The 56265-nt window shown below is 63.9% G+C and carries 53 protein-coding genes and 1 tRNA gene (1 of these 54 only partly in view); 21 read left to right on the top strand and 33 right to left on the bottom strand.

The annotated features are described in order from the left end of the window. The 7 genes from AC54AF_RS12085 to AC54AF_RS12055 form a co-directional block, all read right to left on the bottom strand. Window positions 1-2305 carry the 5' portion of a heavy metal translocating P-type ATPase gene (locus AC54AF_RS12085; RefSeq protein ID WP_496636737.1) on the bottom strand. Its footprint begins 122 nt before the window's first position, so the window shows 2305 of its 2427 coding nt (coding positions 1-2305); it begins with the start codon at window positions 2303-2305; its stop codon lies beyond the left edge, outside the window. A gap of 22 nt (window positions 2306-2327) precedes the next feature. Continuing rightward, window positions 2328-3098 (bottom strand): urease accessory protein UreH domain-containing protein, encoded by a 771-nt coding sequence (locus AC54AF_RS12080; protein WP_131686940.1) that lies wholly within the window; start codon window positions 3096-3098, stop codon window positions 2328-2330. Between the two features lie 9 nt (window positions 3099-3107). After that, window positions 3108-4556 (bottom strand): oxygen-independent coproporphyrinogen III oxidase, encoded by a 1449-nt coding sequence (hemN, locus tag AC54AF_RS12075; RefSeq protein WP_496636736.1) that lies wholly within the window; start codon window positions 4554-4556, stop codon window positions 3108-3110. A gap of 24 nt (window positions 4557-4580) precedes the next feature. Further along, on the bottom strand, window positions 4581-6248 hold the full coding sequence (locus AC54AF_RS12070; protein WP_496636735.1) for a methyl-accepting chemotaxis protein: 1668 nt from the start codon (window positions 6246-6248) through the stop codon (window positions 4581-4583). A gap of 195 nt (window positions 6249-6443) precedes the next feature. After that, window positions 6444-8552 (bottom strand): EAL domain-containing protein, encoded by a 2109-nt coding sequence (locus AC54AF_RS12065; RefSeq protein WP_496636734.1) that lies wholly within the window; start codon window positions 8550-8552, stop codon window positions 6444-6446. 45 nt (window positions 8553-8597) lie between these two features. Further along, on the bottom strand, window positions 8598-9029 hold the full coding sequence (yiaA, locus tag AC54AF_RS12060; RefSeq protein ID WP_496636733.1) for an inner membrane protein YiaA: 432 nt from the start codon (window positions 9027-9029) through the stop codon (window positions 8598-8600). Between the two features lie 84 nt (window positions 9030-9113). Then, on the bottom strand, window positions 9114-10061 hold the full coding sequence (locus AC54AF_RS12055; protein WP_496636732.1) for a DUF808 domain-containing protein: 948 nt from the start codon (window positions 10059-10061) through the stop codon (window positions 9114-9116). 203 nt (window positions 10062-10264) lie between these two features. Here AC54AF_RS12055 and AC54AF_RS12050 point away from each other — a divergent pair, with 203 nt between their 5' ends. From AC54AF_RS12050 to AC54AF_RS12040, 3 genes are all read left to right on the top strand, one after another. Beyond that, window positions 10265-10906: a LysE family transporter gene (locus AC54AF_RS12050; protein WP_496636731.1), complete on the top strand. Its 642-nt coding sequence runs from the start codon at window positions 10265-10267 to the stop codon at window positions 10904-10906. Between the two features lie 114 nt (window positions 10907-11020). Next, complete coding sequence (locus AC54AF_RS12045; RefSeq protein WP_496636730.1) at window positions 11021-12514, top strand: DUF6600 domain-containing protein; 1494 nt, start codon at window positions 11021-11023, stop codon at window positions 12512-12514. 317 nt (window positions 12515-12831) lie between these two features. Next, entirely contained in the window at window positions 12832-13128 is a 297-nt protein-coding gene (locus AC54AF_RS12040; RefSeq protein ID WP_496636729.1) for a DUF493 family protein, read from the top strand. On the opposite strand, the gene AC54AF_RS12035 is transcribed toward AC54AF_RS12040, so the two are convergent. Then, window positions 13121-14320, bottom strand: a complete 1200-nt coding sequence (locus AC54AF_RS12035; RefSeq protein WP_496636728.1) for a multidrug effflux MFS transporter — start codon at window positions 14318-14320, stop codon at window positions 13121-13123. The genes AC54AF_RS12040 and AC54AF_RS12035 overlap by 8 nt on opposite strands. A gap of 125 nt (window positions 14321-14445) precedes the next feature. Here AC54AF_RS12035 and pdxR point away from each other — a divergent pair, with 125 nt between their 5' ends. The 6 genes from pdxR to AC54AF_RS12005 all read left to right on the top strand — a co-directional run bounded on the left by pdxR (window position 14446) and on the right by AC54AF_RS12005 (window position 19176). Next, entirely contained in the window at window positions 14446-15918 is a 1473-nt protein-coding gene (gene pdxR / locus AC54AF_RS12030; protein ID WP_496636727.1) for a MocR-like pyridoxine biosynthesis transcription factor PdxR, read from the top strand. Window positions 15919-15993: 75 nt separating this feature from the next. Beyond that, on the top strand, window positions 15994-16698 hold the full coding sequence (lipB, locus tag AC54AF_RS12025) for a lipoyl(octanoyl) transferase LipB (RefSeq protein ID WP_496636726.1): 705 nt from the start codon (window positions 15994-15996) through the stop codon (window positions 16696-16698). A 39-nt stretch (window positions 16699-16737) separates the two neighbouring features. Then, window positions 16738-17745: a lipoyl synthase gene (gene lipA / locus AC54AF_RS12020; protein WP_099408224.1), complete on the top strand. Its 1008-nt coding sequence runs from the start codon at window positions 16738-16740 to the stop codon at window positions 17743-17745. Between the two features lie 122 nt (window positions 17746-17867). Then, window positions 17868-18137 (top strand): type II toxin-antitoxin system Phd/YefM family antitoxin, encoded by a 270-nt coding sequence (locus AC54AF_RS12015; protein WP_215410191.1) that lies wholly within the window; start codon window positions 17868-17870, stop codon window positions 18135-18137. Beyond that, window positions 18118-18423: a Txe/YoeB family addiction module toxin gene (locus AC54AF_RS12010; RefSeq protein ID WP_496636725.1), complete on the top strand. Its 306-nt coding sequence runs from the start codon at window positions 18118-18120 to the stop codon at window positions 18421-18423. The genes AC54AF_RS12015 and AC54AF_RS12010 overlap by 20 nt, the downstream gene beginning before the upstream one ends. Window positions 18424-18513: 90 nt before the next feature. Next, the gene (locus tag AC54AF_RS12005; protein ID WP_496636724.1) at window positions 18514-19176 is read left to right on the top strand and encodes a uracil-DNA glycosylase; all 663 of its coding nucleotides are present in this window, start codon (window positions 18514-18516) and stop codon (window positions 19174-19176) included. A gap of 205 nt (window positions 19177-19381) precedes the next feature. On the opposite strand, the gene AC54AF_RS12000 is transcribed toward AC54AF_RS12005, so the two are convergent. Both AC54AF_RS12000 and AC54AF_RS11995 read right to left on the bottom strand, forming a co-directional pair. Continuing rightward, complete coding sequence (locus AC54AF_RS12000) at window positions 19382-21538, bottom strand: TonB-dependent receptor (RefSeq protein ID WP_496636723.1); 2157 nt, start codon at window positions 21536-21538, stop codon at window positions 19382-19384. Between the two features lie 91 nt (window positions 21539-21629). Beyond that, on the bottom strand, window positions 21630-21986 hold the full coding sequence (locus AC54AF_RS11995) for a hypothetical protein (RefSeq protein WP_496636722.1): 357 nt from the start codon (window positions 21984-21986) through the stop codon (window positions 21630-21632). A gap of 151 nt (window positions 21987-22137) precedes the next feature. Between AC54AF_RS11995 and AC54AF_RS11990 the strand changes: the two genes are divergently transcribed. Then, the gene (locus AC54AF_RS11990; protein ID WP_496636721.1) at window positions 22138-23295 is read left to right on the top strand and encodes a PepSY-associated TM helix domain-containing protein; all 1158 of its coding nucleotides are present in this window, start codon (window positions 22138-22140) and stop codon (window positions 23293-23295) included. A gap of 89 nt (window positions 23296-23384) precedes the next feature. Next, window positions 23385-23807, top strand: a complete 423-nt coding sequence (locus AC54AF_RS11985; RefSeq protein ID WP_131686962.1) for a hotdog fold thioesterase — start codon at window positions 23385-23387, stop codon at window positions 23805-23807. Window positions 23808-23809: 2 nt separating this feature from the next. Here AC54AF_RS11985 and AC54AF_RS11980 read toward each other — a convergent pair whose 3' ends face one another. The 7 genes from AC54AF_RS11980 to AC54AF_RS11950 all read right to left on the bottom strand — a co-directional run bounded on the left by AC54AF_RS11980 (window position 23810) and on the right by AC54AF_RS11950 (window position 28721). Continuing rightward, entirely contained in the window at window positions 23810-24505 is a 696-nt protein-coding gene (locus AC54AF_RS11980) for an anti-sigma factor (RefSeq protein WP_496636720.1), read from the bottom strand. Further along, window positions 24502-25092, bottom strand: coding sequence for a sigma-70 family RNA polymerase sigma factor (locus AC54AF_RS11975; RefSeq protein WP_496636719.1), 591 nt, complete (start codon window positions 25090-25092; stop codon window positions 24502-24504). The genes AC54AF_RS11980 and AC54AF_RS11975 overlap by 4 nt, the downstream gene beginning before the upstream one ends. A gap of 92 nt (window positions 25093-25184) precedes the next feature. Then, complete coding sequence (locus AC54AF_RS11970; protein ID WP_152258939.1) at window positions 25185-25706, bottom strand: peroxiredoxin family protein; 522 nt, start codon at window positions 25704-25706, stop codon at window positions 25185-25187. A gap of 95 nt (window positions 25707-25801) precedes the next feature. Next, window positions 25802-26488: a BON domain-containing protein gene (locus AC54AF_RS11965; RefSeq protein ID WP_496636718.1), complete on the bottom strand. Its 687-nt coding sequence runs from the start codon at window positions 26486-26488 to the stop codon at window positions 25802-25804. Next, a complete protein-coding gene (locus tag AC54AF_RS11960) occupies window positions 26481-27077 on the bottom strand; it encodes a phosphoheptose isomerase (protein ID WP_034752465.1) in 597 nt (198 codons plus the stop codon). The genes AC54AF_RS11965 and AC54AF_RS11960 overlap by 8 nt, the downstream gene beginning before the upstream one ends. Before the next feature lie 57 nt (window positions 27078-27134). Next, window positions 27135-27494, bottom strand: a complete 360-nt coding sequence (locus AC54AF_RS11955) for a YraN family protein (protein ID WP_496636717.1) — start codon at window positions 27492-27494, stop codon at window positions 27135-27137. A 9-nt stretch (window positions 27495-27503) separates the two neighbouring features. Beyond that, window positions 27504-28721, bottom strand: a complete 1218-nt coding sequence (locus tag AC54AF_RS11950; RefSeq protein ID WP_496636716.1) for a penicillin-binding protein activator — start codon at window positions 28719-28721, stop codon at window positions 27504-27506. Window positions 28722-28880: 159 nt separating this feature from the next. On the opposite strand from AC54AF_RS11950, the gene rsmI reads away from it, so the two are divergent. Next, a complete protein-coding gene (rsmI, locus tag AC54AF_RS11945) occupies window positions 28881-29789 on the top strand; it encodes a 16S rRNA (cytidine(1402)-2'-O)-methyltransferase (protein ID WP_496636715.1) in 909 nt (302 codons plus the stop codon). Window positions 29790-29794: 5 nt separating this feature from the next. On the opposite strand, the gene AC54AF_RS11940 is transcribed toward rsmI, so the two are convergent. From AC54AF_RS11940 to AC54AF_RS11930, 3 genes are all read right to left on the bottom strand, one after another. Beyond that, window positions 29795-30040: a hypothetical protein gene (locus AC54AF_RS11940; protein ID WP_496636714.1), complete on the bottom strand. Its 246-nt coding sequence runs from the start codon at window positions 30038-30040 to the stop codon at window positions 29795-29797. A 129-nt stretch (window positions 30041-30169) separates the two neighbouring features. Beyond that, the gene (locus AC54AF_RS11935; protein ID WP_496636713.1) at window positions 30170-30802 is read right to left on the bottom strand and encodes a nucleotidyltransferase domain-containing protein; all 633 of its coding nucleotides are present in this window, start codon (window positions 30800-30802) and stop codon (window positions 30170-30172) included. Window positions 30803-30846: 44 nt separating this feature from the next. Beyond that, window positions 30847-31467 carry a hypothetical protein gene (locus tag AC54AF_RS11930; protein WP_496636712.1) on the bottom strand — a complete coding sequence of 207 codons (621 nt, stop codon included), beginning with the start codon at window positions 31465-31467 and terminating at the stop codon, window positions 30847-30849. Window positions 31468-31645: 178 nt separating this feature from the next. Here AC54AF_RS11930 and AC54AF_RS11925 point away from each other — a divergent pair. Further along, window positions 31646-31722: transfer RNA gene (locus AC54AF_RS11925), tRNA-Pro, on the top strand. A 165-nt stretch (window positions 31723-31887) separates the two neighbouring features. Here the strand turns inward: AC54AF_RS11925 and AC54AF_RS11920 are convergent. The 12 genes from AC54AF_RS11920 to AC54AF_RS11865 form a co-directional block, all read right to left on the bottom strand. Beyond that, complete coding sequence (locus AC54AF_RS11920; protein ID WP_496636711.1) at window positions 31888-32811, bottom strand: hydroxymethylglutaryl-CoA lyase; 924 nt, start codon at window positions 32809-32811, stop codon at window positions 31888-31890. A 1-nt stretch (window position 32812) separates the two neighbouring features. Beyond that, window positions 32813-33745 carry an NAD(P)-dependent oxidoreductase gene (locus tag AC54AF_RS11915; RefSeq protein WP_131686972.1) on the bottom strand — a complete coding sequence of 311 codons (933 nt, stop codon included), beginning with the start codon at window positions 33743-33745 and terminating at the stop codon, window positions 32813-32815. 10 nt (window positions 33746-33755) lie between these two features. Next, entirely contained in the window at window positions 33756-35783 is a 2028-nt protein-coding gene (locus AC54AF_RS11910) for an acetyl/propionyl/methylcrotonyl-CoA carboxylase subunit alpha (RefSeq protein ID WP_496636710.1), read from the bottom strand. A 159-nt stretch (window positions 35784-35942) separates the two neighbouring features. After that, entirely contained in the window at window positions 35943-36989 is a 1047-nt protein-coding gene (gene bioB, locus AC54AF_RS11905) for a biotin synthase BioB (protein WP_496636709.1), read from the bottom strand. 31 nt (window positions 36990-37020) lie between these two features. Then, window positions 37021-37812: a dethiobiotin synthase gene (bioD, locus tag AC54AF_RS11900; protein WP_131686975.1), complete on the bottom strand. Its 792-nt coding sequence runs from the start codon at window positions 37810-37812 to the stop codon at window positions 37021-37023. Further along, complete coding sequence (bioF, locus tag AC54AF_RS11895; RefSeq protein WP_496636708.1) at window positions 37802-38998, bottom strand: 8-amino-7-oxononanoate synthase; 1197 nt, start codon at window positions 38996-38998, stop codon at window positions 37802-37804. Before bioF ends, bioD begins: the two co-directional genes overlap by 11 nt. Before the next feature lies 1 nt (window position 38999). Next, entirely contained in the window at window positions 39000-40328 is a 1329-nt protein-coding gene (gene bioA, locus AC54AF_RS11890; RefSeq protein ID WP_496636707.1) for an adenosylmethionine--8-amino-7-oxononanoate transaminase, read from the bottom strand. Between the two features lie 45 nt (window positions 40329-40373). Then, window positions 40374-41162: an enoyl-CoA hydratase/isomerase family protein gene (locus AC54AF_RS11885; protein ID WP_070312651.1), complete on the bottom strand. Its 789-nt coding sequence runs from the start codon at window positions 41160-41162 to the stop codon at window positions 40374-40376. Between the two features lie 21 nt (window positions 41163-41183). Beyond that, the gene (locus tag AC54AF_RS11880) at window positions 41184-42806 is read right to left on the bottom strand and encodes a carboxyl transferase domain-containing protein (protein WP_496636706.1); all 1623 of its coding nucleotides are present in this window, start codon (window positions 42804-42806) and stop codon (window positions 41184-41186) included. A 40-nt stretch (window positions 42807-42846) separates the two neighbouring features. Next, window positions 42847-43299, bottom strand: a complete 453-nt coding sequence (locus AC54AF_RS11875) for a YchJ family protein (RefSeq protein ID WP_496636705.1) — start codon at window positions 43297-43299, stop codon at window positions 42847-42849. An 80-nt stretch (window positions 43300-43379) separates the two neighbouring features. Next, window positions 43380-44666, bottom strand: a complete 1287-nt coding sequence (locus tag AC54AF_RS11870; protein ID WP_496636704.1) for a D-amino acid dehydrogenase — start codon at window positions 44664-44666, stop codon at window positions 43380-43382. Between the two features lie 81 nt (window positions 44667-44747). Continuing rightward, on the bottom strand, window positions 44748-46094 hold the full coding sequence (locus AC54AF_RS11865) for a serine hydrolase domain-containing protein (RefSeq protein WP_496636703.1): 1347 nt from the start codon (window positions 46092-46094) through the stop codon (window positions 44748-44750). Window positions 46095-46321: 227 nt separating this feature from the next. On the opposite strand from AC54AF_RS11865, the gene AC54AF_RS11860 reads away from it, so the two are divergent. From AC54AF_RS11860 to AC54AF_RS11825, 8 genes are all read left to right on the top strand, one after another. Continuing rightward, window positions 46322-47071, top strand: coding sequence for a GntR family transcriptional regulator (locus AC54AF_RS11860; RefSeq protein ID WP_071080135.1), 750 nt, complete (start codon window positions 46322-46324; stop codon window positions 47069-47071). A 99-nt stretch (window positions 47072-47170) separates the two neighbouring features. After that, window positions 47171-48052 carry an N-acetylmuramic acid 6-phosphate etherase gene (locus AC54AF_RS11855; protein ID WP_496636702.1) on the top strand — a complete coding sequence of 294 codons (882 nt, stop codon included), beginning with the start codon at window positions 47171-47173 and terminating at the stop codon, window positions 48050-48052. Between the two features lie 45 nt (window positions 48053-48097). Then, window positions 48098-49396, top strand: coding sequence for an MFS transporter (locus AC54AF_RS11850; RefSeq protein WP_496636701.1), 1299 nt, complete (start codon window positions 48098-48100; stop codon window positions 49394-49396). 91 nt (window positions 49397-49487) lie between these two features. Then, window positions 49488-51149, top strand: a complete 1662-nt coding sequence (locus AC54AF_RS11845) for a glycoside hydrolase family 10-like protein (protein WP_496636700.1) — start codon at window positions 49488-49490, stop codon at window positions 51147-51149. 94 nt (window positions 51150-51243) lie between these two features. Continuing rightward, window positions 51244-52191 (top strand): BadF/BadG/BcrA/BcrD ATPase family protein, encoded by a 948-nt coding sequence (locus AC54AF_RS11840; protein WP_496636699.1) that lies wholly within the window; start codon window positions 51244-51246, stop codon window positions 52189-52191. Between the two features lie 30 nt (window positions 52192-52221). Continuing rightward, complete coding sequence (locus AC54AF_RS11835) at window positions 52222-53022, top strand: N-acetylmuramoyl-L-alanine amidase (protein ID WP_496636698.1); 801 nt, start codon at window positions 52222-52224, stop codon at window positions 53020-53022. Window positions 53023-53105: 83 nt separating this feature from the next. Further along, on the top strand, window positions 53106-54008 hold the full coding sequence (locus AC54AF_RS11830) for a LysR family transcriptional regulator (protein ID WP_496636697.1): 903 nt from the start codon (window positions 53106-53108) through the stop codon (window positions 54006-54008). Further along, window positions 54008-54622: a M15 family metallopeptidase gene (locus AC54AF_RS11825; protein WP_496636696.1), complete on the top strand. Its 615-nt coding sequence runs from the start codon at window positions 54008-54010 to the stop codon at window positions 54620-54622. Before AC54AF_RS11830 ends, AC54AF_RS11825 begins: the two co-directional genes overlap by 1 nt. Here the strand turns inward: AC54AF_RS11825 and AC54AF_RS11820 are convergent, their stop codons facing one another. Beyond that, complete coding sequence (locus AC54AF_RS11820; RefSeq protein ID WP_496636695.1) at window positions 54623-56002, bottom strand: sodium-dependent transporter; 1380 nt, start codon at window positions 56000-56002, stop codon at window positions 54623-54625. Between the last annotated feature and the right edge of the window lie 263 nt (window positions 56003-56265).

Raw genomic sequence — 56265 nt, 5'->3', positions numbered from 1 at the left:
ACAGGGTGGCCCAGCCCAGGTTTTCGCGGATGATGCGCATGCTGCGCGCCGCCGTTTTCGCCGTGTCGAGCACGGACACCAATTGGCTCGACAGCAGCACCGTGTCCGCATGCGCCTGCGCCAGCGCGGCGCCGGACCCCATGGCGAAGGACACGTCGGCGCCGCTCAGCACGGCAGCGTCGTTGATGCCGTCGCCGACCATCGCCACCACGGCGCCCGTCGCCTGCAGCTGCTGCACGAAGTCGAGCTTTTCATCGGGCAGGCATTCGCCGCACGCCGTGTGGATGCCCAGTTCCGTTGCCACGCTTTGCGTCAGCGCTTCCTGGTCGCCGCTGAGCAGCACGACCTGTTTGCCATGCCGCTGGAAATACGCGACCACGTCAACCGCTTCCGGGCGCAGCGCATCGCTGAGTAAAAAGCGCGTCAGCCAGCGCCCCTGCGTGCCCAGGTACAGCGGCGTCATGCCCTGCATGCCGACGGCCGTGTCGCCCAGCGGCGGCCCGGCGATGGCGGCGACAAAGGCCGCATTGCCCAGGCGGTAGCGCACGCCATTGACCACGCCTTCGAGTCCCTGGCCCTGCACTTCCTGCAACTGTTCCGCGTGCGTGTGCGGCTGCTCCTTGGCTGCTGCCAGGATCGCCTGCGCCAGCGGATGGGCGCTGCCCGCTTCCAGCGCGGCGGCCACCTGCAGGCAGTCGTCTTCCGTCATGCTGCCGAGGCCCTCGATTTGCCGCAGCACGGGACGGCCCAGGGTCAATGTCCCCGTCTTGTCGAAGACGATGTGGGTGGCGCGGTGCAGGGTTTCCAGCACGTGCGGCTGGACGATCAGCACGCCGCGCCGCAGCAGGCTGTCGGTGGCGGCCGCCAGCGCCGTCGGCGTGGCGAGAGAAAGCGCGCAGGGGCACGACACGACCAGCACGGCGATGGCCACGGGCCACGCCTGCGCCGGGTCATGCCAGCTCCAGAAGGCGAACACGGCAACGGCAAACAGCAGCAGGCCCAGCACGAACCAGGCGGCGACCTTGTCGGCCCACTGCGCGATCTGCGGCTTGCCGCTGCCGGCCCGCTCGATCAGTTTCAACAGGTCCGACAGGGTGCTTTCGCGCGCGGGTTTCAGTACGCGCAAGATGAGCGCCGCGCTGGCGTTGATCGCCCCGCCCGGCACCTGTTCTCCCGTTTGCCTGCGCTGGGCCGCGCTCTCGCCCGTCAGCAGCGATAAATCGAGCGCGCTCGTGCCTTCGACGATGACGCTGTCGGCGGCGATCGCTTCGCCCGGTTTGACGAGAATCACGTCACCGACGGCCAGGCTGCCGGCCGGCACCATGGTGGTGGCGCGGTTGTCCGGGAAGCCCGCCATCAGCGAGGCGGAGGCGGGCAAGGCGTGCTGCAGGCGCTCGAGGGCCGAGGCGGCCTTGCGGCGCGCCTGCAGCTCGAAATAGCGGCTGCACAGCAGCAGGAAGATGAACATCGTGGCCGAGTCGTAATACACCTCGCCGCGACCCGTGAAGGTCGCCACCACGCTGCCGAAGAAGGCCGCCAGGATGCCCAGCGCCACGGGCACGTCCATGCCCAGGGTGCGCGCGCGCAGGCTGGCCCAGGCGCCCTGGAAGAATGGCATGGCCGAATAGCAGATGGCCGGCAAGGTGAGCAGCAAACTGGCCCAGCGCATCAGGCTGGCCATGTTGTCGTCCAGCGTGCCATCCTCGGCCAGGTAGGCGGGCGCCACGTACATCATCACTTGCATCATCGACAGGCCGGCGACGAACAACTGGCGGCCCAGGGTCTTGCTGGCCTTTTGCAGGCGCTCGCCATGGCGCACGGCGTCATACGGATAGGCCGTGTAGCCGACTTGCCGCACGGCTTGCAGGATGTCGCCCGGTTCGCATTCGGCGCGGCTCCAGCGCACGTACAGGCGCTCCGTGGCGACGTTCAGGCTGGCCGCCTGCACGCCGGGCAGGCGTGTTAATTGACGCTCGATCAGCCAGACGCAGGCGGCGCAGCGGATGCCTTCGACGGACAGGGTCGCTTCGCAGCTGCTGGCGTCGCGCGCGAATTGCGCGTCGTCATTGCTGTACAAACGCAGCTCGGGCGGCACCATGGTCGCATCGGCTGCATTGACGGCATATTCGTCGCGGTCGCGGTAGTAGGCGCTCTGGCCGATGTCGACGATGGTTTGCGCCACCGCTTCGCAGCCGGGGCAGCACATGGCGCGCGGCACGTCGTCGATGGTGACGTTCCAGCTCGAGCCGGCGGGGACGGGCAAGCCGCAATGGAAGCAGGCGGCAGGTTTCAGGACAGCATTCATAGGTGTGTTTTCATGCGTCTTTTCATGGATGGCCCGTGACGCACAGGGCGTCGAGCCAGCCCAGCGACACGCCATTCGCGGCACGCAGCAGGCCCAGCAAGCCAAAGCCCAGCACCAGCAAGCCGCTGGCGATGCGCACGGGACGGCGCTGCATCTGCGCGCGCAGGCGCGTGCCCAGTAAACCCATGCCCAGCAGCATGGGCAGGGTACCCAGGCCGAAGGCGGCCATGGCGGCCGCGCCGTCGAGGGCCGAACCTTGCAGCATGGCCGTCAGCAGGGCGCTGTAGACCATGCCGCACGGCACCCAGCCCCACAGGCCGCCCACGGCCAGCGCCTTCAAGGGCGTATCCATCGGCATCAGCGGTTTCAACAGGGGGCGCACGCGGCGCCAGACGACGTTGCCGGCCGCTTCCAGGTGGGCCAGGCCGCGCCAGGCATCCATCAGGTACAGACCCAGCGCGACGAGCATCAGGTTGGCCAGCCAGTAGCCGGCCACTTGCAGCGACGCCAGGTGCAGCATGCCGGCGCCCGCCAGGCTGCCGGCCATGGCGCCGGCCAGCATATAGCTGCCGATGCGTCCGCCGTTGTAGGCCAGCACGCGCAGCACGTTCGATTGCAGGGTTGTCTGCAATGCGGGGCGCGCCACGGCGATGGCGATCACGGGGCGCGTGGGCGCCGCCGGTGCACCACCACTGAGCGACAGCGCGCCGACGATGCCGCCGCACATGCCGATGCAGTGTACGCTGCCGGCCAGGCCGACCAGGAACATGGGCACGAGGCTGAGGGCATTCATCGCGCTGCGCTACACCGTTTTCGAGTAGCGCAGCGGCTGCACGGCGTCCGGCGCCGCGTTGGCGCGGGCCTGCGTCAGGTAGCGGTCGAAGACCATGCAGATATTGCGGATCAGCAAGCGCCCTTTCGGCGTCACCGTCAGCCAGTCTTCCTCGATGACGAGCAAGCCGTCACGCGCCAGTTCGCGCAGCTTTTCCAGCTCGCTGGCGAAGTAGCTGCGGAATTTCACCGGATGCGCCTGCTCGATGCTGGCGATCGACAATTCGAAATTGCACATCAGCATCTGGATGATGATACGGCGCAACAAATCGTCCGTGTCGAGCTTGATGCCGCGCGCGATCGGCAGCACGCCTTCGTCGAGCTTTTCATAGTACGCGTCGAGCGTCTTTTCATTCTGGCTGTAGACGGCGCCGACGGAACTGATGGCAGACACGCCGCAGGCGATCAGGTCCGCTTCCGCGCGCGTCGAATAGCCCTGGAAGTTGCGGTGCAAACGGCCTTGCCGCTGCGCCACGGCCAGGTCGTCCGTCGGCTTGGCGAAATGGTCCATGCCGATGTAGACATAGCCGGCGGCCGTCAGGCGCGCGATGCACAGGCCCAGCATGGCCAGCTTGGTGGCGCTGTCGGGCATGTCGGCGTCGAGGATGCGGCGCTGCGGCTTGAACAGGTGCGGCATGTGCGCGTAGTGGTACAGGGCGATGCGGTCCGGGCTGGCGGAAATCACCTTGCGCAAGGTTTCCGTCATGGTGTCCAGGCTTTGCTTGGGCAAGCCGTAGATCAGGTCGATGCTGATCGAGCGGAAACCGGCGTCGCGCGCCGCTTGCATGATGGCCACCGTTTCCGCTTCCGGCTGGATGCGGTTGACGGCTTTCTGCACGTCGGCGTCGAAATCCTGCACGCCCAGGCTGATGCGGTTGAAGCCTTGCGCGCGCAAGGAAAACACGCGCTCGCGCGACACGGTGCGCGGGTCGATCTCGATCGAATACTCGCCGTCTTCATCGGCAGCGAACTCGAAATGCTGGCGCAGGTGCGCCATCAGTTCGTCCATCTGCTTTTCGCTCAGGTAAGTGGGCGTGCCGCCGCCGAAATGCAGCTGCTCGATCTGGTTCATGCCGGCAAACAGCTTGCCCTGCATGGCGATTTCCTGTTTCAGGTAGCTGAGGTAGGTGGCGGCCTTGCTGCGGTCTTTCGTGATGATCTTGTTGCAGGCGCAGTAGTAGCACAGTGTGTCGCAGAACGGCACGTGCACGTACAGCGACAGGGGACGGCGGCCGCCGCGCATGCGCAATGCGGCCAGCGCTTCGAGGAAGTTGCCGTAGCCAAATTCCGCATTGAAACGGTCGGCGGTCGGGTAGGACGTGTAGCGCGGGCCGGACTGGCTCATCTTGCCGATGATGACCGGGTCGAATTCGACGACGGCGTCCAGGTCGGCGGAAGCACTGCTGAGTAGTGTAGGCATGGTGTGTGTAAAGTCTTGAAAGGTTTAGGCGGCCAGGCGTTTCATGGTGGGTTTGCCGGCGTTCGCGGCGCCCGCAGCGCCCGATTTGCCGCCAGGCATGGCGACGCGACGCGGTGCCGGCATCTTGCCGAAATTGAACAGGCTCACGGCTTGCGACAGGCTGGCCGCTTCTTCCGCCAGGCGCGTGGCGGCGGCGGCGGCTTCTTCCACCAGGGCCGCGTTCTGCTGCGTCACCTGGTCCATGTGGGCGATAGCCTGGTTGACCTGGTCGACGCCGATGCTTTGTTCGCGCGAAGCGATGGAAATTTCCTGCATGATGGCCGTCACCTGCTTGACCGAGCTGACCACCTGTTCCATGGTGGCGCCGGCGCGGTTCACCTGCAGCATGCCGGCGCCCACCTTGCCGACGGAAATCTCAATCAGTTGCTTGATGTCCTTGGCCGCCACGGACGAGCGCTGCGCCAGGTTGCGCACCTCGCCCGCCACCACGGCGAAGCCCCTGCCCTGCTCGCCGGCGCGGGCCGCTTCGACGGCCGCGTTCAGGGCCAGGATGTTGGTCTGGAAGGCGATGCCTTCGATCAGGCCGATGATGTCGACGATTTTCTTCGACGAGGTGTTGATTTCGTCCATGGTGGTGATTACTTCGGCGACGATTTCGCCGCCCTGCACGGCCACTTTCGAGGCGGCCACGGCCAGTTCATTGGCCTGTACCGAATTGTCCGCGTTCTGTTTCACCGTCGAAGAGAATTCCTCGATGCTCGAGGCCGTTTCTTCCAGGCTGGCGGCCTGCGATTCCGTGCGGCCCGAGAGATCCATATTGCCGACGGCGATTTGCTTGGTGGCGACAGCCATGGTTTCCACGTTGATGCGCACGTCGCGGATGGTGGCGATCAGGTTGCTGTTCATCTGTTGCAGCGCGCGCAGCAATTGCCCCACTTCATCCGTGCTTTCCGTCTCAAAACTGCCCGACAGGTCGCCGGCGGCGATCGCCCGCGCGCCGTTCAGGGCCTTGCCCAGCGGCTTGAGCACGGACATGCGCAAGGTGTACCAGAGGAAAACGTTGATCAGGAAGCCGAACAGGGTGGCGCCGAAGATGGCGTAATTGGTGATCTTGCCGCCGCTGGCGAACAGGCTGATGACGCACACCAGCAACTGCAGGCAATTGACGATGGAGGTGGCGGCCCAGATGCGCAGGTTGAGCGACATGTGCGTCAGGTTGTGCAACAGGTGCGCCAGGCCCGGGCGCACGATCTGCCCGTTCTTGATGACGATGTTGCCGCCTTCCTTGTTGCGGATGGCCGCGTAGGCTTCCTCGGCCGCCTTGACCTGGTCTTTGTCCGCTTTCACGCGCACCGACATGTAGCCGATGGTCTTGCCCGCTTCGCGGATGGGCGTGACGTTGGCGCGCACCCAGTAAAAGTCGCCGTTCTTGCAGCGGTTCTTGACCAGGCCCGTCCACGGCGTTCCGGCCTGGATCGAGGCCCACAGGTCGGCAAACGCTTCGGCCGGCATGTCCGGGTGGCGCACGATGTTCTGGGGTGAACCGAGCAGCTCTGCCTCGCTGAAGCCGCTGACCTGGCTGAAGTACGGATTCACATACACGATATTGCCGTTCATATCCGTTTTCGACACGATGGCCTGATCGTCCAAGACGAGGACTTCACGGTTAGTCACTGGCAAATTTTGGCGCATGGTCGCGGCTTCCTGATCAGTTAAATAAGCAATTGGTGAGTAAGACTTGCACGATTGCAAGAATGGAGATCAGTGTAAGGAGTCGTCTGCGCAAATTTATTGATGTAGATCAAAATCCTCCAGATTGGTCGTGCTGGCACGCATTTAGCGATAGCAATGCGGCATTGCTTTAAAGATATCGGTTGCCGGCCGTGGCTAATCGACGCCCGCCGTCAGGGGCCGCAGGCTACCCACGGCGTAGCCTTGCGCGTAGTCGATGCCCAGTTCGCGGATGATGGTCAGGGTTTCCGCATCTTCCACGTACTCGGCCACCGTTTTCAAGCCCATCACGTGGCCCACTTCATTGATGGCCTTGACCATGGCGCGGTTGATGGCATTGGTGGCGATGTCGCGCACGAAGACGCCGTCGATCTTTAAATAGTCGACGGGCAGCGCCTTCAGGTAGCCGAACGAGGAAAAGCCGCTGCCGAAGTCGTCAAGCGAGAAGCGGCAGCCCATGGCCTTGAGCTGGCGCATGAACACTTGCGCCTTGGGCAGGTTGGCGATGACGGCCGTTTCCGTGATTTCAAAGCAGATTTGTTCGGGCGCAATTGCGAACTGCACGAACTGCCCGGTGATGTAGTCTTGCAGGCCCGTGTCGGCCAGCGACAGGCCCGACAGGTTGACGGAATACAGGGCCGGTGCGCGGCGCCGGCTTTCCGCCAGCGCGGCCAAAGGCGGCAGGCTGTCGCGCACGCTCTGGATATGGTGACAGACGGCGCGGATGACCCAGCGGTCGATGGACAGCATCATGTCGTAGCGTTCGGCGGCCGGGATGAAGGCGCCGGGCAGTATCAAATCGCCCTTGCTGTTGCGGATGCGGATCAGCACTTCGTCGTGCTGTTCCGGGCTGTCGTGCAGGTGCACGATGGGCATGGCGTACAGGCGGAAATAATCGTGCGTGAACGCTTCGTTCAGGCGTGAAATCCACAGCATTTCGCCATGCCGCTGCGCCAGCATGACGTCGGACTCCTGGTAGACATGGATGCGGTTGCGGCCCTGCTCCTTGGCCAGGTAGCAGGCCTGGTCGGCGGCGCTCAGCAGCTCGCTCATGGACTTGCTGTCCTGGTTGATTTCCACGATGCCGATGCTCACGCCCAGCTCGAAGCTGCGTTCGTCCCAGGCGAAACGGAATTCGCGCACGGACTGGCGCAGCTGGTCGCCGATCTGGCGCGCATGCTCGAGCGGACAGTGGGGCAGCAGCACGCCCAGTTCGTCGCCGCCGAGGCGCGCCAGGATGTCGCTGTCGCGCATGCGCCCCTGCAGCATCTTGGCCAGCAATTGCAGCAGCACGTCGCCGGCGCCGTGGCCGCAGGTGTCGTTGATGACCTTGAACTGGTCCAGGTCCAGGTACAGCAGCGCATGCGCGTGGCCGTCCTGCTTGGCTGTGTGCAGGGCGCCGGCCACCAGGTGTTCGAATTCGCGCCGGTTGATCAGGCCCGTCAGGGTGTCGTGCGTGGCTTGCCACGACAACTGCTGGCTCAGCTGGCGTTCGTGGCTGACGTCGCGGAATACGACGACGGCGCCGAGGATGTCGCCGTCGCGCGACCAGATGGGCGCGGCCGATTCTTCGATGGCGATGCGCCGCCCTTCGCGCGTGACCAGCTGCGAGCGGGGCGAAATGCCGATGGTCTGGCGCTGTTGCAGGCAGCGCATGGCCACGTGCTCGCGTGCTGTACCCGTGCGTTCATCGGCCAGCGGCATGGTCAGTCCGATGTCCAGGCCCTGCGCCATGTCGTTGCTCCAGCCCGTCAATTGCTCGGCCACCCGGTTCAGGTAGCGCGTCTTGCCATGCGGATCGGTGGTGATGACGCCGTCGGCGATGGAGCTGAGCGTCACCTCGGCCAGTTCCTTGCGCTCGGCGATCATCAGTTCGCGCGCCATGTGCTCGGTGATATCCCAGATCACGCCCAGGGTGCGCTCGGGGCGTCCGGCCGCATCCGTGAAGACCTGCGCCTTGGCCGACAGCCAGTGCTCGCTGCCGTCGGGCCAGACGACGCGGTATTGCAGCGCATAGCCGTCGCCGTGCCGCATGCCTTCCTGCAGCATGGCCACCACCTTGTCGCGGTCATCCGCATGCACATAGTCGAGAAAATTGCGAAACGGCTGCGTCAGGGCGCGTTCTTCCAGGCCCAGCAAGGCGGCGCCCTTGGCCGACCAGCTGACCGTGCCGTTGATGACCTGGCCATCGGCGATGCGCGAATCCCAGATCGCCATGTGCGCCGCTTCCAGCGCCATCTGTAACCGTCTCTGCAGATCGCTCATCACCGTTCCCTCGCACGCATACTTGGATAGACACGCGCCCAGCGCTTAGGTTCCCGGCGCCTCGGCCGGTGTGGCGGCCGTGGCGCGCGCCACGTCGCGCACGTTCTTTTGCACGGCCACGGCGGCGAACAGGCTGAGTAAAAACGCCATGGCATAAAACCCTTTCTCGCTGTTTTGCAGATTAGCGTTCCATAGGCCCACAGTCAATAACAGCAAGGCCAGCAGCACGGAGATCCAGCACAGGCCAAAGTAAATCCCCGTCACGGCGATGCCCTCGGCGCGGTCGCGCACGGATTTCTGCAGCGAGATGGCGGCGAACAGGCCGTACATGAGGAGCGTGAAGTAATAGCCCTTCTCGTTGAGCGCCATGCTGGCGTTCCACAGGCCGGACAGGTAAGTGATGGCGCCGATCAGCAGTGCCGCCCAGGAGGCGCCGATGAAGGCGCTGCTGGGACGTTGGATGGGGGAAGTCTGCATAGGGTCTCCATGGACAGCGGGCGCCGCCGGCATGGCCGGGGCGGCAGGCACGGATGCGCCTGCCGCCCCATCAGACCAGAAAGTCTATTTGCTTGGCTTGACCATGCGCAATAAAGCTGACACGGCCGTGACGCCGGCCAGCACCAGGCCACCGGCGATGAGGCCGGCCACTGCGTTGATCAGGCTGGGCGTGACGGCTGCCAGCACGGGGCCGATGCCGGCCATGGTGCCGATGGCTGCTTCCGCGTGGTGCAGCATGCCGCTGGCCCACGGCCAGCCGTGCGTCAAAATGCCGCCGCCCACCATGAACATGGCCAGGGTGCCCACGATGGAGAGGAATTTCATCAGTTTCGGCGCCGCCGACACGAGCATGCGGCCAAAGCCGCGCACGCCATCCATCAGCGCGCCCGCGCCCTTGCGCGCCGCCAGATAAAAGCCGGCATCATCGAGCTTGACGATGCCGGCCACCAGGCCGTACACGCCCACCGTCATGAGGAGGGCGATGCCGACGACGACGGCCACCTGCTCGGCGAAGGTGGCCGCGGCCACCGTGCCCAGCGCGATGACGATGATTTCCGCCGACAAAATGAAATCGGTGCGGATGGCGCCCTTGATCTTGTCCTTTTCCAGCGCGACGAGGTCGACGTGCGGGTCGCGCAGCGCCTGCGCCAGCTCGGCCTTGTGGCTGTCGTCCGGGTGCAGGTATTTGTGGGCGATCTTTTCGAAGCCCTCGAAGCACAGGTAGGCGCCGCCCACCATCAGCAGCGGCGTGATGGCCCACGGCGCAAACGCGCTGATGGCCAGCGCGGCGGGCACGAGGATGGCCTTGTTCTTCAGCGAACCGACGGCGACGGCCCAGACGACGGGCAGTTCGCGCTCGGCGCGCACGCCGGCCACCTGCTGCGCGTTCAGGGCCAGGTCGTCACCGAGCACGCCGGCCGTCTTCTTGGCGGCCACCTTGGTCATCAGGGAAACGTCGTCGAGGATGCTGGCGATGTCGTCAAGCAGGGCCAACAGGCTGGAGCCGGCCATCTCAGCGCGCTCCCACGGTGGTGGCAGGGCATGGCGGAGCGAGGAAAGTGTTGTTTTTCATGATGTTATTCTTGGTTGTACGGCAAGGAAAAGCACGGCTAAAGTGTCGATAAGGCGTGCATGCGATCTTACCCCAGGGATGGCCGGCAGTGCCGCACGGGCCGGAGTAAAATTGCTCTTATTCACTATTTTCTGGACGCCGCATGAGTTTTGCCACCTGGATCACCTTTGTCATCGCCGCCTCCATCATCGCCGTCTCGCCCGGCTCGGGTGCCGTACTGTCGATGTCGCATGGCCTGTCGTACGGGGTGAAAAAGGCCAGCGCGACCATTCTTGGCCTGCAGCTGGGGCTGCTGGTGGTGCTGGGCATCGCCGGTGCCGGCGTCGGGTCCTTGCTGCTGGCTTCCGAAGTGGCCTTCAATATCGTCAAGACGGTGGGCGCCTTGTACCTGATCTACCTGGGCCTGTCGCAATGGCGCGCCAAGGTGGCGGTGACGGGCGACCTGCATGCCGACGCCGTGGTGCCCTCCATGCGCCGGCGCGTGCTGACGGGTTTTTTGACCAACGTGACGAATCCGAAAGGCATCATTTTCATGGTGGCAGTGTTGCCGCAGTTCATCAGCCCTGCTGCGCCCCTGCTGCCGCAACTGCTGATCCTGGCCGTCACCATGTGCACGATCGATCAGATTGTCATGCACAGCTACGCTTTCCTCGCCTCGTCGATGCAGCGCTTTTTCCGCGATGCCAGCGCCGTGAAAAAGCAGAACCGCTTCTTTGGCGGCTTGCTGATGGCCGTCGGCGCCGCCCTGTTCTTCGTCAAGCGCGGCGGCCAGGCGGCCTCCTGAGGCGAGGTAATATGCAATCAACATGCAAACATTTGTAAGCCCGCTTGCGATGTCCGCGCTATGCGGATGTAATCGGTAGCAATCATTGTTGTCAGTCCTGCCTGGAGCGCTGCCATGCGTCCGATCCTGTCTTTCCCTTTTCTCAACACCGTATGCGCCGTGCTGCTGTCGTCGGCGTGCGCCCTGGCCCTGGCCGAAGATCCGCCCGCCCGCGTGGGCCGCATTTCCACCGTCGAAGGGCAGGTGCTGGTGCGCGCCGGTGATGGCGAAGCGCAAAACGCCCTGCTGAACTGGCCCGTCACGACGGATAACCGCTTGACCACCCAGCGCGGCGCGCTGGCGGAATGGCGCGCGGGCGCCGCCGCCGTGCGCCTCGATGGCGATTCCGAGCTGGAAGTGAGCGAGCTCGATGATGACCATTTCAAATTGCACCTCGGCTATGGCACGGTCAGCGTGCGCGTGCGCAATCCCGACGCGCTGCGCGGCTTCGAGCTGACCACGGCCCAGGCCCGCGTCATCCTGACCCAGCCGGGCTGGGTGCGCATCGAGGCGGGGCGCCAGCCGGGCACCAGCGTCGTCAGCGTGCTCGACGGCGCGGCCGATGTGGATGGCGCGACGGGCAGCGTCACCTTGCGGGCCGGCCAGCGCGCCGAGCTGACGGACGAGCAATTGCGCACGGGCGCCTTGCAGCGGATCGCCTTCGACAACTGGCCCGAAGCCTTGCCCGCCGCCGCGCCGGCCTTGCGCTATGTCACGGACGATACCACCGGCTATGAAGAGCTGGACCGCTACGGCGCCTGGCAGGAGGATGCGGAATATGGCCCCTTGTGGCTGCCCGGCACGGTGCCTGCCGGCTGGGCGCCGTACAGCGACGGGCGCTGGACGTGGATCGCGCCGTGGGGCTGGACCTGGGTCGACAATGCGCCGTGGGGCTATGCGCCCTCGCATTACGGCCGCTGGGTCTTGCTGGGCCACCGCTGGGGCTGGGCGCCGGGGCGCGAGCGCGGCCGCGTGCCCTGGGCGCCGGCGCTGGTGGGCTGGGTCGGCGGCAATCATGGACCGCAGCATGGCCAGCGCCCCGGCGTCGGCTGGTATCCGCTGTCGCCGCACGAGCGCTACATGCCCGGCTACCGCGCCAGCGCGGACTATGAACGCCGCATCAACCGCGTCGCCGAAGGGCGCCGTTCCGTGGCGGGCGAGCGCGAGCGCCGCCACCGCACCACCATGCCGCCGCCCGTGCTGCAAAGCTTGCCGTTGATCACGGAGCCTGCGCCGGCGGGCAATTGGCAGCGTCCCGTCGATGCGCCGCGTCAGCAAGATGGTTTCCGGCGCGACCGCGTCAACCGCCCCGGCCGCTTGCAGACGGACGATGGCCAGACGCACCTGGCGCCGCGTCCCATGCAGCCGAACCGGCCGCAGCAGCCGCCCGTGCCGCCCCAGCCCGTGATGCCGGCGGTGCCGGCCTTGCCACGCGTGCAAGACCCGGTGGCGCACCCCGGGTGGCGCGGCGAGCCGCAGCCCCGCGCCGAACGGCCAGCGCCGCGTGAGCGCAACAATGAGCGCGGCGGTCCCGGCCGCAATGGACGGATGCCGGAAGCGGAGCGCTGAAAGGGGCGCTGGCGCTGGCCGCCTGTCCGTCCGGTCATGGATTTTCGACGTTCAAGCCGCCAAACCGGCAGTTCGTCACATTTCAGCGGTCAAGCCCCGGTGTTTTGTCTACAGTGGCGTCATTGCAAGACAAGGCAATGCCTTCGCGGCTGACAGTACCGATTTTCCGGCTATTTTGTCCAAACGAAATAGTTTTCGCCAGCTTACAAAGCTGGCTTTTTTTTTCCGCGCCCCTGGCGCCATGGCGGCAGGCGCATGCGCTGCCAAAGTTGGCTACAATATGCCTTTGGCACTGACCGGCACTGATTGGATTCCCCATGCAAACCACCCCTCCTACCGAACACATTATTCCGCCCAGCGAATCGCTGATCGAATACCCGAGCGATTTTCCCATCAAGATCATGGGCCCGACGCATGTCGACTTCGCGCTGACCATGCTGGAACTGGTCATCAGCCACGATCCGACCTTCCACGTGGGCCGCATGGAAGAGCGTCCATCGCCGAAGGGTAACTACACGGGCTTGACCGTGACCGTGCGCGCCATCAGCCGCGAGCAGCTCGACGCCCTGTACATGGCGCTGTCGGGCCACCCGATGGTCAAGATCGTCATGTAAGGCTGGCTGCAGTCACGCTGGCCCGGCTCTTCGTGAGCAGCCAGACGACGGCAAAGGCCGCGCTGGCCGCCGCCGTCACCCACAGCAGCGGCTTTTCGCTGCCGTCCGTGATGGCGGCGATGACGGCGCCGCAAACGGCCGTGATCGCCATTTGCACGAAGAAGAACAGGCCCGAGGCGCTGCCCGCCTGGTCGCCATATGGCTGCAGCACGGCCAGCTGGCAGGCAGGAATCGCCATGCCCACCGACACCATCACCAGCAGCATGGGCGCCACCAGCGACGCCACGTGCTGCGGCGCCAGGCTGCCGGCCAGTAATAAACTGCCGGCGCCCGCCACATTGATCAGCACCGCCACGCCCAGCATATGGTCGGCGCCCAGGCGCGGTCCCAGTGCGCGGAACAGGCTCGATCCCGCCACATAGCCGCTGACTGTCAGCGCAAACACCAGCGCATACGCGTGCGGCGACAGATGCATGCCCCTTTGCAACAGCACGGACGATTCCGCGATGAAGGGGAAATACGTGCAATACACGCAGCCGATGGCCAGCGCATAGCGCAGGAAATACGCGTCGCCCAGCAGGCGGCGGTACAGCGCCAGGGTATTTCCTTGTGGTACGACGCTGGCCGGCTTGGTTTCCGGCACGTAGACGGCGATCAGTCCCAGCGACAGCGTTCCCAGCAGGCACAGCACGCCAAACACGGCGCGCCAGCCGAACGCCGCATCGAGCACGCTGCCGGCCAGCGGCGCCAGGATCGGTGACAGGCCCATCACCATCGATATTTTTCCCAGCATGCGCGCCTGCGTGGCGGGATCGAAGCGGTCGCGCACCATCACCCGGCCGATGATGGTGCCGCTGCAGCCGCCGAACGCCTGCAGCACGCGCGCGGCGATCAGCACGTGCACGTCGCTTGTGAAGGCGCAGACGATGCTGGCGAGCACATAAATGCCAGTGCCGGCCAGCAGCACGGGCCGGCGTCCGTAACGGTCGGCCAGCGGCCCGCAGGCGAGCATCGAGGCGGCCGAGCCGGCCATGAACAGGCTCAGGGTCAGTTGCAACTGGGCATCGCTGGCATGCAGGGCATCGGCCATGGCCGGCAGCGAAGGCAAATAGATGTCGATGCTGATGCGCGACAGGCAGACCAGCAGCAGCACAATGCCGCCCCAGGCCCATACAGCGAGTTGTTTCTGCATTGTTTTACACGATCTCTGCAAGTGTGCGCCCCGCTGGCGCACCGGAACGGTGAGAGTAGAAGGTTTGTGGTGTAATGCGAAGTGCCAGTCATCAGAAAACTCATTGGACCACTTGGACGATTATCATGCCGCGAGGAAAATCACCGCACGCCCTGGACTTGCCTCGTCCCACCAGCTGGCTAGCCAAGGCGGGCGTCAACAAGCAGGATGGCGCGTATGAAGCGCTGCGCTCGGCCATCCTGACGAAGATGCTGCCGGCGGGCAGCCGTTTGCCGTCCAGCCGTACCCTGGCCGAACGGTGGGAGTTGTCGCGCGGCACCATCGAAACCGTGTTCGACCGCCTGCATGCGGAAGCGTACGTGACGCGCGTGCCCGGTTCCGGCACGCGCGTGTGCGCCGTCGTGCCGGAACGCTTTTTGATGGCAGGCCTGGGCGACGCCGCCCCCGCCCTGCTGGCCGTGGCGCCCGCGCCTGCCTCGGACACGGGGGTGCGCGACGGCTTGCCGTTCGTGGCGCGGCGCGCCGACGCCAGCCTGTTTCCCATGGCCGCCTGGTCCAAGTGCGCCACGCGGGCACTGGCGGCCGCTACGCCGGAGCAGCTGTGCAGCGCCGATCCGGCCGGCCTGCCCCAGTTGCGCCAGCAGATCGCCGATTTCCTCGCCAAGTACCGCGGCATCCGCTGCGACCCGCACGACATCGTTGTCACGACCGGCATCCGCCACGCGATCGACTTGCTGGCGCGCAGCATCGTGCGCGATGGCGACAAGGTCTGCCTGGAAGAGCCGGGCTACCAGGCCGCGCGCGCCCTGTTCGCCCTCGCTGGCGCCGTGCCGGTGGACATCGCCGTCGACGCCGAGGGCATCGATTGCGCCGCCCTGGCCGCGCACGCGGACGCCTGCCTCGCGTATGTGACGCCGGCGCACCAGTCGCCGCTGGGCGTGACCATGTCCGTCACGCGCCGCCTGGCCCTGCTGGAATGGGCGAACGACCACGGCGCCTGGGTGGTGGAAGACGATTACGACAGCGAATTCAATTATCAGAGCGCGCCGCTGGCGGCCCTGAAGGCGCTGGACCAGTACCAGCGCGTGATTTATTGCGGCAGTTTCAACAAGACCCTGTTTGCCGGCCTGCGCGTGGGCTTCATGGTGCTGCCGCCCGCCTTGCGCCCGCAGTTGCTGCGCACCCTGCAGTTGACGGGCAGGTCCGTGGGCGTGACGGAGCAGCTGGCGCTGGCCGCCTGGATGGAGGATGGCGCCTTCGTGCGCCATTTGCGCCAGGCGCGGCTGGCCTACAAGGAGCGGCGCGACCTGCTGCTGGCCTGTCTCGAGCAGATCGCCCCCGGGCGCTACGCCATTTCCGGCCAGCAGGCAGGCTTTCATTGCGTGCTGTGGCTACCGCCGGACAGCGACGAGCGGGCGTTTTGCGCGCGCGCGGCGCAGGAGGGGCTGGCGCTGCAGCCGCTTGGCGACTTTTGTCACAGCGCCAAGCTGGCGCCGGCCGTGCTGCTGGGCTACACGGCCCTGAATGGGGCCCAGATACGCCATGCTGCACAAAAATTGGGCAGATTGCTGCTGTTGCCAGCGTCCACCCCGGAATGAAACGGCGGCCTGGCTTATAATCACGGCTTCGCCGCAGCGTCCGCAGGGCGCCGGCAGCTGACTACAGAATCTGTCATGACCACCACCCGAACCGAAACGGCGCTGATCCGCGAGCTGGGCCGCGTCGATTACGAGCCGACCTTTGCCGCCATGCGCGCCTTCACCGACGCGCGCACGACGCAGACGCGCGACGAACTGTGGATCGTCGAGCATCCGCCCGTGTTCACCCTGGGCCTGGCGGCCGACCGCGGCCACTTGCTGGCCGGGGCGGACGCGATCCCCGTGGTGCAGACGGACCGTGGCGGCGAAGTCACGTTCCACGGCCCCGGCCAGGTGGTGATTTACCTGTTGATGGACTTGCGCCGCAACAAGCCGGGCGGCAAGCTGTATGCGCGCCAGTTCGTGCATAAAATCGAGCAAGCCATCATCAACGTGCTGGCGGCGTATAATCTCGCTGGCGAGCGCATCGATGGCGCGCCTGGCATCTATATTGCCGGCGGGCCAGACAAGGGTGCCAAGATCGCCGCGCTGGGCTTGAAAGTGCGCGGCAACGGCTGCACCTACCATGGCGTATCGCTCAACGTGGCGATGGACCTGGCGCCGTTTTCCTGGATTAACCCCTGCGGCTATTCCGGCCTGAAGACGGTGGACATGCGCAGCCTGGGCGTGTCGGTGCCGCTGGCCGAGGTGCAGCGGGCCCTGGCCCATGAATTGACCGTATTACTCGATGTAAGCGAAGTACACAGCGCCGCAGGCGCGCCTCAGGCAGCGGATGCCTGAGCAAACAAACCAAACTTTGCCCCTCAAGGGCTTGCAGCCATGACTTCTGAGACCATTTCCAGCACCGCCCCCGCCGCTCCCGCCTACAACCCGAGCGAAAAGCAAAAAGGCGCCAGCAAGACGTCGCGCATCCCGATCAAGATCATTCCGATCGAGCAAGTCGAGCGCCTGAAAAAGCCGGACTGGATCCGCGTCAAGGCCGCCTCGGCATCGACCCGCTTCTATGAAATCAAGGACATCCTGCGCGAAAACAAGCTCGTGACCGTGTGCGAGGAAGCCAGCTGCCCGAACATCGGCGAATGCTTCGGCAAGGGCACGGCCACCTTCATGATCATGGGTGACAAGTGCACGCGCCGCTGCCCGTTCTGCGACGTCGGCCATGGCCGCCCGGACCCGCTGGACAAGGAAGAGCCGGCCAACCTGTCGAAAACCATCGCCAAGCTGCGCCTGAACTACGTCGTCATCACTTCCGTCGACCGCGACGACTTGCGCGACGGCGGCGCCGGCCATTTCGTCGAGTGCATCCAGCAAACGCGCGCCCTGTCGCCGAACACCCGCATCGAAGTGCTGGTGCCCGACTTCCGTGGCCGCCTGGAAAAAGCCCTGAACCTGTTCAAGGATGGCTTGCCTGACGTCATGAACCACAACCTGGAAACGGCGCCGCGCCTGTACAAGGAAGCGCGTCCCGGCTCCGACTACATGCACTCGCTGAAGCTGCTGAAGGACTTCAAGGCCATGTACCCGGACGTGAAGACCAAGTCCGGCATCATGGTGGGCCTGGGCGAGACGGACGAGGAAATCCTGCAAGTGATGCGCGACATGCGCGAGCACGACATCGACATGCTGACCATCGGCCAGTACCTGGCGCCATCGAACAGCCACCTGCCCGTGCGCCGCTACGTGCACCCGGACGTGTTCAAGATGTTCGAGGAAGAGGCGTACAAAATGGGCTTCACCCACGCCGCCGTCGGCGCCATGGTGCGCAGCTCGTACCACGCGGATGAACAGGCGCACAGCGCCGGCGTGGAATCGGCGCTGAATTTCTAAGCACCTTGCGCCGTATCAAAAACCGTCCGCTTTAGCCGGGCGGTTTTTTTTGCCTGATTGAGGTGATGTACAACATCCTGTACAATTATCCGCATGTACTTTCAATGGGGCGGTGGCACGGCATGAATATCCTGACTTTCAGCGAGGCGCGCGCGGGCCTGAAAAGCGTGATGGACGACGTCTGCAACGACCACACGCCCACGGTGATCACGCGCGTGAATGGCGAACACGTGGTGATGTTGTCCTTGTCCGACTACAACAGCATCGAGGAAACCCTGTACTTGCTGGGCACGGCCAAGAATGCCAGCCGGCTGATGGCGTCCGTGGCGCAGATCAAGGCGGGCAAGGCCAAGCCCAGGGAATTGGCGCAACATGAAAAACCGGAAGGCTGAGAACAAGCAGCAGGCGCGCGCCGCCGTGCTGGCCTGGACCGATCATGCCAGGGAAGATTATCTGTTCTGGCAAGAGAACGATCTGAAAATCCTGCAAAAAATCAATGACTTGCTCGAAGAGTGCCTGGCGGATCCGTTCAAGGGAACGGGCAAGCCGGAACCGCTGAAAGGCGAACTGACGGGTTTCTGGTCGCGCCGCATCGACCGCCAGCACCGGCTCGTGTACCTTCCCGACGCGGGCTGTATTGACGTGGCGGCGTGCCGCTATCACTACGACGACAAATAGGCATTGCCCGGCCGTACCGTAACGCGGTGCCGGCCATGACGCGGCTATACTGGTGGATGATGTTTTAAGAACATGATTGACGGGGGAGCCATGGACGTACGCATCGACGCATCGTGGAAGGCGCGGCTGGAGGGCGAGTTTGCCCAGCCGTACTGGGAGCGCCTGGCCGCCTTCGTGAAGGCGGAATATGCGGCGGGGCCATGTAGTCCGGCGGGCAAGTACATCTTCCGCGCATTCGACCTGACGCCGTTCGAGCAGGTGAAGGTCGTGATCCTGGGGCAAGACCCGTATCACACGCCGGGCGCGGCCATGGGCCTGTGTTTTTCCATTCCCGAAGGCACGCCACCACAGCCGAGCCTGCAGAATATCTTCAAGGAATTACAGAGCGACGTAGGCGTGGCGCGCACGCGCACGGATCTGACCGACTGGGCGCAGCAAGGGGTGTTTTTGCTCAACAGTGTGCTGACCGTGCGCGCCGGCGCGGCCGGTTCGCACGCGGCCAAGGGCTGGGAAAAGCTGACGGACAGCGCGATCCGCCACCTGTCCGCCGAGCGTGAACACCTCGTGTTCATCCTGTGGGGCGGCCATGCGCAAGCGAAGCGGACCTTGATCGATCCCGGCGAGCACCTGGTGCTGACGGCGCCCCATCCGTCTCCCTTGTCTGCCAGCAAAGGTTTCTTCGGCAGCAAGCCGTTCAGCCTGGCCAATGCGTATTTGCAGGCGCATGGGCAAACGGCCATCGCCTGGGGATGAGTCATGACACGGGACGGCAACCGACAGCGGCAGGCGTTGCACCCTACCGCTGTCTTCGCGCGTAACTCTTAGAACACCTATCAAAACCTACTGCGCGTCGCGGGTCGCGGTTTCCGATGCTCACTGACTCGGCGTCCCCGTGCTTCGCACAGTTCCGCGTCTCAACCACAACTCATCCCGCTCGCTACGGTTTTGTTAGGTGTTGTTAGAAACTTGTGGACAAACCCGCATAGAAACTGCGGCGGGCGCCATACTGCGGCGCCCCCACGCCCACGCCGGAACCGTCGCGCAGCAGATACGACTTGTCGAACAGGTTGATCAGGGCCAGGCGTCCTTCCACCTTGCCGACCGGCGTGTTCTTCCACGTATGCGTGAGCGCCGTGTTGACGGTGAAGTAACTCGGCAAATGGCCGGAATTGGGCGCGCCGCCGTCCGGTGTCATGCGCAGGCCGCTGCCGTAGAGGAAGTCGGCGCTCACTTGCGAATCGCCGAAGTGATAATGGCCGCCACCTGACAGCGTGTATTTCTGGTCATGATCCAGGTAGACATAGTGGGTGCGGATGGTGTTCAACTCATCGGCGCCAAACAGTGCTTGCCCCGAATTGATGTTGCGGCCCTGGGCCTTTTGCGTGCTGGCGTTGAGGAACAGGCCCCAGTTTTTCTCGCTGTAGATGGCGGACAGCTCCAGGCCCTTGGCGTAGCCGTTCGCATAGTTGAACGGCGTCAAGATCAGCGCCTGGCCGAACTGGCCTTCGTCGAGCAGGTTGTTGATCTTTTTATAGTACACATCGGCCGTCACGGTCAGCTTCGGACTCACCTGGTGGCTGATGCCCACGTCGTAGTAATGCGTGCGCTCCGCCTTGACGTTGTCGGAGCGGCCGATTTCCGGCGCATTCGTCGTGTTCGCGTACAGGTCGATGCTGCCCTGCGCCGCCAGTTCCTGCGGCGGCGGCGTGAAGTAGCGCGAATAGCCGGCGTGCAGGGCCGTGCCCGGCGCCAGCTGGTACGCCAGGTTGACGCGCGGACTCCATTGCTGCTCGCTCGTGTAGGCCGAGACCTTGTCGAAGCGGGCGCCATAGTTGAGGGTCAGAGGTTTGCTGATATGCCATTCATCCTGCAGGTAAACGCTGGCCAGGGTGCCCGTCTTGCCGCTGTTGTCCAGGATGCTGACCGGCGTGGTGGACGTTTGCGCGCCGTCCATGGCGGGGAAGACGGCCACCGTGTTGTCGCTCGTCGTCTTCTGGCGCGTGTAGGCCAGGCCCGCGCGCACCGTGTGGTCCTGGTGCACTTTGTAGCTGATATCGAACTGGGCACCGGAGGCGCTGTTGGCGCGGCGTGAGTCGGAAGCCACGCCGTTGTAGATCAGGTCGCCGATGGCGTCGGGCGTGAAGTGCAGTGCCGAATACTGGTGGAAGGCGGACACCTGGTAATTGACGTCGCCCAGGCTTTTCTGCAGCGACAGCACGAGGAAGCGGTTCACTTCGCGCTGGTTTTCATTCAGCTGCGACGACGGTAACGTGGTCGTGCCCGCCTGCGCATCGCTGTGGCCAGCCAGCGAGAAGGCCGGCGCCTGGTTCGGATTGTTGGGGATCTGGAAGCGGCCGTTGTAGGTGCCGAACATGGCGCCCAGGCGCGTGTTGTCATCGAGGAAATACGACAGGCTGCCGAACGATTTGTTCTGGCGCGTCTTGTCGTGCAGGGCGCCGCGCGTGTCCTGCGGGTTTTCCACGCCCAGCGCATTGCCAAGGTAGCTGCCGGACAGGTAGTAATTGAACTTGCCCACGCTGCCGAAAAATTCCGCACTCGGCTCCACGTGGTCGTGGCTGCCGACCATGATGCCGATGCGCCCGCCGGGCGTCATACCGCCCTCTTTTGTTTCAATATCGACGATGCCGGCCGTGCGCAGGCCGAACTGGGCCGGCAAGGCGCCCGTCATGAAATCCGTCTTGTCGATCAAACGCGTGTCGATCGACTGGCCGAAGCCGCTGATGCTTTCCGGCAGTTGCACGCCATTGATGCGGTATTGCACGTTGGCATGGTCGTCGCGCACGTGCAGGGCGCCGGAACCCTTCGAATCCTGCGATACGCCCGGTAGGCGCAGCAGCACTTCATTGAAGGGCGTGTTGTCGCCCTGGCCCAGCATGTCGACCATGTGGCTGTCGATGCTGTAGATGGTGGTGCCGACTTTCGGCGACAGTTCGATGCGCGCGCTTTTCAAATGGGCGGAGGTGACTTCGACCTTCTGCATGTCTTGCGGTGCGCTATCGCTATTGGCCTCGGCAGGCTCGGCGGCGTGGGCGGAAAAGCTGAACAGGCTGGCAAGGGCGAGCGACAGCGCGCTCAAGCGTGGTGTGTGTTGCATGGTAAACCTCAAAGATAGTCAACGCCAGGCGGCCCGGCGCGCATGAACGCGCGACAAGGGGCAACCTGAAAAAGGGAAAACAGCGTGGGAACTACAGTGAGGCGGCAGGCGGGCCGCGCACGGGCGGCAGGATGAGGGCGGCGATGGGCGCCAGGCTGGCGGGAGCCAGGGCCAGCAAGCGGTACGGCAGCAATTGGGCGGGCGGCTCGGTGATGGCCGGCGGCACGGCGATGTCTGCCACCTTGTCGATGGTCGTGGCGCACAGCGCGCACTCTTCCGCGTCAAGGGTCGTCTTGTGCAGGTGCGAGGCAGCCGTCGACAGCAGGAACACGAGGGCCAGCGCACTGAACAGCGCCACGCACAGCCGCCACGGCGTGCGCGCGAGGGCGGCGGCAGCGTGATGAGCAGGCTCGCCGTAAGGCTTGCGGGTGGGCTGGCGGGAAGACATGGGCGCATAGTAGCAAGAAAATTGCCCCGCTGTCAGCGCTTGTTGCAATTCAATTGCGCTGCGTGGCCTCGCCAGAATGCCATCTGATAATGATTTTCACTCCCGGCCTTTCATGCTATCGTTTCGCAGCCCAAATTTCCCAAAAGTTTCCATGTCGCGACGCCCCAGCAAGTGGTTGATCAGCAAGCTGCACCTGTATGCGGGCCTGTGGTTCGGCGCCCTGTTCGTCCTGCTGGGCTTGACGGGCTCCGCCATCGCCTGGATGCCGGAGCTCGATGCCTGGCTCAATCCCACACTGTTGCAGGCGAGCACGCCCGCGCCCGGCCAGGCGTTCCAGGTGACGCCGCGCACGCTGCAGGCGGTGGTGGACACTCTTGCGGCCGACCCTGCCTACGGCAAGCCGAGCCAGCTCAATCCGCCCGCCGATGCGCGCGACGTGTATGTGGCGTCATATCGCCAGGCTGGCAAGCCTTCCCCTTTCAGCCAGGCCATCGTGCGCCAGGTGATGGTCGATCCCTACACCTTGCACGTGAAAGGGGAGCGCGACTGGGGCCGTTTCGGCCTCACGCGCCCGCTGCTGATGTCGGGCATGTTTCATCTGCACCGCTATGTATTGTCTGGCGAGGTGGGCAAGACCATTACCGGCATTTCCGGCGTGATGCTGTTGCTGATGGCGCTCACCGGCATCTATCTGTGGTGGCCGCGCCTGCAGTGGACGGCGATCAAGCGCGCCCTGACGGTGTCGCATGGCGGCTCCTGGCCGCGCTTTCACTATACGATGCACAAGGCGGCCGGCTTCTTTGCCGCGCCCGTGCTGGCCGTGCTCGCCTTTTCCGGCATCTATTTCAATTTGCCGCAATTGATCGTGTCGCTGGTGGCGCTCGTGTCGACGGTGCCCGATACCGTCAAACTGAAGAATGTGGCCCAGAATGGCGCCGTGCTCGACGCGGGCCAGGCCATGGCCGCCGCGCAGCGGCTGTATCCGCAGGCGCGCGTGTCACGCATCGTGTTGCCGGCCAGGCAGGATCAGCCGTACGAGATCCGCGTGCGCCAGCCGGATGAAATCGCCCATGGCGACGGCGCCACGCGCCTGACCCTGGACGCGCGCAGCGGCGTGCCCCTGCGCATCCGCGATCCGTTGATGGCCCCGTATGGCGAGCGCTTCCTGGGCTGGCAATTCCCCCTGCATTCGGGCCAGGCGTTTGGCGTGGCCGGGCGCGCCTTCATTACCGTCTTTGGTTTGATGCCGCTGCTGTTCCTGCTGACGGGGACTCTGGTGTGGTGGAAACGGCGGCGCGGCCGGAAATAGGCGCCGCCAGACCGCCGCGGGCAAAATTGCTATCATCATAGTATTTTCCGGCGTATCCACTGTCCGGACTCACCCGCACAAGGAGCAGCATGAGCAATCCCGAGATCACCGTAGCAATGTTGAATGAACGCGGCACCGGCCGCCTGCCCGGCCACCTGGGCATCGTCATCACGCAAGTGGGCGACGGCCAGCTGACGGCGGAATTGCCCGTGCTGCCGCATCTGCTGGCGCCGAATGGCTATCTGCACGCGGGCAGCGTGGTGACCCTGGCCGACACGGCGTCCGGCTACGGTTGCATCGTCAACCTGCCCGCAGGCGCGACGAACTTCACGACCATCGAACTGAAATCGAACCACCTGGGCACGGCCCGCGAAGGCACGCTCACCTGCACGGCCAAGGTTGAACACAAGGGCCGCAACACGCAAGTGTGGGATGCCGTGGTGAAAAGCAAGGAAACGGGCAAGACGATCGCCTTGTTCCGCTGCACGCAGATGATTCTGTATCCCAAATAAACTTAAATCTTCACCCAGTTACCTTTATACAAAACCGGTCCCGTCGGTCCGTTCGGATCCGGCGAACCGCCTTTCGGCTCCAGCGTGACGGCCAGCAAGGCCACGTCGCTGCCGATGGCGCGCTGCGACAACGCCAGTGTCACATTGCCCTTGTCGGCGAGTAAACCGAGCGAACGGGGGTTGCCGCTCTTCGGCACGGCCCACAGTTCCAGGTCGCGATCAGCAGGTACGGGCGCGTTGCCCACCATGCGCACCTCGAGCGCGCCGTGGCGGCTGTCGGCCGTCAGCAGCAGGGCCGTTTGCGCTTTCTCGTCCGTCAGGCTGGCCACATAGCTGATCTGCGGCGCGTCCAGCAGGCGCGTGGCCACGACGATCACCAGCAGCGCGGCGATGGCGCTCGAAGCCATGCCCAGACCACGCCAGAATGACAGCGAATCGCGCCATAGCGACCAGCCGCCCTGCGGCGCCAGATGCAGGCGCTGCTCGATCTGCTGCCACACGCGCTTGGGCGGCGCCACGGGTGTGACAAATTCCGCCATCGGTTCCAGGCGCTGCCGCCATTCGGCCGTGATATTGCGCAAATCGGCGTCGTTGTGCAGCCAGCCTTCGAAACGCCGCCGCGCGCCCCCTTTCAGGGTGCCCAGCACGTATTCGGACGCCAGTTTCTGGCGCAGGGTGTCATTGCCGCGGATATTCATGGTGCCTCCCGTTTCGCCAGGCACGTGCGCAGCCGTTCCAGGCTGCGGCGTATCCAGGTCTTCACGGTGCCAATTGGCAGCGACATCTGCTGCGCCACTTCGCTGTGCGACAGGTCGTGATAGAACGCCAGGGCGACCACCTGCCGGTGCAGCCCTTCCAGGGCCGACATGCAAAACGCCAGCGCCTTGGCGTCACCGCTCAGTTGCAGTGACTCGATCGGCGTGGCCTGGGGATCCCGGAGTGCATTCATGACTTCGCTATCAAACTGTTCGGCATCGATTTCCACGGTATCGTCGCTGCGCCGCAGCACATCGAACGCCTTGTTGCGCACGATGGTGGCCATCCAGGTCATCGGCGCGGCCAGATGGCTCTGGTAAGTGGCGGCGTTGTTCCAGATGGCGACGAATCCCTCTTGCAAGGCTTCTTCAGCGAGCTCTTGCTTATTCAATATACGCAGCGCGAAGCCAAACAGTTTCGATGAGGTGGCGTGATAGAGCTGGCGGAACGCCGTGGCGTCCCTGTTGCCGGCGGCGAGCAGCCAGGTTTTCAGTTGCTGCGGGTCGGGCGATTGAGCGGCTAGGGACACGGCTGGCCTTCACAAGGTGAATGGGATCACGCCTGTAAAGGTTATAACAAGTTGGCAACCTTTAGCAACAAGGTTTTGTGTGGTACTGCGCCTTAGCCGGCGATGGCCGTCTCCAGCAACTTGTGCAGTTCGGCAAACTCGGGCTTGCCCACGTAGCGCTTGAGGATCTTGCCCTGCTTGTCGAGCACGAAGGTGGTGGGCGTGAGGGCCACGTCGCCGTAGGCCTTGGCCGCTTCGCCCGTCACGTCGAGCGCCACCTTGAACGGCAGCTGGCGCGTTTCGGCAAAGTTCAGCACGTAGTTGGCCGGATCGTACTTCATGGCCACGGCCACGAATTCCAGGCCCTGCCCCTTGTACTTGTTGTAGGTATCGACCATGTCCGGCATTTCCGCCACGCAGGTGGTGCACGAGGTGGCCCAGAAATTGACCATCACGACCTTGCCGCGCAGGCTGGCCGAGGTGATTTTTTCGCCATGGATGCCGTGGAACGTCACGTCCGGCGCGCTTTGCTTGTCATTCAGCGACAGATAGCCGGCTGCCGCCACGCCCGCCACGAAGACGGCGATCAGGGCTGGCTTGATCCAGGACTTGCTTGCGGAGGGCGAAGTTGACATGGCAAAGTTGAAATAAGTTCACTTGAAAAGCGCGGCGATGCGGCAATTATAGCCGTATCCCCGCGTCAAAGCCGTAGGTCAAACGACGTACAGGCTTACTGCTGGGGCCTGTCGCCGACGCTGCCCGTCGTGCGCTGCTGCGGCGGATCGGGCTGTAATTGCTTCAGTTCCGCTTCCGAAATGTAGTCGAACAGCTTGACCACTTTCTGCACGCCGCCCACGCCGCGCGCCACGTCGGCCGCCACCGTGCCTTCGCGCTGGGTGACGCGTCCCATCAGGAAGACGGTGGCGTTCTCGGTGACGACCTTGAACGAGGCGGCCGAGATGGTTTTCATGTCGACCAGGCTGGCCTTGACCTTGGTGGTGATCAGCGCGTCGTTCGAGCGCGAGGTGTAGCTGGCCGGACCGGCGATGATCAATTCATTGGCCACCGATTCCACGCCTTCGATATTGCGCACTTCGCGCTCGACGGCATTTTTCATCGCTTCATCGCGCACTTCGCCCGTCAGCAGGACGCGGCGGTTGAAGCTGGTGACATTCACGTGGCCCACGTCGCCGGTGATGGAGGGGATGCGCGACTCGCCTTTGAGGGCGATCGACTTGTCTTCGGTCTGCGCGCCAAGGGTGCGGCGGTCCGCTGCGGCAACGCCGCCCATCACCGCGCCGCCGACCATCAATTCGATGCAGCCGGTGAGCGAGGTGAGCATGGCGCCGCACAGCAGTGCGGTGGCCAATGGGCGTTGTACGCGTTTCCAGCCTGGGCCAGTACCGAATTTAGTCATTCACGTCTCCTCCGAATAGGGCGACGTCGATGCCGTCGCAGATGCAATGTATGGTGGTCAGATGGACTTCCTGGATGCGCGCCGTGCGCTCGGCCGGCACGCAGATATGCACGTCGGCGTCCGTCAGCATCTTGCCGATGGCGCCGCCGTCCTTGCCCGTCAGCGCCACGACGCGCATTTCGCGCTCGAGCGCCGCTTCCACGGCGGCCATCACGTTGGCCGAATTGCCCGACGTGGAGATGGCCAGCAGGATGTCGCCAGCCTGGCCGAAGGCCTGCACCTGTTTCGAGAAGATCTCGCGGTAGCTGTAGTCGTTGGCCACGGCCGTCAGGATCGACGTATCCGTCGTCAGTGCCAGGGCCGGCAGCGGAAAGCGCTCGCGTTCGAAGCGCCCGACCAGTTCGGCTGCGAAATGCTGGCAGTCGGCGGCAGAACCGCCATTGCCGCAGGCGAGGATCTTGTTGCCGTTGGACAATGCATAAAACATCAGGTCGATCGCCTGCGCAATGGGTTGCGCCAGTACGGTGGCGGCCTGGATCTTGAGTTCGGCACTTTCGTGGAAGTGCGAGAGGATGCGTTGATTATTCATAGTCTGCCGATTATAGTGCAGGCGCGCGGCATGGCGGACAAGCACTGTTAAAAATGCTTACATATCGAGGATGTTCTTCAGCCAGCTGATGCGTTCGCCATCGATGGCCAGCGCGTCGAAGCGGCAAGGCGGCAGCGTCTTGTGTCCCAGCAGCCAGGTTTGCGCGGCCACCACCATGCGCCGCTGCTTGGCTGGCGTGATGCTGGCCAGGGCGCCGCCGTAGGCGGCACTGCTGCGTAGCCGCACTTCCACGAAAACAATGGAGGCGCCGTCGCGCATGATCAGGTCCAGCTCGCCGCCCTTGCACAGATAGTTGCGCTGCAGCAGCACCAAGCCTTGCAGCAGCAGATACGCGAGCGCATCGTCTTCCCCTTGCCGTCCCCGTGCCTGTCTATTCTGGAATGGCAGGGGGGGCATGGCGTACTCTTACTGGGCCGGTGGCACAGAGACAGGCGCAGGCGCCGGCGCGGCCGGCGGCCAGGTACCCAGCACGCCTTGCTGGTAGGTAGCGGCCTGCTCCGTGCGTTCGAACACGCTTTGATCATTCTCGAAGCGCACGGCCAGGCGGCCCGTCACGCCATCGAGCGTGAACGGCGCGTTCGGCCGCAGCGCCACTTCGCGCGCCACGCGGAAGGCATCGATGCCCAGCGCATACAGGCGTTCCATGTCGGGCGTCAGGCGGACGTCGCCTGGCTGCGGCGGCTGCGGATACACCATCACTTGCGGATGGTCGCGCTGCACCTGCCACGGCAAGTCCAGCAGGCGCGCGCCGTCGAGCTCGGGACCGCTGGCGCCGCGCCCGGCGCCGGGATTCAATGACGAGGTGCCATACAGGGGCAAATCGCTGCCGATGGCCACGCGCAACTGGCGCGCCTGGTCGGCGTCGAGCGCGGCAAATAGCAGGCCCGGCGGCGTGGCGGCCAGGCGCGCGCGCAGCTGCACCAGCTCGGCATCGCTCAGGTAGCCATTCGTGGCCGTCAAGTCCATCGTCTCGATCTTGCCGCCCTGGCGCAGCCATTCCTGTTTGAAGGCGGCGCTGACGCGGCGTTGCGAGGGCGAACCGGCCGACAGGACCAGTGCGCTGGCGCCCGGCTGTTCGCTGGCGGCCCAGGCGGCGACCTGGCGCGCTTCCGCCTCGATCGACAGGCCCATCACCAGCAGCTTGGCCGGCAGGCGCGCTTCGCCGCGGTTGTCCGGGTGGTTCAGGGCGATCGTTGGTTTGCGTACCAGATCGCTATTTGCCACGGCCGTGACGGCCGAGCGCGACAAGGGACCGACGACGATGTCCTGTTCCTCTTGCGCCTGCGCAAACTGGTTCAGTACGTCGCTGCTGCCATCGCCCGTATCGATCACCGTCACTTCGAAGCCGCTGCGGTCGCGCTCATACGCGGCCATGAAGCCGGCGCGCAGCAATTCGGCGGCCGGACCCAGGGAAGCCGAGCGCAGCGGCAGCAGCAGGCCGATGTGGTGGACCTTGCCGTCGGACGGCGCCGGCGCCGTGGCGGCCGGCATGTCGAGTGGCGTGCCGGTGGCCGGCTTGTTCTTGATGGGTGCCAGCGGCGCGCCGTTGCCGTCGTATGCCGTGATATCGGGCACGGCCACGGCAAACGTCACCGGTTCGGGCGCGGCCGGCTTGGGTGGCACGGGCAGCGGCTTCGGTGGCGGCAGCGCCCTTGTGTTAGATTCAATAGGCGCGCACAATTGCCCGGGCGCGTCGCAAGGCGTGCTGCAAGCGCTCAGCATGCCGGTCGCGGCACAAACAAGCAGTAACTTCACACTATTAGCAAGCATTCAACCTCCAAAATGACCGTACAAGAAATCAGTTCCATCGCCAGCCTGCCCATCATGACAGAGGCGGCGCACCAGGTCTATCCTATCGCAACATTGTATATAGTGGCCACGCCGATCGGCAATGTGACCGATATCAGCCTGCGCGCGCTGCATCTGCTGAGCCTTGCCGATGCCGTCGCCTGTGAAGATACGCGCAACACGGCGCACCTGCTGACGCGCTTTGGCCTGAACAAACCATTGATTGCGGCGCATCAACATAACGAACGCGAAGTGGCGCAGACCCTGATCGCCCGCCTGCACGCGGGCGAGCGCATCGCCCTCGTCTCCGACGCGGGCACGCCGGCCGTGTCCGATCCGGGCGCGCGCATTGTCGATGCCGTGCGCGCGGCGGGCCTGCGCGTGCTGCCCTTGCCCGGCCCGTCGGCGGCGATCACGGCCATTTCCGCCAGCGGCCTGTTGAATGACCAGTTTTACTTTGTCGGCTTCCTGCCGGCCAAGGCCAAGCAGCGCGAAAACATCTTGCACAGCCTGCGCGGCGTGACGGCGACGATGGTGTTTTATGAGGCGCCGCACCGCATCCTCGATTGCGCCACGGCCCTGGTGGAAGCGTTCGAGCCCACGCGCCAGGTGGTGTTCGCGCGCGAACTGACGAAACTGTTCGAGGAAATCCACCGCTGCCCCCTGTCCGAAGCGGAAAGCTGGATCCGTGCCGACGCGCACCGCGAAAAGGGAGAATTCGTCGTGCTGCTGGAGGGCGCGACGGAGGCGCAGGACGCGGAAGACGTGGAAGCGGAGCGCATCCTGAACATTTTATTGGCCGAGTGCAGCGTCAAGCAGGCGGCGAATCTGACGGCGCAGATCACGGGCCGCAAGAAAAACGCCCTGTATGAACGGGCGTTGCAGTTGAAGGGGCAGGAATAAGGAAATCAGGAGGGCGGCGGGGCATCGAGCGCCCTTGCCGCCACGAGCAATAGTTCCACATGCTCGACCAGCTCGTCGACAAAGCCTGCCGTGACATCCAACTCGCCCTCGTATTCGGCCAGGTTGCGCTTCTTGTGCGCCTGGTTGAACAGCAGCCATTGCTGCGGCGTGAAACCCAGCGTGTGTTCCAGGCTTTGGAAGACGAGATAGCGATTGTCGCTGCGATAACCATGTTGACGCAGCGCAGACAAGGCGGCCGCATGCGCCGCGTTATACGCCAGGTCGAAGCGGCTTTCCAGCGACAGTACGCCTGCCTGGCATCGTGCAGGCGCACGGTGGCCGAGCGCAGCAAGCCGGCCCGTTCGCGCGCGTCCGGTGGCTCAGACTTGAGCTGGCCGATGCGCGCCAGATTCGCCAGCGCCTGTGAGCTTGATGAGTTCATTGTCGCCCCCTTTGACAAAAATCTTGGGCTGTTCGAGGATGCGCACGGCGAATGACTTGCCCTCGTCTATTCTTTGCCGCCATTCTTCCCGCGTGTACAAGGTCGGGCTGATGCTGCGCGCCAGCTGCTGCTGTGCTGGCTGCAAGGCTGCCAGCAACTGGGCGTTCGATGCCATGCTGCCAATCACCATCAGATCGATATCGCTGTGTGCGTGCTCCGTGCCCTTGGCCATTGAGCCGTACACGAAAGCCAGGTCGATTTCCTGCCAGTGCGGCTGCAGCGCGACGCGCAGCACGTCGGCCACGCCAAAGGTTTTCAGCACGATGCTGCGCAGCTCGTCGAAGATCGGCGCATTGTGATTCGCCTGGTAATGTTTTTGATTGCCCACTTTCTTGACGGTCACCAGGGCCGATTTCACCAGCTTGGCCAGCTCGCGTTGCACGGCGCCGGAGCCGATGGCCGCGAAGGCGATGATTTCATTCGCATAAAAAGACCGTTGCGCCTGGCCAAAGAGCAAGGCCAGCACGCGCTGCTGCGTCTTGGAAAACAATGTGTCCGCATAAATACCCATATTGGGTATGTTAGTACCCAATATGGGTATAGTCAAGCCAACCCTCACCACTTGCAGCCGCTATCCTTCTTGTCGAGCAACATCAGCACGGGCGCCAGCAAGCCTGCGCCGGCATAGGCGGTGCGGCAATCGCCGCGCTTGCCTTGCGCGATATCGCGCGCCAGCTGGGTTTCCGTTTGCAGCGGCTTGTCGGGGATTTGCCCCACGGCCGTGCCCACCTTGGATGGGTCGCGCTCGCCGGCCATCTTGCGCGCCGTCTTCCTGGCCGCTTCCATGTCGAATTTCGGCGACTCTTGCGTGAAGGTATCGGCACTGGCCGCCGGCGTGGCCGGTGACGCCGGTACCACCGTGATGGCTTGCGGACCTGGCGCCGGCGCCGTGGCCGCCGCCGGCGTTTCCCGGACAGGGGCGAGTTTCGGCTTGCTGACGGGTTTTGGTTCGCGCTTCGGCTTGACGACGTCGACGGGCGGCGGGGGAGGCCTGGCGGCCAGCGGGCGTATCCACACGGCGATCGATTCCACGCGCGGCGCCGTATCTAGCCGCGCGGCTGGCTGCACATGGCGCCACAGAGTGATCAAGGCGCCATGCAGCAGCAAGGACACGGCGATGCCCAGCACGATGCCGCGGCGGTTCGGCATGGGCCGGCCGCCGTCGCTTCTTTCCATATTGAAATCCATTGCCGTCGTCGCCTTCATGTCTGAGCGGGAAAACTTGCGAACTTAGTGTCGCATATTTCATTCGTGTTGAAAAATACATGGCTTCCAGTGCCGCGCGTAAATAATTTACACAGAGTTTCACCTGGCCCTTGACCGAAGTCGATACGGCCTGTATTATTTTGGTCTTCGGAGTGTGGCGCAGCCCGGTAGCGCACCTGGTTTGGGACCAGGGGGTCCAAGGTTCGAATCCTTGTACTCCGACCAAATTTGTAGAAAAAAACCCAAGAGTTCAGGCTCTTGGGTTTTTTTTCGTCTGTACAGTTCAGGTACGTCGAGGTAGGTCGGGTTAGCGCATAGCGCGTAACCCGACAACACCGCAATGCCAACAATATTGTCGGATTACGCGTGGCGTCGCCACGCTAGTCCGACCTACCCAGCGAGGCGTTTCGCCGCGATGGCGTTGCCGGCGCGGCTCGATCCCTTGCGGCCCAGCTGCTGCGAGATGAACTGGCCCGCGTCCACCACCAGGTTCAGGTCGATGCCGGTGTCTATCCCCAATCCCTGCATCATGTACAGCACGTCCTCGGTGGCCACGTTGCCGGTGGCGCCCTTGGCGTAGGGGCAGCCGCCCAGGCCGGAGACGGACGAGTGATAGATCGCGATGCCCGTTTCCAGGCTGGCGTAGATGTTCGCCAGCGCCTGTCCATAGGTGTCGTGGAAGTGGCCGGATAGGCCTTTCACATGGAAGGCAGCAATCGCGCGCTGCATCACCGCCTGCGTCTTGTGCGGCGTGGCCACGCCGATGGTGTCGGCGATGTCGATCTCGTCGCAACCGAGGTCGCGCATGCGGCCCACCACGTCGGCCACGGCGTCCAGCGGCACTTCTCCCTGGTAGGGGCAGCCGAAGGCGCAGCTGATGCTGCCGCGCAGGCGCAGGCCGTGTTCCTTGGCCGCTTTCGCCACGCCTTCGAAGCGGGCGATCGATTCGGCGATCGAGCAGTTGATGTTCTTTTGCGAGAAGGCCTCGGAGGCGGAACCGAAGATCACCACTTCATCGGCCTTTGCCGCCAGCGCCGCCTCGAAACCTTGCATGTTCGGCGTCAGCGCGGAATACATCGTGCCAGCGCGGCGCGCGATCTTTTCCATCACTTCCGCGCTGGTGGCCATCTGCGGCACCCATTTCGGCGAGACGAACGACGCCGCCTCGATATTGGCGAATCCGGCCAAGGTCAGGCGGTCGACCAGTTCGATCTTGACGGCGGCGCTGATGGTGTCCTTCTCGTTTTGCAGGCCGTCGCGCGGGCCCACTTCGACGATCTTGACCTGCTTGGGCAAACTGGTAGTAGGGTTCATTTCAATATCCTTGCGAACGGTTGACGATGCCGGCGACCACTTCTCCGGCGTGCAGGCGGCGCATCTTGGCGGCGATCTGCGCCACGCTTTCGCGGCGCAGGGTGGCGGCCGAAATATGCGGCGTGATGGTGATGCGCGGTTCTTGCCAGAACGGATGCTGCTGCGGTAGCGGCTCGTTGCGGAACACGTCCAGGGTCGCTCCGGCGATATGCCCGGAGCGGATCAGGGTCAGCAGATCCGGTTCGGCGATATGCGCGCCGCGCGCCACGTTGATGACATAGGCGCCCGGCAGCAGCATCGACAGGCGCGCGCGGTCGAGCAGGTTGTGCGTGTCCGGCGTGAGCGGCAGCATGCACACCAGCAGGCGCGTGCCGCGCAAAAATGCCGCGAGTCCTTCCTCGCCGGCGTAGCACTGCACGCCGTCGATGTGCTTCTGGCTGCGGCTCCAGCCGCGCAAGGGGAATTCGAACTGCGCCAGCGCTTGCAGCACGCGCGTGCCCAGCGCGCCCATGCCCAGCACGCCGACAGGGAAATCGGCCTTGTCGAATGGGGGCAGCGGTTGCCAGATGCCGGCGCGGCCCTGCGCCTCGTAATCGTCGAAGCGGCGGAAGTGGCGCAGCACGGCGTGGCTCACATATTCGGCCATCTGCACGCCCATGCCCGCGTCGTCCAGGCGCACCAGCGGCACGTGGGCGGGCAGCGCCGCGCCGAATTTCAGCAGCGCGTCGACGCCGGCGCCCGTGTTGAAGATGGCCTTGACGTGGGCCAGCTCGGGCAGCATGGCGGCGGGCGGCTGCCACACGACGGCGTAGTCGCATGGTTCAACTGCTTCGCCTTCGCGCCAGAAAATGATCTCGGCCTCGGGCAGCAAGTCACGCAAGTCGCTGATCCATGCCGCTTGCTTGCCGTCCGCACGTTGTAACAGGATGCGCATATGGTTACCTCTATGCGGCAGCCTTGAAGGCCAGCAGCGGCGCGCCATCGGCCACCTGATCGCCAACCGCATACAGCACCTCTTCCACCAGGCCGTCGTGCGGCGCGGCGATCGTGTGCTCCATCTTCATCGCTTCCATGATGACCAAAGGCTCGCCCTTTTTCACGTCCTGGCCTTGATTGACCAGCACGGCGACGACCTTGCCCGGCATCGGCGCCGTCAGGCGGCCGCCTTCCGCTTCCACTTCGCCCGCATGCGCCATCGGATCGCTGTAGTGCAGTGTGTAGTGCAAGCCGCCGCTGAATACGTGGAACTGCTCGCCGTCGCGCAGCACGGTGCCGTGCACGGCACGGTCGCCCAGCTTGATGTGCAGCTCGTTGCCTGCGTGCGCCGTCAGGCTCAAGGGCTGGCCGTTGAACAGCCAGCCATCCGCCTTGTAGGCGATGCGCGCGGCATAGGCCTTGTCCTCACCGGCCTGGATGAATTCGTCGGCAAACGCCAGCGTGCGTCCCAGGGTGCTGTTCAAACGCCAGCCCAGGGCATTGCCCCACGAGTCGGCGCGGTGGGCCGATTGCGCCTCGGCGGCCGTTTTTTCTTCCAGCAGCAGGGCGACGGACGCCAGCGCCAGGGCCGCGTCGGGCGCCGCCTGCAGGGCGGGGAACAGTGACGCTTGATTGCGCTCGATCAAACCCGTATCGAGGTCGGCGCTGGCAAACGCCTGGCCTTCGACCAGGCGTTTCAAGAAGGCGATATTGCTGGCCAGTCCGACGATCTGGTACTCGGCCAGCGCCTGCGCCATGCGCGCCAGCGCTTCGCGGCGATCCGCGCCCCAGACGATCAGCTTGGCGATCATCGGGTCGTAGAACGGCGAGATGGCGTCGCCCTCGCGCACGCCCGAATCGATGCGCACGGCGGCGGGAACGACCGTGCCACCCAGCTCGAACGTGACGGCCGATGGCGACTGCATGTGGCGCAGGGTGCCGATCGATGGCAGGAAGCCCTTCTCCGGGTTTTCCGCATAGATGCGCGCCTCGATGGCGTGGCCGTGGATCGTCAATTCGCTTTGTTTTTTCGGCAGCGGCTCGCCAAAGGCGACGCGCAACTGCCACTCGACCAGGTCGGTGCCGGTGATCATTTCCGTCACCGGATGCTCGACCTGCAGGCGCGTGTTCATCTCCATGAAGTAGAACGAGCCATCCTGGTTGGCGATGAATTCCACCGTGCCCGCGCCCACATAGCCGACGGCCTTGGCGGCGGCAACGGCCGCTTCGCCCATGGCCGCGCGGCGCTCGAACGGCATGCCCGGCGCCGGCGCTTCTTCCAGCACCTTTTGATGACGGCGCTGCACCGAGCAGTCGCGCTCGAACAGGTAGATGCAGTTGCCCAGGGTATCGGCAAACACCTGGATTTCGATATGCCGCGGACGCGACAGGTATTTTTCCGCCAGCACCTTGTCGTCGCCGAAAGAGCTGATCGCTTCGCGCTTGCATGATGCCAGCGCGGCCTTGAAATCATCGGAATGCTCGATGACGCGCATGCCCTTGCCGCCGCCGCCGGCGGACGCCTTCAGCAGCACGGGGTAGCCGATCTTGTCGGCTTGAGTGTGCAAAAAGTCCGCATCCTGTTCCTCGCCGTGGTAGCCAGGTACCAGCGGCACATTGGCTTTTTCCATCAGCGACTTGGCGGCCGACTTCGAGCCCATGGCGCGCATGGCGGACGCAGGCGGGCCGATGAAGACCAGTCCCGCCTGCGCGCAGGCGTCGGCGAAATCGGCGTTTTCGGACAGGAAGCCATAGCCGGGGTGGATCGCCTGCGCGCCAGCGGCCAGCGCCACGGCGATGATCTTGTCGCCGCACAGATAGCTTTCCTTGGCCGGCGCGGGGCCGATCAGGACGGCTTCATCGCACACGGCGACGTGCTTGGCGTTGGCGTCCGCTTCCGAGTACACGGCGACGGTCTGGATGCCCATGCGGCGCGCGGTAGCGGCGACACGGCAAGCGATTTCGCCGCGGTTGGCGATCAGGATTTTAGTGAACATGGTCTCTCTCTATTCTCTCAAAAAGGGGCAGCTGTCTCTTGGCGGACGTTGTCTGCTGGTTTGTCGGTTTACGCGCTACGCGCTAAACCGACCTACGCATGGTGAGGCTGGGTATCGTAGGTCGGGTTAGCCGGCACGGCGTAACCCGACAGGGCTGGATCAGCAGCCGCACTTCTCTTTCTGTACCGATTCCAGCATGGCGCCGCGTGTCTGCAGGCCCAGTTTGCCGAGCAAGACGCGGTCGTCTTCCGCTTCCGGGTTGTCGGTGGTGAGCAGCTTGTCGCCGTAGAAGATGGAATTGGCGCCAGCCAGGAAGCACATGGCTTGCACGGCTTCGCCCATCTGGCGCCGGCCGGCCGACAAACGCACGCGCGCCTTCGGCATGGTGATGCGGGCCACGGCAATCGTGCGCACGAATTCGAACGGGTCGAGCGCTTCCAGGCCAAACAAAGGCGTGCCTTCCACCTGCACCAGGTGGTTGACGGGCACCGATTCCGGATACGGATTCAAATTGGCCAGCTGGGCGATCAGGCCCGCGCGCTGCAAGCGCGTTTCGCCCATGCCGACGATGCCGCCGCAGCACACTTTCAAGCCCGCTTCGCGCACGCGGCCCAGGGTATCCAGGCGGTCCTGGTATTCGCGCGTCGAGATGACGTTGTCATAGAACTCGGGCGCCGTATCGAGGTTATGGTTGTAGAAATCGAGGCCCGCGTTTTTCAGGCGGTCGGCTTGTCCCTCTTCCAGCATGCCCAGGGTGGCGCAGGTTTCCAGGCCCAGCGCTTTCACTTTGGTCACCATCTCTTCGACTTTGTCCATGTCGCGGTCCTTCGGGCCGCGCCATGCGGCGCCCATGCAGAAGCGTGTGGCGCCGTTGGCTTTCGCCTGGCGCGCCGCGTCGAGCACCGTGTCGATGTCGAGGATTTTTTTCGCTTCCACGCCCGTGTCGTAGCGGGCCGCTTGCGGGCAGTAGCCGCAATCTTCCTCGCAGCCGCCCGTCTTGATCGACAGCAGGGTCGCCAGTTCCACGTCGCCGTCGGGGAAGTTGACGCGGTGGGTTTGCTGGGCCTTGAACATCAGGTCATTGAATGGCAGGTCGAACAGGGCCAGCACGTCGGCGACGGGCCAGGTGGCCGCTTCCGGCACGGTGATGCGCGCCGCAGGGCGGTGCAGTTCGACGGTTTTTGCTGCTTCTTGGACGTGAGACATGTGATTCCTTCGCTTCTATTTTTTAGCTACATTAAGTGTTGGGATGCTGCGCCGGCCAGTTGGGCAAGCCGGTGAAATCGAGATATGCCGCCGCCGCTTGCGCGCTCGGTTGCGCCAGGCGCGGCACCTTGCCCAGCAGCGGCGCCGGGATGCGCTCGATCAGCGCATCGATATTTTCGTCGAGGAAGCGCATTTCCTCTTCCAGCGTGTTGGCGACCCAGCCGATCACGGTCAGGCCGCGCGCCTCGATGGCTTCCAGTGTCAGCAAGGCCTGGCTGATGCAGCCCAGGCGCATGCCGACCACCAGGATCACCGGCAGATCGAGCTGCTGCGCCAGGTCGGCCGAATCGAAACCGGGCGACAGGGGCACGCGGAAACCGCCCACGCCTTCGACCACGACAGCATCCGAGGCGGCGGCGATTTCCAGGTAGGCGGCCAGGATAGGCACCGATTCGATACTCACGCCTTCGAGCGCGGCGGCGATATGCGGCGCCGCCGGCTCCTTCAGCATGTAGGGCGTCGTCAGGCTGCGCAGCATGGTGACGTTGCCGGCGGCGATCAGGCTGTCGGCGTCTTCATTATGCAGCTCGCCGTCGCGCATCTCGGCGCCGGCGGCGACAGGCTTCATGCCGCAGGCGCGCACGCCGCGCGCGACCAGCGCATGCAGCAGGGCCGACGACGTCAAGGTCTTGCCGATTTCCGTGTCGGTACCGGTGACGAAACAGGCAAAGCGCGATGGCAGGCCGGCAATGGCTGGCGCCGGCTGCACGGCCGGCGCCAGGTCCGCCAGCACCTCCGCCACGATAGGATCATCAAGGCTCATGGCGATTCCTTTCCAGGGTGTTGACTGCGTTGATCAATTGCGCCACTTCCTGCGCCGTGTGGCCGGCCGACAGGGTCACGCGCAGGCGCGCCGACCCCGCTGGCACAGTGGGCGGGCGGATGGCGCCGACCCACAGGCCCTGCTCGTACAGGGTGGCGGCGATGGCCAGCATGTCCGCGTTCTCGCCGATGATGACGGGCTGGATGGCGGAGAGCGACGGCAAGGCTTGCCAGCGCTGCAGCTGCAGCCCGTCGTTCCATTGCGCCACCAGCGCCGCCAGGTGGGCGCGGCGCTGCCGGCCTTCCTCGCCGGCGATGATGTCCAGGCTGGCCAAGAGCGCATGCGCGAGCGCGGGCGCTGCCGCCGTGGTGAAGATGTACGGGCGCGCCTTCTGGATCAGGGTTTCGATGACGGCCTCATGCGCGCAAACAAAAGCGCCACCCACGCCGGCCGATTTGCCCAATGTGCCCACATACACCAGGTGCGGCGAATGCAGGTCGAAGTGTTCCAGCGCGCCGCGGCCATTGGCTCCCAGCGCGCCGAAGCCGTGCGCGTCGTCGACCACCAGCCAGGCGCCGTGTTGTTCGCACAGGGCCAGCAGCGCGGGCAGCGGCGCCAGGTCGCCATCCATGCTGAAGACGCTGTCGGTGACGACGATTTTCGTTTTGGCCTTGCTTTCCGCCAGCAGGGCCGCCAGCGCGGTGAGGTCGGCGTGCGGATACACGCGCGTTTTCACGCGGGCCAGGCGCGTGCCGTCGATCAGCGAGGCGTGGTTCAGCGCTTCCGAGAACATCTCTGTGTCCGCGTCGCCCGCCGACAGGGCGGTCAGCACAGCCAGATTCGCCATGTAGCCGGTGCAAAAATACAGGGCGCGCGCCTGTTCCAGGTTGGCGCCCACGAAAGCCGCCAGGCGTTCTTCCAGCTGCGCGTGGGCGCGGCTGTGACCGCTGATCAGGTGCGAGGCGCCGCTGCCGGCCCCATACAGGTCGGCGCCCTCTTTCAGCGCGGCGACGATGCGCGGATGCGACGCCAGGCCCAGGTAGTCATTGCTGCAAAAGGCCAGCATGGCGCGGCCGTCCACCGTCAGGCGCGGCGCGCATGGCGTGTCGACGGTGCGGCGGCGGCGGATCAGGCTGCGCTCTTCCAGCCCTTGCAACTGCTCTTGCAATCGCGCGATCAGTTCCATCTCAGGCTCCGATCACTTGGTTGAAAACGGCCAGGGTCTGCTGGCCCAGGCCCGCGATTTCCTCGTCGTCGAGGATGTACGGCGGCATCAGGTAGACGGTGGAGCCGATGGGGCGCATCAACAGTTCGTGCTCCAGCGCCGTGCTGAAGAAACGGCGCGAGAAATCGGGCGCCGCGTCGACGGCGTCAAAGGCCCAGATCATGCCCTGCTGGCGGAAGTGTTTTACTTTTTCATGCTGCGCCAGCGGCGCCAGCGCTTGCGTGATCTTGGCGGCGCGTGCGCGGTTGGCCACCAGCACATCGTCTTCCTCGAAGATGGCCAGGGTCGCCAGCGCGGCGCGGCAGGCCAGCGGGTTGCCCGTGTACGAGTGCGAATGCAAGAAGCCGCGGCGCACGTCGGTGCTATAGAACGCCTGGTAGATGTCGTCGCGCGTCATCACGAGGGACAGTGGCAGATAGCCGCCGCTGATGCCCTTGGACAGGCAAACGAAATCGGGCCAGATGCCGGCCTGCTCGCACGCAAAGAAGGTGCCCGTGCGCCCGCAGCCGACGGCGATTTCGTCGAGGATCAAATGGACTTGATAGCGGTCGCACAGGGCGCGCACCAGCGACAGGTACAGCGGGTCGTGCATGGCCATGCCGGTGGCGCATTGGACCAATGGTTCGATGATGATGGCGGCAATCTTGTCCGCTTTTTCCTGGAACAGCTGTTCCACTTCAAAGGCGGCGCGGCGCGCCACGTCCTCGGCCAACTCGCCCTCGGCCGCCTGGCGGAAGTCGGGCGACATCACCGTCGTTGATGCGCGCAGCAGGGGGCCGTAGGCATCCTTGAACAGGGCGACATCGGTGACGGCCAGCGCGCCGATGGTTTCGCCGTGGTAGCTGCCCTTTAAACAGACGAATTCCTGCTTGTCACTCTTGCCGCTGTTGCGCCAGGCGTGAAAACTCATTTTCAGGGCGATTTCCACGGCGGACGCCCCATCGGACGCGTAAAAGCTGTGACCGAGCACGCCGCCCGTCAAGGCGGAGAGCTTTTCCGACAGTTCGATCACCGGTTCATGCGTGAAACCGGCCAGCATCGCGTGTTCCAGGCGGTCCAGCTGGTCCTTCAGTTCCGCATTGATGCGCGGGTTGGCATGGCCGAACAGGTTCACCCACCAGGAGCTGATGGCGTCCAGGTAGCGTCGGCCTTCGTGGTCATACAGCCAGGCGCCGCGGCCGTGGCTGACGGGGATGAGCGGTACAGTCTCGTGGTGCTGCATCTGTGTGCAAGGGTGCCACACGCTGCGCAGACTGCGTTCGACCCAGCCCGATTGTTTTTCTGCTTTCAAAACTGCTCCAATGATATTCTTAGTCCATGAGCTGTGGACTATTAACTAGCCCATGAGCCAACCCGGCTTGCGCTTGTCGAGGAACGATTGCACGCCTTCGCGGCCCTGCTCCGAGGCGCGGATTTGCGCGATGCGCTCGGCGGTGTCCGCCAGCAGCGCATCGTCGACCGGCTGGCCAACGATTTCGCGCACCAGCGTTTTCGCTTGCGCCACGGCGTGCGGGCTGTTGCCCGTCAGCGCTTTCAGTACCTCGGCGGTTTTCGCGTCCAGGGCGCTTGCCTCGACTACCTCGTGGGCAAAGCCGATGCGCAGCGCTTCCCGAGCAGAGAATCGCTCGGCGGTCAGGAAATAGCGGCGTGCCGCGTTTTCGCCCATGGCCTTGATGACATACGGTGAAATAGTGGCCGGGATCAGTCCCAGCCGCACTTCGCTCAGGCAGAAATGCACGTCTTCCGCAACCAGAATGATATCGCATGCGGCGACCAGGCCCATGCCGCCCGCATAGCAGTCGCCCTGGATCTTCGCCACCACGGGTTTCGGACACAGGTAAATCGTGCGCAGCATCTGCGCCAGTTGCAGCGCGTCGGCCTGGTTTTCGGCATGCGTGTAGCCGGCCATCTTCTTCATCCAGTTCAGGTCCGCGCCGGCGCAAAAGGCTGCGCCATTCGCGGCCAGCACGATGGCGCGCACCATGTCGCTGCGCCCCAGGCCCTCGAAGGCGCGCGCCAGTTCGGCGATCGTCGTCTCGTTGAAGGCATTGCGCACGTCGGGGCGGTTCAGGGTCACGGTGGCGACATTGCCCTCGATGACCAGCTTTAAGGTTTCAAATTCCATTATCTTCTCCCTTCATGCCGCTTACATGCGGAATACGCCGAACTTCGTGTCCGGGATTTCCGCGTTGAGCGCGGCCGACAGGCCCAGGCCCAGCACCATGCGGGTGTCGGCCGGGTCGATCACGCCATCGTCCCACAGGCGCGCGGTGGCGTAGTACGGGTGGCCCTGGTGTTCGTATTGGTCCTTGATCGGCTGCTTGAAGGCCGCTTCCTCGTCCGCGCTCCATGCGCCGCCCTTGCCCTCAATGCCGTCGCGCTTGACGGTGGCCAGCACGGAAGCGGCCTGGTCGCCGCCCATGACGGAAATGCGCGCATTCGGCCACATCCACATGAAACGGGGGGAAAACGCGCGGCCGCACATGCCGTAATTGCCGGCGCCGAAGCTGCCGCCGATGATGACGGTGAATTTCGGCACGCTAGCGGTGGCGACAGCGGTCACCATCTTGGCGCCATTGCGGGCGATACCCTCGTTTTCGTACTTGCGGCCCACCATGAAGCCGGTGATATTTTGCAGGAAGACGAGCGGGATCTTGCGCTGGCAGCACAATTCGATGAAATGCGTGCCCTTCAGGGCCGATTCGGAGAACAAGATGCCATTATTGGCGATGATGCCGACTTTTACGCCATAGATGTGGGCAAAGCCGCAGATCAGGGTAGTGCCGTAGCGGGCCTTGAATTCGTCGAAATCGCTGCCGTCGACGATGCGCGCGATCACTTCCCTGACATCGAACGGTTTGCGCGTATCGACGGGGATCACGCCATACAGTTCCTGCGTCGGGTATTTCGGCTCGCTTGACTCGCGCAAGGCCATCTGCTGCGGTTTTTTACGGTTCAGGTTCGAGACGATGGTGCGCGCCAGCGACAGCGCGTGCAAATCGTTCTGCGCCAGGTGGTCGACCACGCCGGACAAGCGCGTATGCACGTCGCCGCCACCGAGGTCTTCGGCCGTCACCACTTCGCCCGTCGCCGCTTTCACCAGCGGCGGGCCGCCGAGGAAAATCGTGCCCTGCTCCTTGACGATGATCGATTCATCGCTCATGGCCGGCACATACGCGCCGCCCGCCGTGCAAGAACCCATCACCACGGCGATCTGCGGGATGCCCTTGGCCGACAGGTTTGCCTGGTTGTAGAAGATGCGGCCGAAATGGTCGCGGTCGGGGAATACGTCGTCCTGGTTCGGCAGGTTGGCGCCGCCCGAATCGACCAGGTAGATGCAGGGCAGGTTGTTCTGGTCGGCGATTTCCTGGGCGCGCAAATGCTTTTTCACCGTCATCGGGTAATACGTGCCGCCCTTGACGGTGGCGTCGTTACACACGATGACGCATTCCTGGCCGGAGACGCGGCCGATGCCGGTGATGATGCCGGCGGCGGGCGCCGCATCGACGCCTTTGGCGTCCTGGTACATGGCGTAGGCCGCCATCTGGGAAAACTCGAGGAAGGGCGTGCCGGGATCGAGCAGCATCTGCACGCGGTCGCGCGGCAGCAGCTTTCCGCGCGCCAGGTGCTTGGCGGCAGCCGCCTCGCCGCCGCCGGCCGCGATCTTTTCCACCTTGTCGCGCAAATCGTCGACGATGGCCTGCATGGCCGCGGCATTGGCCTTGAAATCTTCACTGCGCGGATTGAGTTTGCTTTCGATATGCGGCATTGCGGTTCCTTTTTATGATCGCCCGGTCTCTCGGGTCGCGCTATTCGGGAAAACTGCCGTCGAGATAAAACCAGCGCAGGGCGCCACCACCGCTCTTGTCCGCCTCGCGCACGAAGCGGCTCACTTCATGCAGGCGGTGCGCGCGGCCGTTGACCTTGTAGCGGGCCACGAATTCGACGCTGTCGCGATGTATCTCTTCGGCTTGATCTGCTGATACTGCTTTACGTTGACGTAAACGTAAAGCAGATTTTACCTCAAGTCCCAGCCAGTGGACTTTTTCTTCGTCGGCAAATAAAGCGTCGCCGGGACGGGTGCTGGCGTGCCAGGTGGCGCGCAGGTAGGGCTCGTCGCGCAAGGTGAACGCCGTGTAGCGCGAGCGCATCAGGGCTTCGGCCGTGGGTGGCAAGGCGTCGCCCGCGATATACGGGCCGCAGCAGCTGGCGTAGGAGGCGCCGCCACAGGGGCAGGCGGCAGATGTCGAGGGTGTGGGCATGCTGTAGCGGATAGGGGAGCAGGAAAGTTCCGCAATTATCCGCCATATCGGCAGCGGCGCGTGCGCGCCGCCTTGGTCGGCTATTTTTTCGGGCTGAGGAAGTCCAGCGCGAACGGCGGCGCCTTGCCCGCCATGAGGTCGGCCAGGATGCGCGCCGTGCCGGCGGCAAAGGTAAAGCCCAGCGGGCCATGGCCCACGTTGAGCCACAGGTTCGCCACTTTGCTGGCGCCCACCAGCGGCGCGCTGTTCGGCGTGGCGGGGCGCAGGCCGGCCCAGGCTGTGGCCTGGTCGTAGTCGGCGCCGTGCGGCATGGCTTCGCGCGCCAGCCGCGTCAGGCCGGCGATGCGGTTCCAGTCGATGCTGTTGTCGGCGCCGACCATGTCGACCATGGCGGCCACGCGCAGGTCGCCTTTGATGCGCGCATACAGCACCTTGCGCTCGAAATCCGTGATGCTGATCTCGGGCGCCCGGTCTTGCGCACGGATGGGTGCCGTCAGGCTGTAGCCTTTCAACGGATACAGGGGCAGGTAGATGCCCGCCGTGGCGGCCAGGTCGCGGCTCTGGATGCCGGCCGCCAGCACATAGTGATCTGCCTGCAACAGCCCCAGGCTGGTGTCGACGCCCGTGATCCTGCCATTGCGCGTGACGAGGCGGCGCGCCTCGCCTTTTAGTATGAGTGAACAATTCGGATGCTGCAGCAGGCGCGCTTCCAGCGCCAGGCAAAAGGCGTGGCAATCGGCCACCGCCTCGCCCTCGGTAAAAATGCCGCCTGCCAGGGCGCCCTGCAAGGCGGCCAGCGCCGGTTCGCGCTGCACGGCTTCTTGCGGCGACAAGACGATGCGCGTTTCTTCCGACTCGGGCCGCGCCACGGCGCGCTGAAAGATGGCCGGCGAGCGGTAGACGATGAGTTTGCCCGCATCGCGCCAGGCATACGCTTCCGGCGGTACCGTCAATTCCAGCTGGGCCATGCCGGCGCGGCTCCATTCGCCCAATTGCAGCAGCTTGGCCGTCGTGCGGGCATTGCTGGCAGCATTGCAATTGCGCAGGAAACTGGCCATCCAGCGCCACTGGCGCCAGTCCGTTTCGGGCCGGAAGCGCAGCGGGCCATCTTTCTGCAGCAGCCATTGCAGGGCTTTGAAGGGCACGCCCGCGTCCGCCAGCGGCGCCACATAGCGATAGCTGAGCTGGCCGCCATTGCGGTAGCTGGCGGCAATCGCCACCTGTTCATTGCGTTCGAGTAAGGTGACCTTGTAGCCGGCCTCGGCCAGCCACCAGGCCGATGTCAGACCGACGACGCCGCCGCCGATAATGATGACTTGTTGCTGCATGTTGCCTCGCTGCGTTGCGCTCCCATGGTGCGGGAGCATTCGGGAAGAGCTTAGAGGCTGGCCGTCAACGCAGCCAATGAAACATCATGGTGCAGCCATAACTTTCAGGAATGCACCATTTCAATGCAAGGACTGGTTGTTGTCAACCGCGCCACGGTATAGCGCGGTGAGGATCCGTTCTTCGCTGCGTCCCATGGCGGAATAGGTGCCCGGATAGCGTTCCGGATCGCTGCCCGTGCCGCCCACCAGCATCACCATGCCGTTCTTGTTCTGGAAATCGAGCACGAAGGCGGAGACCAGCCCATACGCGTCGCCCAGGTGGCCGACCGCATGAAAACTGGCGCCCTCGACCAGGCCATTGCCCTGCCCCGCCACGGTATCGAATTGCTGGTTGCCCAGGCCCCAGGCGCGGTACAGGCCCCGCTCGCTGTTGCCATTGCTGCCATCTGGCGCCAGCTGCCATTGGCGGCCAAACATCAGGGCGATGCTGGCCGGCTGCAACAGCTGATGATTCTGGTAGCGGCCACCGTTGAGCAGCATCCGCATGACGGTGCCCAGTCCCGCAGCAGAAATGCGCAAGCCGCCCGTGGGACTGAAGACGGTGGCGTTGCTGCCGATCACATAGTTGGCCATGCCGGTCGGTGGATGCCGGTGAACATCGTCGGCTTGCGCGATCCACGGGCCTTGCGGCTGCCACTGTTCCGTCTCCAGCGTGCGCTTGCGGTACAGGGTAGCCGTGTTCGCCACGTCTTCCGTAGAAAATGCCGCAGGGTTGTAGCCGCCGCGCAACTGCATGGGGTCGAGCAGCAGGCGCCGCATCAGCAAGTCGAAGCGCTCGCCCGTGACCTTTTCCATCACGGTGCCGATCACGCCCCAGTTGAGGTTGCTATAGGTAAAGTAATTGCCGGGCGCCGCGGCTGCATCCCACATCGCATCGCCGCCTGCCGTAAACACGTCGCGCAAGCTGCGCTCGGGACCCCAGGCATAGCCGCCCGCGTCGCGCAGCGAGGAAGTATGGCTGAGCAAGCTGCGCAGGGTCAACGGTTGCTGGGGGAAATGCGGGTTGCGCAGGGAAAAGCCCAAATAGATGCCCACGTCCTGGTCCAGGCTCAGCTTGCCCTGCTCGATCAGCCGCATCAGGCCCAGGGTGGTCATCATCTTCGAAATGGAAGCGATGCGGAACAGGGTGGCCGGCGTCACGGGCAAGCTGTCCGCCGGCGCGGCGCCGATGTGCCGGTAGCCGAATTGTTGCTGATAAGACACCTTGCCATGGCGGATAGCCAGCACGGACAGGCTGGCCAGCGGGTGGAGCGGATCATCGACGATGGCCGATAGCGTGGCATCGAGCGCGCGCTGCTGTTCGTGTGGCACGAGTTGCTCGGTGCCGCTGCCGGGCGGGGTGGCCAGCGCCGTCCAGGTCGTACCCAGCAGCAGCAAGCCCAGCAAACCCGTCATTTTATTGTGCATGTTTCCCTGTTTCACGGTGTGGAGTCGGCATCGCCAGCATAGGGGGGAACGGTTTGCTACGCCAATGAAAATTGCTTATTTATCTATAATGCAAAGCTATACGTTCGGTAAAACATTGTTTTTTTAAGTGTATAACCGTTATTTATGGTCATTTTCCATTTATTCATGGGTGGATGGGCTACGCGCAAGCGCCATCGCTATTACACTAGGAGGACAAGGAGAACTGTATGAGCCAGACCAGCGTAGAACTCAAGGTCGATTTAAATGACAATTCGCCTTTATATATGCAGATCGCCCGCAAGCTGAGCGATGACGTACGCAACGGCCGCTATCAGGTAGACCAGGCCCTGCCATCCGAACGTACCCTGTCCGAACTGCTTGACGTATCGCGCGTGACTGCCCGCAAGGCCATCGACCAGCTCGTCGAGCAAGGTCTCGTCGTGCGCCGCCGTGGTTCGGGCAACTATATTGCCCCGCGCATCGAGCAGCCACTGTCGAACCTGTCGAGTTTTTCTGAGCAGCTGCAGCAGCGCGGCTACCGTCCCGGTTCGCGCTGGCTCAAGCGTGAAGTCGTCATCGCCAGCAGCGATGAGCAACTGAGCCTGGGCCTGGCGCAGAATACGAAAGTGGCGCGCCTCGAGCGCTTGCGCCTGGCCGACGACGTGGTGATGGCGTATGAAGTGAGCGTGCTGCCCTTCAGCGTGGTGCCGGACCCGGCTGCCATGGGCGATTCGCTGTATGAATACTTGAGCAGCATCAAGAAGGCCCCCGTGCGCGCCTTGCAGCACATCCGCGCCATGAATGCGACGGACGTGCTGGCCAAGCAGCTGGGCATCCCCGATGGCCAGGCCGTGCTGTTCATCACGCGCATCGCCTATCTGGAGTCGGGCGAAGCGGTGGAACTGACGCATTCGTATTGCCGCAGCGATCATTACGATTTCGTCGCCGAAATGCGCCGCGCGCCAAGTCAACTGTAAATACCCATAAGCTCCCGTTATGCCCGCCCACCAAGCTTTCATGGTTGATCTTGCTCGTTGGTATTAAACTGGTTTCACCTTCAACCATGTTCTGAAATCATGTTGAAAACTGAAACCCCGAGCCGGCGGCATCCGGATCTGGATCTGTATCCGGTGGAGCAATTGGTGGCGGCGCTGGTCGATGACCAGTTCTGGGCCGTCGAAGCCGTCCGGCTGGCATCACCCGACATAGCCGCCGCCATCACGGCCGCCCTGCCCCGCATCGCCGCCGGCGGACGCCTGCTGTATGTGGGCGCCGGCACGTCGGGCCGGCTTGGCGTACTCGACAGTGTTGAGTTGACTCCCACGTTTTCCTGGCCGGCCGAGCGGGCCGTCGCCATCCTGGCCGGCGGCGCGGGCGCCATGTTCACGGCTGTCGAAGGGGCGGAAGATGATTTACAGCAAGGCGAGGCGGACTTGCTGGCCCTGCAGCCGCAGGACAACGACGTGATGATCCTGCTGGCCGCCTCCGGCGCCACGCCGTATGTGCTGGGCGCCCTGCTGGCCGCGCGCACGGCGGGCGCCTTGACGATAGGCATCGCCAACAATGTGGATGCGCCCGTGGCGCACGAGGCGCAATGCGGCATCGTGCTCGACACAGGCACGGAAGTCATTTCCGGCAGCACGCGTCTGAAAGCGGGCACGGCGCAAAAAATCACGCTGAACACGATTTCCAGCGCCCTGATGGTGGGTTTGCACAAAACTTACGGAAACTTGATGGTAGACTTGAAGCCGACCAACGCCAAGCTGATCTGGCGGGCCGTGCGTCTGACCATGCACGCCACGGGCGCCAGCGAAGTGCAGGCCAGGGCCGTGCTGGAGCAATGCCACTATCACGTCAAGGTGGCGATTGTTGCCTTGATCAAAAAAATCAACACAAACCAGGCACAGGCATTGTTGGCCGGCGCGGACGGCAGTGTGCGGGCGGCACTGGCGGCGTGATCCGATGGCGCGGCATTCTTCTGTCTGGGAGACAAAGAAGGATGTATGGAGCTAGTGAAACAAATCGCCCCGGCGCGCGCAAAAAATCCGTGGCTGTGGATCCCTTCCCTGTATTTCGGCCAGGGCATTCCCTATGTAGTGGTCATGACATTGTCCGTGATCATGTACAAGAACTACGGTTTTTCCAATACGGATATCGCGCTGTATACCAGCTGGTTGTACTTGCCATGGGTCATCAAGCCGCTGTGGTCGCCCTTCATCGATATGTACCGCACCAAGCGCTTCTGGATCGTCGGCTTGCAACTGGTGATCGGCGCCGCGCTGGCGCTGGTGGCCCTGACGACGTCCCTGCCGCACTTTTTCCAGATCAGCCTGGCCATCTTCTGGCTGATGGCCTTCAGTTCCGCCACGCATGATATTGCCGCCGATGGCTTTTATATGCTGGGACTGGAAGAACACCAGCAGGCGGCCTTCGTTGGCGTGCGCAGCACCTTTTACCGCTTGGCAATGATCGCCGGCCAGGGCGGCCTCGTGTACCTGGCCGGCTATCTGACGCATGCGACGGGCAATGTGCAGCTGGCGTGGTCCGTCGTGTTTGCGGTTTTGGCGGGCCTGTTCATCGCTCTCTTCCTGTACCACTATGTCATCTTGCCGAAACCCAAGGATGACCGCCCCAGCATTCAGGGCGCCGGTGTTTCTCCGCTGCAGGAATTCGTCGCCACCTTTGCTTCCTTCTTCAAGAAGAAGGATATTTTCGTCATCCTGGGCTTCCTGCTGCTGTTCCGCCTCGGCGAAGCGCAATTGTTGAAGCTGGCCGCGCCCTTCCTGCTCGACCCCGTCGCCAAGGGTGGCCTGGGCCTCAGCACGGAACAGGTGGGCCTCGTCTACGGCACCATCGGCGTGATCGCCCTGACCTTGGGCGGCTTGCTGGGAGGATTCATCATTTCCCGCTTCGGCTTGAAACGCTGCCTGTGGATCATGGTGCTGTCCGTCCACTTGCCCGACCTGGTCTTCGTGTACCTGGCCAGCGCCTTGCCCAGCAGCCTCTATGTGATCGCCGGTGGTATTGCGTTGGAGCAATTTGGCTATGGCTTCGGTTTCGCGTCCTACATGTTGTACATGATCATGGTCTCCGATGGCGCGCATAAAACGGCCCACTACGCCATCTGCACGGGTTTCATGGCCCTGGGCATGATGCTGCCCGGCATGGCCAGCGGCTGGATCCAGCAAATGCTCGGTTACCAGCACTTCTTCATCTGGGTGTGCATCGCCACCATTCCTGCTTTCATCATGGCCGCGCTGGTCAAGATCGATCCCGAATTCGGCAAGAAGGCCGACGCCTGATTCTTTTGAACGGTGCGCCCGCAAGGATGGCGGGCGCACAGTAAAATGCCCGCACCGATAGACCTGCGCTCCACCACTGCAAGGAATTGTTTTGTTGTCTACTTTCAAAAAACGCCTGGGCGCCAGCGCTGGCGTACTGGCCGCGCTGGCCGCCGCCACATTGCTCAGCAGCTGTACCAGCACCAAGCTGCCCTCCGCAGTGACGCCGGGCGAAGCGGGTTTGCCGGCCGTGCCGCCCGTGCAGCACATCACGGGCGAAGTGCCGCCGGCGGCGCCGCGCGAGTTCCGCGCCGCCTGGGTTTCGACGGTGGCCAATATCGACTGGCCCAGCCGCAGCAACTTGCCGGTCGCCAAGCAGCAAGCCGAGGCGATTGCTATCCTCGACCGCGCCAAGTCCTTGAATCTGAACGCGATCGTGCTGCAGGTGCGGCCCAGCGCCGACACGATTTATCCGTCGCAACTGGAGCCATGGTCGGAATACCTGACCGGAAAGCAAGGCCAGCCGCCATTGCCCCTGTATGACCCGCTGGCCTTCTGGGTGGCGCAGGCGCATGCGCGCGGCCTGGAATTGCACGCCTGGTTCAACCCTTACCGTGCCCGTCACGCGACGGCCAAGTCGCCGCTGGCACGCGACAGTTTTGCGTCCACCAACCCGGCGTCCGTCAAGCAATACGGCCGTTACCTGTGGATGGATCCGGGCGACGCCGCCGCCTCCAGGCATACGACGGAGGTGGTGCTGGACGTGGTGCGCCGCTACGATATCGATGGCGTGCACATCGACGATTACTTTTATCCGTATCCGATCGATGCGCCTGGCGCCGGCGCCGGCGCGGAAACAGCCGCGCTGGACGCGGGCAATGGCGGCGCCAAGCGCGAACTGCCTTTTCCCGATGAGCCTTCCTGGCAGCAATATCTGCTGGCCGGTGGCCAGCTGGACCGTGCTTCCTGGCGCCGCCAGAATGTCAACCAGCTGATCGAAGCCTTATATACAGGCATCCACCGCGAAAAGAGCTGGGTGCGCTTCGGCATCAGTCCGTTCGGCATCGGCCGTCCGGACCGCCGTCCTGCCGGCATCGTCGGCTTCAGCCAGTACGACAAATTGTATGCGGATGCGGAACTGTGGCTGGCCAAGGGCTGGCTCGACTACCTGTCACCGCAGCTGTACTGGCCCGTGGCGCAGGCGCCGCAAGCGTTTGGCGTGTTGCTCGATTACTGGCTGGCGCAAAATCCGTATGGCCGCCACGTGTGGCCGGGTTTATATACGAGCCGCATCGACAATTCCGCCAAGTCCTTCACGCCGCAAGAGATCATCAAGCAGATCGAAGTGACGCGCACGCGTCCCGGCGCGAATGGACAAGTGCATTTCAGCATGGCGCCCCTGATGCAGAACCGCAAGGGTGTCAGTGAGCAGCTCAAGGCCACTGTGTATCAAAGCCCTGCGCTGATTCCCGCCACGCCATGGCTGGGCAAGGAAGCGCCCGCTACGCCCGCGCTGGCCATGCGCCGCGATTCCACCAGCCTGAACATCAAAATGACGGCGAGCGGCGGCAAAACCGTGGCGCAGTACGCCGTCTGGGCCCGCTACGGCGAAGACTGGCGTTTTATCGTAGTCACTGGCGCGCAGGGCGAGCTGACCCTGGTTGACGATGCCATTGGCAAAGTCAATGCGGTGGTGGTCAGCGCCGTGGACCGCCTCGGCAATGAAAGCCCCCGCGTCACCGTGCGCGCACCGTTTACGGCCCCCGCCAAGTAGTTTTTGACCGTTCACCGCTAGTCCATAACCTGCAGGCATGAAACATGCGCAAGCTTTCATGCCTGCAAGCTCAGCTTGGCTTTACACTCATGCCATGATTTCCTTCCCTACAGCCAATAATGCGGTGCCCGTGCTGGGCCTGGGCATCGACGCGGGCGGCACGCAGACGCGCTGGGCCCTGGCCAACGCGGACGGCGCCATCGTTGCCGACGGGGCAGTGGCAGGCTTGTCCGCCTTGCAAATGAGCAGCGCTGCGGGCCGCGCGGCCGTGCACGCCACGTTTGCCCGGCTGTGCCAGGCCGTGCTGGCCGTCGGCCGGCCGCGCGCCGTGGTGGCGGGCTTGACGGGCTTCGGCGGCGACGATGTGGTGCTGGCGCAAACGCTGGCCACTTTGCTGGCGCTGGACGCCGTTGACGTTCGCTTGGGCAACGATATCGATATCGCCTATCGCGACAGTTTTGAACCAGGCGAAGGTTATCTTGTCTACGCTGGCACGGGTTCGATTGCCGCCTGGATCGACGCGGATGGCGCGTTGCACCGCGCAGGTGGGCGTGGCGTGCTGCTTGACGATGGCGGCGGCGGTTACTGGATTGCGCGCGAAGCCTTGCGCCACATCTGGCGCCGCGAAGACGAGGCGCCCGGCAGTTGGCAAGCGTCGCCCATGGCCGGGGCCGTGTTTGCGCAACTGGGCGGCAGCGACTGGTCGCTGTCGCGCGCCTTCATGTATGGCCAGGACCGGGGCGCCATCGGCCGGCTGGCGCTGGCCGTGGCCGCCAGTGCCGATGCCGACCCGCTGGCGCTGGACATCTTGCAGCGCGCGGGACAGGAACTGGCGCGTCTGGCGCTGGCCCTGACGACGCGCTACGGTCCCCGTCCTGTGGTGCTGGCGGGCCGCGCGGCGCAATTGCACCCGGCCATCGCGGTTGCCATGCGCGCCGCTTTGCCGGTATCGTTGATGATGGAGCAAAAAGTTGCCCGTTCGCATGAGGCTGCGGCCAAGCTGGCAGCCAGGACAGCCAGCCAGCGTACTGGCAAGAACTGAACATTTTACCAACCCGAACACGGATCTTTCATGAAAAAAATCGCCCTCGCCCTGCTGGTGGCCCTGCTCTCCGCCTGTACCACGCCCGCGCCGCACCTAGACCATAGCTTGACGGCGCGCAGCCAGAGTCCGCGCGTGAAATTCATCGTCATCCATTACACGGTCAGCGATTTGCCCCGCTCGATCAAGATCCTGACGGAACAAGTGGTCAGCAGCCATTATTTGCTGACCGATACGGACAAGCCGAAGTTTTACGTATTGGTCGACGAATCGCGCCAGGCCAATCACGCGGGTGTGAGTAACTGGAAGACGTATACACAGCTGAACGTCAGCTCGATCGGTATCGAGATCGTCAACCCCGGCTACAAGGACACGCCGGAAGGCCGCCTCTGGTATCCGTTTCCCCAGGCGCAGATCGATGAGCTGATTCCGTTGCTGAAAGAGATACAGGCCCGCTACAACATCGCGCCGGAAAATATCCTGGGCCATAACGAGATCGCCCCGCAGCGCAAGCAGGACCCGGGACCGCTGTTTCCATGGCGCCAGTTGGCCGATGCGGGCCTGATCGTCTGGCCCGACGCCAACCGCGTGGCCGCGCAGCGCCTCATTTTTGAGAGCCAAGTGCCGGACGCCGTCTGGTTCCAGAAAAAGCTGGCTCAGCATGGCTATGCGACGCCACAGACGGGCGAGTTCGATGAAGCGACGCGCAATGTGCTGATCGCCTTCCAGATGAAATACCGCAATACATTGTTTGACGGCACGCCTGATGGCGAAACGGCGGCCCTGCTGGAAGTATTGACGACGCCGGTGCCAGCTGTTGTAGCAAAGTAGCATAGCCGTTCCAGCCCATGACTTTTTCTTATATGCTGAACGTTGAAGGCCCAGGTGGCCAAAGCAAGGTAAAGGAATAGCTCATGCGGCTGCGTCATATCGAAGTGTTTCACGCCATCATGCAAGTTGGCACCATCAGCGGCGCCGCCCAGGTGCTGCACATCTCGCAACCGGCCGTGACCAAGGTCTTGCAGCATTGCGAATTGCAACTGGGCATGCCGCTGTTCGAGCGTGTGCGGGGCAAGCTGTATCCGAAGCCCGAGGCGCACCGCCTGTTTGTCGAGACGGAAAAGCTCAACCGCGATTTATTGGGCATCCGCCGCCTGGCGGCCAGTCTGAAGGGCCACGCGGTGGAAACCATCCGCCTCGTCTCCACGCCGACGCTCGCCATCAGCGTCTTGCCGTTTGCCATGACGGAATGGCGGCGCCACTTCCCCCACACGCGTTGCCAGCTGGCTACCCACCACACGGGCGAGATCGTCAATACCCTGCGCCTCGGGGAAGCGGACCTTGCCGTGTCGCTGCAAGACCCACGCCATCCGGGCATCGTGGCCGAACCGATTGCGCAGGGCGTCATGACGGTGATCGCGCCGGCCGGCACCTGGCATGCGGCCGATTGCGGCACACCGTTGACGGCGCATGGCCTCAGCGGCGAACTGATCGGCCATGCGGACAACGATCCGCTGGGCGAATTGGTGGTGGCCGCCTGCGAAGCGCAGGACATTCACCCCGTCTTTTCTACCGTGGTGCAGACGTATCAAATCGCCCGTTCCCTGGTGGAAGCGGGCGCCGGCATGGCCGTGGTCGACCCGTTTACGGCCGCCTCCGGCTCACCCGAGCGGCTGCAGCGCCGTCCCTGGGCGCCCACGATACCGATCCAACTGTATTTATTGACGGCGAGCCACTCGCCGCTGTCGCATGGCGCGCGGCGCCTGGCCGACAGCATCGGCGTGGCGGCACGCAATTGCCTGGAAAGAGGAGTCTGATGTCTGTTGCAAGTTTGCAATTGGAAGCGGTTGGCAGCGATCCGCAATTTCGCCACCTGAGCAGCATCGCCGGCATCGCCGTCGACTTGCGCTACGCCACGCCCGACAACTTTGTCGGCCGCGACTTATATAGCCCCATCGATTGCGCCTGGTTGCACCGCGATGCGGCCGCCGCCCTGGAGCAGGCCGTGGCCTGGCTGGCCGCGCATCGCCCCGATCATCATCTATTGGTGCTCGACGCCCTGCGTCCGCAGCGGGTCCAGCAGCAACTGTGGGATGCGTTGCAGGGAACCGAGTTGCTGGGCTATATCGCCGAACCGTCGCGCGGCTCGATCCACTCGTTCGGCATGGCGCTCGACATCACCATCGTGGGGCCGGACGGGCAGGAACTGGACATGGGCACGGGCTTTGATGATTTAAGTGAACGCTCACACCCGGCGTTGGAGTTGGCTTTGCTGGAAAAGGGAGAGATTACCGAGGCGCACGTGGCGCACCGTCGATTGTTGCGCGACGCCATGTTCCAGGCGGGTTTCTTTGGCATCAACAGCGAATGGTGGCATTTCGATTGCGGCGACCGGGTGCTGGTGCGCCAAACCTACACCCGGGTACTGTGATTACAAGACTTTCAGGCCCTTCAGCATCACGATCAGGATCAATACGGGCGAGACAAAACGCAGCAGGAACAACAGCACATGCGCCAGTTTTCTGTTCTGCAACTGGCCGTGATTGCTGATCGCCTCGATGAAATGGTCCTTGCCCCAGGCCCAGCCTGTAAACAAGGCAATCGCGATGCCGCCTATCGGCAGGAAGATATTCGACGAGACGAAGTCGAACAGATCAAACATAGTCAAGTTAAACAGCTTGAAGTCCGCCAGGGAGCTGTTACTCAGTGCGCATACGGAACCGAGCACGGCCAGCAGCAGCATGGTCACGAGCGTGGATTTGGTGCGCGTCCAGCCGAAGCGCTCATGGAAAATCACCACGGGCACTTCCATCAGCGACAACATTGCGCCCGTGGCAGCCACGGCGGCCAAGATGAAGAACACTACCATCAGGGCTTGGCCCATGGGAATTTGCGAAAACACGGCGGGAATCGTGATGAACACCAGCGACGGTCCCGCACTGGGGGCGAAGCCAAACGTGAACACGGCGGGGAAGATGGCGATGCCGGCCAGCATCGATACACCGAGGTCGGCCGCCATCACGCGTAAAGTCGTGACGGGGATATTCTGGTCGTCGCGGAAATAGCTGCCGTAGGTCATCATCGTGCCCATGCCGACGGACAGTTTAAAAAAGGCCAGGCCCATGGCCGTCAGCACGACGGACGCCGTCAGCTTGGAAAAATCAGGACGGAACAGGAACGCCAGGCCTTCGCCGGCCTTGTCCAGCGACAGGCTGACCGCACAGAGCAGCAGCAACAGCAGGAATAGCAGCGGCATCAGTTTCTTGGCGATCGCTTCGATGCCCTTGGTCACGCCCAGCATCAATATGCCGCCGATAAACAGCAGCACGCCCCATTGCCACAACAGCGATTGCAGGGGATTGCTGATCAGGGAGGCGAAGGCCGCTTCCGTCACCAGCCTGTCGCTGCTGAGGATGGAGCCGTCGATGGCCTTGGCAATATACGCAAACACCCAGCCGACCACTTCAGAATAGAACGCGACGATCAGGAAGGCGGCGATCATGCCGATGACGCCGACCAGCCACCAGGGCTTGCCCTTCGGTGCCAGCTGTTCCATGGTGGAGATGGGATTGACCTTGGCCCGGCGTCCCAGCGTGATTTCCGCGATCATCACGGGCAGGCCCACCAATAAGGTGGCGAGTAAATAGATGAGCAGGAAGCCGGCGCCGCCATTGGCGCCCGTCAGGTAGGGGAACTTCCAGATGTTGCCGAGACCGACTGCGGAACCGAGCGTGGCGGCGAGCACGCCGAAGCCAGTGGTAAAGCCAGCCCGTTTCAGGGTCAGGCCTGATCCTTGAGCTTGTTGTTTCATGGTGAATCTTCTATGGATGGACGCGGATATGCGCTGAGGGGGCGAAATTGTAGCAGTTCGATGTAATTTGCCCGGAAAAGCCTTGCTACTGGCGGGGCGCTTTGCTATAGTTCGCCTCCCCAATGAGACGCACTAGTTTGCGGCACAAAAGGGACGGCCCTCCGGGGCTGGGTAGTAGAAAAGAAGGAGTTGACGGATGTAGTGAAATGCTTCATACTCTTCCTTCTTCGCAGCTGACAAACACAACGCTTTGTCGATAGCGC

Source organism: Janthinobacterium sp. JF4 (assembly GCF_059617925.1).
This window is presented reverse-complemented; position numbering and strand designations above follow the sequence as displayed.

Bases quoted from the DNA above. Each gene is read 5' to 3' on its own strand.
- AC54AF_RS12080 (WP_131686940.1), bottom strand. From the start codon at position 3,098: ATGAATGCCCTCAGCCTCGTGCCCATGTTCCTGGTCGGCCTGGCCGGC.
- hemN (WP_496636736.1), bottom strand. From the start codon at position 4,556: ATGCCTACACTACTCAGCAGTGCTTCCGCCGACCTGGACGCCGTCGTC.
- AC54AF_RS12070 (WP_496636735.1), bottom strand. From the start codon at position 6,248: ATGCGCCAAAATTTGCCAGTGACTAACCGTGAAGTCCTCGTCTTGGAC.
- AC54AF_RS12065 (WP_496636734.1), bottom strand. From the start codon at position 8,552: ATGAGCGATCTGCAGAGACGGTTACAGATGGCGCTGGAAGCGGCGCAC.
- yiaA (WP_496636733.1), bottom strand. From the start codon at position 9,029: ATGCAGACTTCCCCCATCCAACGTCCCAGCAGCGCCTTCATCGGCGCC.
- AC54AF_RS12055 (WP_496636732.1), bottom strand. From the start codon at position 10,061: ATGGCCGGCTCCAGCCTGTTGGCCCTGCTTGACGACATCGCCAGCATC.
- AC54AF_RS12050 (WP_496636731.1), top strand. From the start codon at position 10,265: ATGAGTTTTGCCACCTGGATCACCTTTGTCATCGCCGCCTCCATCATC.
- AC54AF_RS12045 (WP_496636730.1), top strand. From the start codon at position 11,021: ATGCGTCCGATCCTGTCTTTCCCTTTTCTCAACACCGTATGCGCCGTG.
- AC54AF_RS12040 (WP_496636729.1), top strand. From the start codon at position 12,832: ATGCAAACCACCCCTCCTACCGAACACATTATTCCGCCCAGCGAATCG.
- AC54AF_RS12035 (WP_496636728.1), bottom strand. From the start codon at position 14,320: ATGCAGAAACAACTCGCTGTATGGGCCTGGGGCGGCATTGTGCTGCTG.
- pdxR (WP_496636727.1), top strand. From the start codon at position 14,446: ATGCCGCGAGGAAAATCACCGCACGCCCTGGACTTGCCTCGTCCCACC.
- lipB (WP_496636726.1), top strand. From the start codon at position 15,994: ATGACCACCACCCGAACCGAAACGGCGCTGATCCGCGAGCTGGGCCGC.
- lipA (WP_099408224.1), top strand. From the start codon at position 16,738: ATGACTTCTGAGACCATTTCCAGCACCGCCCCCGCCGCTCCCGCCTAC.
- AC54AF_RS12015 (WP_215410191.1), top strand. From the start codon at position 17,868: ATGAATATCCTGACTTTCAGCGAGGCGCGCGCGGGCCTGAAAAGCGTG.
- AC54AF_RS12010 (WP_496636725.1), top strand. From the start codon at position 18,118: ATGAAAAACCGGAAGGCTGAGAACAAGCAGCAGGCGCGCGCCGCCGTG.
- AC54AF_RS12005 (WP_496636724.1), top strand. From the start codon at position 18,514: ATGGACGTACGCATCGACGCATCGTGGAAGGCGCGGCTGGAGGGCGAG.
- AC54AF_RS12000 (WP_496636723.1), bottom strand. From the start codon at position 21,538: ATGCAACACACACCACGCTTGAGCGCGCTGTCGCTCGCCCTTGCCAGC.
- AC54AF_RS11995 (WP_496636722.1), bottom strand. From the start codon at position 21,986: ATGTCTTCCCGCCAGCCCACCCGCAAGCCTTACGGCGAGCCTGCTCAT.
- AC54AF_RS11990 (WP_496636721.1), top strand. From the start codon at position 22,138: ATGTCGCGACGCCCCAGCAAGTGGTTGATCAGCAAGCTGCACCTGTAT.
- AC54AF_RS11985 (WP_131686962.1), top strand. From the start codon at position 23,385: ATGAGCAATCCCGAGATCACCGTAGCAATGTTGAATGAACGCGGCACC.
- AC54AF_RS11980 (WP_496636720.1), bottom strand. From the start codon at position 24,505: ATGAATATCCGCGGCAATGACACCCTGCGCCAGAAACTGGCGTCCGAA.
- AC54AF_RS11970 (WP_152258939.1), bottom strand. From the start codon at position 25,706: ATGTCAACTTCGCCCTCCGCAAGCAAGTCCTGGATCAAGCCAGCCCTG.
- AC54AF_RS11965 (WP_496636718.1), bottom strand. From the start codon at position 26,488: ATGACTAAATTCGGTACTGGCCCAGGCTGGAAACGCGTACAACGCCCA.
- AC54AF_RS11960 (WP_034752465.1), bottom strand. From the start codon at position 27,077: ATGAATAATCAACGCATCCTCTCGCACTTCCACGAAAGTGCCGAACTC.
- AC54AF_RS11955 (WP_496636717.1), bottom strand. From the start codon at position 27,494: ATGCCCCCCCTGCCATTCCAGAATAGACAGGCACGGGGACGGCAAGGG.
- rsmI (WP_496636715.1), top strand. From the start codon at position 28,881: ATGACCGTACAAGAAATCAGTTCCATCGCCAGCCTGCCCATCATGACA.
- AC54AF_RS11935 (WP_496636713.1), bottom strand. From the start codon at position 30,802: ATGGGTATTTATGCGGACACATTGTTTTCCAAGACGCAGCAGCGCGTG.
- AC54AF_RS11930 (WP_496636712.1), bottom strand. From the start codon at position 31,467: ATGGAAAGAAGCGACGGCGGCCGGCCCATGCCGAACCGCCGCGGCATC.
- AC54AF_RS11920 (WP_496636711.1), bottom strand. From the start codon at position 32,811: ATGAACCCTACTACCAGTTTGCCCAAGCAGGTCAAGATCGTCGAAGTG.
- AC54AF_RS11915 (WP_131686972.1), bottom strand. From the start codon at position 33,745: ATGCGCATCCTGTTACAACGTGCGGACGGCAAGCAAGCGGCATGGATC.
- AC54AF_RS11910 (WP_496636710.1), bottom strand. From the start codon at position 35,783: ATGTTCACTAAAATCCTGATCGCCAACCGCGGCGAAATCGCTTGCCGT.
- bioB (WP_496636709.1), bottom strand. From the start codon at position 36,989: ATGTCTCACGTCCAAGAAGCAGCAAAAACCGTCGAACTGCACCGCCCT.
- bioD (WP_131686975.1), bottom strand. From the start codon at position 37,812: ATGAGCCTTGATGATCCTATCGTGGCGGAGGTGCTGGCGGACCTGGCG.
- bioF (WP_496636708.1), bottom strand. From the start codon at position 38,998: ATGGAACTGATCGCGCGATTGCAAGAGCAGTTGCAAGGGCTGGAAGAG.
- AC54AF_RS11885 (WP_070312651.1), bottom strand. From the start codon at position 41,162: ATGGAATTTGAAACCTTAAAGCTGGTCATCGAGGGCAATGTCGCCACC.
- AC54AF_RS11880 (WP_496636706.1), bottom strand. From the start codon at position 42,806: ATGCCGCATATCGAAAGCAAACTCAATCCGCGCAGTGAAGATTTCAAG.
- AC54AF_RS11875 (WP_496636705.1), bottom strand. From the start codon at position 43,299: ATGCCCACACCCTCGACATCTGCCGCCTGCCCCTGTGGCGGCGCCTCC.
- AC54AF_RS11870 (WP_496636704.1), bottom strand. From the start codon at position 44,666: ATGCTCCCGCACCATGGGAGCGCAACGCAGCGAGGCAACATGCAGCAA.
- AC54AF_RS11865 (WP_496636703.1), bottom strand. From the start codon at position 46,094: ATGCACAATAAAATGACGGGTTTGCTGGGCTTGCTGCTGCTGGGTACG.
- AC54AF_RS11860 (WP_071080135.1), top strand. From the start codon at position 46,322: ATGAGCCAGACCAGCGTAGAACTCAAGGTCGATTTAAATGACAATTCG.
- AC54AF_RS11855 (WP_496636702.1), top strand. From the start codon at position 47,171: ATGTTGAAAACTGAAACCCCGAGCCGGCGGCATCCGGATCTGGATCTG.
- AC54AF_RS11850 (WP_496636701.1), top strand. From the start codon at position 48,098: ATGGAGCTAGTGAAACAAATCGCCCCGGCGCGCGCAAAAAATCCGTGG.
- AC54AF_RS11840 (WP_496636699.1), top strand. From the start codon at position 51,244: ATGATTTCCTTCCCTACAGCCAATAATGCGGTGCCCGTGCTGGGCCTG.
- AC54AF_RS11835 (WP_496636698.1), top strand. From the start codon at position 52,222: ATGAAAAAAATCGCCCTCGCCCTGCTGGTGGCCCTGCTCTCCGCCTGT.
- AC54AF_RS11830 (WP_496636697.1), top strand. From the start codon at position 53,106: ATGCGGCTGCGTCATATCGAAGTGTTTCACGCCATCATGCAAGTTGGC.
- AC54AF_RS11825 (WP_496636696.1), top strand. From the start codon at position 54,008: ATGTCTGTTGCAAGTTTGCAATTGGAAGCGGTTGGCAGCGATCCGCAA.
- AC54AF_RS11820 (WP_496636695.1), bottom strand. From the start codon at position 56,002: ATGAAACAACAAGCTCAAGGATCAGGCCTGACCCTGAAACGGGCTGGC.